We start from the raw sequence: 40,831 nt of genomic DNA on the forward strand, positions 1-40,831 counted from the left end.
CAGCACTTTGCAGAATGAACTTTTGGCAACATGTCATAACTAAAATTGAAGTTGACCGCTTGCCTGACAATAATATTGGCCTTGAGATTGCTGAGTATAAAGCCGAACTTAAGAAAAATGTTGATGCTTCTGGCAAACAATTACTCAACGGTAAACATTTGCAGTCCAAGCTCAGCTCTAAGGTTGCTAATATGCTGTTTCGGGAGTTGACTAGAGCGATCGCGATCGCTTTTCACTAATTCCTGATGCTAAACCCCCACTTCTCCAAGCTGGGGGTTTTTAAATTCCTCAGTCCCCAGTCCCCAGTCCCCAGTCCCCTGTTATCGGTTAGAGTGAAAGAATCATGTCTGTCACAGAACTGATGGCAGAGTTAACCCAACCTCACAAGCCAATGCTGTCAAAGGTCGTTGTCTAGGGGAAGAACGCGCTCCAGGTAAATTAAAGGTCGTAAATTATGGACGTGGATAAAATTCTCAAACGCTATGCTGCTGGAGAAAGAAGCTTTCAGCGAGTAAATCTGCAAGAAGCAGAATTGACCAATGCCAACCTCAAAGGCGCAGATTTTAGCAATGCCGATTTACGTCAGACGAGGCTGGGTAAAACCAACTTCAACCAAGCATGTCTGCGGGAGGCCAACCTGAGTGAAGCGATCCTCTGGGGAATAGACTTAAGTGAAGCAGATTTGTATTGCGCCATTCTGCGTGAGGCTGATTTAACTGGTGCAAAGCTGGTTCAGACCCGCCTAGACAAAGCTAATTTAATCAAAGCTAGTTTATGTGGTGCTAATTTGAATGGTGCAAAGCTCTCTGGTTCTCTACTAATTCAAGCAGACTTGCGTCCTAGTTCCAATCAACGCACAGACCTGGGATATGCGGTTTTAACTGAGGCAGACTTGAGTTACGCTGACTTGCGAGCCGCTTCACTGCACCATGCTAAGTTAGATGGAGCAAAGCTGTGTCGGGCAAATCTGAGTCGGACAATCCAATGGGGAGATTTGGCAACGGATCTTAGTCAAGCTAATCTGCAAAGAGCAGATTTGAGCTATGCAGATCTAAATAGTGCTATTTTGCGAAAGGCTAATCTGCAAGGAGCAGACTTAACCGGAGCCATTCTCACTGACGTTGATTTCCAGGGCGCGATCATGCCCGATGGCACGGTTCATGATTAAAGATGGGCGATCGCTAATTAACAATTAGTTATACTACTAATTAGTTATCAAGCAAGATTGTCCTGACTATTAAATCTCCCTATGCCCAAAGCTAAGCCATCCAAGACCGATGCAACTGTTCTTGTAGCAGTTGCTGACTACTTTAAGGTTTTATCAGAGGTGAGTAGATTACAAATTTTGGCCTGTCTCAAGTCAGGCCCAATGAATGTAATGGAAATTGCCGAGGCTACTGGCTTAGGGCAGGCAAATCTATCTAAGCATCTGAAAGTATTAACTCAGGCGGGGGTTTTATCTCGTCAGCCCAAAGGCACAAGTGCTTATTATGAGATTGCCGATCCCATGATTTTTGAGCTTTGTGAGTTAGCCTGCGATCGCATTAGTGAGCGTGTACAACAGCAGGCTGAAAGCCTAAAAGCTTTTGGCAGCAAAACAGCAATTTTTTGAACAAAAATATCCCCTACCCTCAACAAGAAAACACCACAAAATGCGATCGCACCAGCTAACGAACTGTTCCCCGCAATGCTTCAGTATCAATTGGTTTGATGAGATAGAGTAGCAACAGATTCCAGACAATTGCCGTAATCCAAGGTAATTTGCGGACAAGCTTCACAACTATTGGCCCAGAACTACGGTCAATCTTCAACAGTTTCATGTTGTAATCTGAACAGCGATGCAGACGTGGGAAAAACTGGGGATGTTCAGTATTTAGCTTCACCGGAAAAGCACGACCCGCAGTTTCGTTAGTTTCGTATACAACTTGCCGATCAAATTCTGTTGCATTCAGCCCTAGTGAGTGATAAAAACCAGCCCGTTCGTGAACTGTCATGGTGTGGGTAGCAAATACTGATAATAGGAAAAAGCGACTCCATAATCTTGCTTTCCAGTTATTCCAAAGTTGAGGTTGAGAACGTAAAAGTACTTTAAATATATCCCCGTGGCGGTTTTCGTCCTGACACCAACTCTCAAAGTAGCGAAAGATGGGGTAAAACTGGTTTTCTGGATGCTTTTCTAGATGGCGATAGATAATAATGTACCGCCAATAACCAATTTTTTCTGATAGGTAGACAGTATAGATTACCCACTCTATTGGGAAAAACGTATAAGTACGGGTTTTAGTAACAGTGGCTAAATCTAGGGAGAGTTTAAAATCGCCCATTGCTTTGTTGAGAAATCCGGCGTGGCGGGCTTCATCACGCGCCATCAGTTGAAATATCTCGGCTAGCAGTGGACTGCGGTTTTTCAACTTGCGGGATAATTCCTTGAAGAGCAAGAAACCAGAAAACTCAGAAATACAAGAGCGTTCCAAATACTCAATAAATGCCTGCCTTGCTTCACCATCAATGTGTTCCCAAGACTGCTCAAACGCCTCATCCCGAACAAAATGATGGCGGTTGTAGTCCGCAACAGATAAATATAAGCCTGGGCATTGTGGGGCGATCGCAAATACTATTAACCATTAAAGGTGGTGATTCTACCTGAAATAAACGTTCTACTAAAAAGTTGGGAACCAGAGCCAAAGCTGTGAACTTTTCAAACTTAATTATATCAGCATTTTTCTCATAGCAATCATGTCTGCTAACCGTCCCAAATAGATTATTGAAGGGCATTGTGTATTTATAAATTTTGAATTTTCACTCTTAATTTCTGCTGTATGTTGTATCTTCATCCAGACCAAGAAAACTTTAAGTATAAAGTTTTGATAAAGTCAGCGTTTGATTACCTAGTTGAATTGATTTTGTCCAACTTAGTTGGTAGGATACTAGAAACCAAAAAAACTTGTTAGTAACAAAGTATACTCTAATGAATAATCTTTCACTAGTAATTAAAAAAGTACCAGAACCATCAATTTCAGGAGGTCTTTCAGTTGGTGTATCTTTACTCATACTTTTGAAGCTGCGTAGAACTCGCCAAGTATTGCAGTAGAGTGCATTACTATTTAGAAGCTTAAATTCTGAACCTACGACAGTTATAAAAATTCAACTGTTACAGTCCGAACCTTACTAAAGAGTTTTCTTACTACACCAATTTATATACAGGATAAAATTTGATTTTGAAAGCAACATTTGTCACAAAGTTTATTGCTCTAGGATTAGGATTGGTTACATTATGTACCGCAACTTCTGCTAAGGCTGCTGTCTTGACTTATCAAGGTGATACTACAAATCAGCCGACTTGGCGACGTACTGCACCAGGCGATCCCCCTGTTCTAGTAAGTGGTGAAAGAGACGGAACAATGGGTATGATCGTACCTTACAGCGTTTTTCAGTTTGTGGTTGAAGAATCAGGTTTGTATACATTTAGCAGTAGTGTACCTGGAGCGACATCAGCAAATGATGGAGCCTGGGATAATTTTTTAGTTTTATATCAAGACAGTTTCAATCCCACTAAGCAATTGACCAATGTCCTCATTGCAAATACTACTCCTAATAACGGTAGCCCGGCATTCAGCCGACAACTAACTGCTCAACGAAATTACTTTTTAGTCACAACTGGTCGGCGAGTAAATGACTTTGGTACTTTTACTAACACAATTAGCGGTTCGGGCAAAATTGTAGCAGTACCCGAATCAGATTCAATACTTGGCACATTAGCTGCTGTTAGTGCTGGCTTACTTGTGTATCAGCGAAAACGAGCTAGTGCAAACATAGTTAATTAACTGCGTTTAGGTACAACTACTCTGCCCAATTGGGTGGAGTGGATGGGGTAATTTGTGGCGATCGCGCTGCCTGTGTCAAATTCTAGCAGTTGTCGGGGGAGGCGATCGCACTTTGTCATATCAATATTAATAAGTCCTCATTTTCAAGCTTTATTTGTTTGAGTCAAACCGATGATTTTTGTTCTCTTTTAATTGATGTCAAAAATTAAACAGCCAAAAACCTTTGAATCACATCTTGGCTAAGTTCGTCAGTTGAACCAGAGGCGACAATACCGCCTTTTTGCATAGCGTAGTAGTAATCGGCTTGCCGGACAAAATGTAAGTGTTGCTCTACTAATAATACAGAAATGCCTGTGGTTTCAACGATACGACGGACTGCTGCTTCAATTTCCAGGATGATGGAGGGTTGAATACCTTCGGTGGGTTCATCCAATACGAGTAATTGGGGTTGTCCCATTAAAGCACGAGCGATCGCTAATTGTTGCTGCTGTCCCCCACTCAAATCACCACCCATCCGCGAAAGCATGGTTTTTAGCACAGGAAATAAGCTAAAAATTTCTTCGGGAATTTCTGCTTTTTTTACTGGTTTGCGTCTGGCTTCTAACCCCAGCAGCAAATTTTCTTTGACTGTTAAACGGGGGATAATTTCTCGTCCTTGGGGAACATAACCAATTCCTAATTTTGCTCTTTGATCTGGAGATTTGGAGTTGATTAATTGTTCATCTAAGTTAATTGTACCGCTGCGGGGTTTGAGTAATCCCATGATGGTTTTGAGTAGGGTGGTTTTTCCTACACCATTACGTCCAATTAAGCAGACCATTTGTCCGGATGGTACGCTTAAATCTACATTGCGGAGAATGTGGCTTTCGCCATAGTAGACGTTGAGGTTAGAGATTTTTAGCATTAGTTCACGCAGAGGCGCAAAAGCGCAGAGAGGAAGAATTGAGTTTTTATAGTTTTTTATGAGATGGATTATTCAACTGCTTAGAAGTCATTGGCGTAAGCTTTTGCCAAGTCAGCATCAATACTTTCATTGTCTATACCTGTGGGATAACCCAAGCTAATTGCACCTGCATAATTAAGTAGCTGTTGAAGTGTTTGTTCTGGTTTTGCTTCTGGTTGTGGCTTAGCACCAGTCACAATACCATGCCCTATGCCCAAGGTGAAGTTTTTCATTCTTGCTGTTGTCCTAGATATACTTCAATCACACGAGAGTCATTTTGCACTTCCTCAAAATTGCCTTCACACAACACCGAACCTTCATGTAATACTGTTACTTTCCGAGCAATTTGACGCACAAATTCCATATCATGTTCAATGACTAAAATTGAATGAATTTGCGCTAGCGCTAAAAGTAATTCGCCGATATTATAAGTTTCTTCATCTGTTAAACCTGCAACTGGTTCATCAACGAGTAATAAATTAGGGGACTGTGCTACTAACATGCCAATTTCTAAACGTTGTTTTTCTCCGTGAGAAAGTAACCCAGCTTTGATATCTGCTTTAGCAGTTAAACCAATTGTTTCTAATAATCCTTTAATACTATTCTTTTCAGCAGCATGAGGACGACCAAACAAGGTAGAAAAGACATTTTTATTGCGGTTGCTGGTAATTTCTAAATTTTCACGCGGTGTTAAGTTCAAGTAGACTCTGGGTGTTTGAAATTTCCGTCCAATTCCCAATCTGGCAATTTGATGTTCGGGTAAAGAACGCAGATTTTTTCCTTTAAATAAAACTCGCCCTACTGTTGGTTGTACTTTTCCGGTAATCACATCTAGAAATGTTGTCTTCCCCGCACCATTGGGGCCAATGACTACCCGCAATTCACCAACATCCATGCTAAAGTTTAGCTGGTTGAGAGCTTTAAAACCATCAAAGCTTACAGTTACGTTTTCAGTTTCTAATATTTTCACGTTCATGTTGCACTTGGGCGTCTTCTTCTAAAGCAGGATATGTAGCAATTTCTTGACGACGTTTGAAAAGAGGAAAGTCTTGATTACGCAACCATCCTACTATGCCATCAGGAAGCACTGTCACAACTATTAAAAATAGTGCCCCTTGGAAAAATAACCAAATTTCGGCAAATTGTTCACTTAAAAAAGCACGGGCATAATTAACTAATAAAGTTCCCACAATAGCCCCAATTAAAGTAGCGCGTCCTCCCACCGCTACCCAAATCACCATTTCAATAGAAAAAGCAATATCCATTGCTCTGGGTGATACAGAACCACTTTGGAGGGTGTAAAATGCTCCTGCTATGCCAGCGATCGCACCGGAAACTGCAAACACCAATACTTTAAAATCTGTAGGATCATAGCCAGAAAATCGCACTCGATTTTCATCATCACGAATGGCTATCAACAATCTACCAAAACGTCCACTAGTCAACCAACGACAAACTCCATAGGTAACTGCAAGGAACACCACCGTCAAAACATAAAAAACAAATTGTGTTTTGGCATCACTCACCGTTGCCCCAAACAAAGTTGTAAAATCTATTAAACCATTGGTGCCATTAAAAAGTTGTTGTTGACCATTAAAGAAATTGAAAAATACAATAATTGCGGCTTGAGTCAAAATCGAAAAATAAACACCTTTGATGCGATTACGAAAGACTAAATACCCCAACAATCCCGCTAATAAACCTGGGATAATCACCACAGCAGCTACAGCCACCGGAAAAAAATAAAAAGGTTGCCAAAACCAGGGAAGTTCCGTTACCCCATAAAGTCCCATAAAATCAGGTAACTCACCAGATGGAACTTGCAGTTTCAGGTACATAGCGATCGCATATCCACCCAAACCAAAAAAAATCCCATGACCCAAACTCAGTAACCCAGTATAACCCCAAATCAAATCAATACCCAAAGCCACAATAGCCAGCGATAAAAACCTGCCCAACAAATTCAGACGAAACTCCGTCAACATCACTGGCATAATTAATATGAGGACGAGTGCGATCGCGACCACCACCCCGACCTCAATTAACCTTCCTCCCTTCTTTTTCATCTTGGCGTCCTTGGCGTCTTGGCGGTTCGTTTTAAACATCAACACTACGTCCTTTTTGTGGAAAAATACCCCTAGGCTTCCACTGTAAAAATACAATAATCAGCGCAAATACCATCACCTTAGCCATACTCGTCGTTGCAAAAAACGCAAAGAAATCAGCCAAAGGTTTAACAGGAGTTAACAACGAAGCCAAAGTACTAGAACCAATTAAGAAATTAGCCGTACCAATTGCCAAAGCTGCCACAATAGAACCAGCTAAATTACCCACACCACCCACAACAACCACCATAAAAGTATCAATAATATAATTTTGTCCAGTATTTGGCCCTACAGAACCTAGTAAACTAATAGCACATCCAGCCACACCAGCTAATCCTGAACCCAGTGCAAAAGTTATAGCATCGACTTTTTCAGTCGGGATACCTAAACAAGCACTCATACTGCGGTTTTGTGTAACAGATCTAATTCTTAAACCCCATTTAGAACCTTGCAAAAATAGATAAATTCCGGTCACAGAAATTATCGTTAAACCGATAATAAATAACCTAGCAAACGGTAATTGCACACCAGCTAAAGATATGCCATCTTGTAACCAAGTAGGCGCTGTTACATCCACATTTTGAGCGCCAAACCAAGGTTGAGTCACTGTCAGCTGATAAGTTTGACTCAATAAGTTGCACGTCGTGATTGTCACCCCCAGCGACAACAATAACAACACCGCCACAACCCAGTTACGAATCCTTGCCAAATTTGTACGCGAATTTAAAATCCACAAACCTCCAAAAAATAATATAGAAAATAGTCCTATACCAATTACCAAAACTAAATTTACGCTGCGAACAAACTGCTGAAAAATCAAACTGACTCCCCAAGTTGCCAGTAGAGTTTCTAGAGGTCGTCCATAAAGATAACGAATCACACCTCTTTCGAGAATTAAACCCACGACAGCAGTAAAAATAAAAGCAATAATCAAAGCCAAAAATATATAAACTTCAAACCATACACCACCCAATTGTTTACAGCTATTTTGAACAACAAATGTCGTATAAGCACCGAACATCATCAATTCCCCATGTGCCATATTGATGACACCCATCAATCCAAATATAATGGCAAGTCCCAACGCAGCAATTAATAATACAGCGCCAATACTAATACCATTAAATACAGCTTCTAAGAAAACTGTGAACACTTTTTCTCCTAAATTTTAATAGTTAGTTGTCAGTTGTCAGTTATTAGTTGTTAGTTGTGAGGCAGTACGGTCTTGGGGGAAACCCCCAAGACCACACTGACTCACCACTGACCACTGACTCTTGACTTACGCTTTCTTGTACTTACCGCCTTTATTTGGATCAGACCAATCACAAGCGAATCCCTTAGTCTCTTTCACAAACTGATTCCAGGGAACTGGATCAACTGGTGCGGGTGTAGCATAGACAATATCAAACAAACCATCTTGCCTAACTTGACCAATCCGCACAATTTTAGATATGTGATGATTGGCTTCCATTGTCACTTTTCCTTCAGGCGCATCTATGGTTTGACCGTATGCTGCTGCACGCACTTTAGCTAAGTCAGTAGTACCAGCTTTTTCTACTGCTTGTTTCCATAAATAAACTGCAATGTATGCTGCTTCCATTGGGTCATTTGTCACCCGATTTTCACCATACTCTTTCTTGAAAGCTGCAACAAACTTTTTATTAGCAGGTGTGTCTACTGTTTGGAAGTAATTCCAAGCTGCATAGTGACCTTTAAGATACTCTACACCAATTGCCTTGACTTCTTCTTCAGCAATACTTACAGACATAGAGGGATATTTTTCTGGTGTTAATCCCGCACCTTTTAATTGTTTGAAAAAGGCAACATTGCTATCACCATTTAAAGTGTTATAAATCACTCCACCGTTGGGCAAAGCTTGCTTGATTTTCGTGATGATTGGTGTAACTTCTGTATTGCCTAGCGGTAAGTAATCTTCACCAACTGTTGTCCCACCAAGTGCCGTTAATTGTGCTTTAATAATTGTGTTAGCAGTACGCGGAAAAACGTAGTCAGAGCCAACTAAGAAGAATTGTTTGCCCTTATTTTTTAACAACCAATCAACAGATGGTTCAATTTGTTGATTTGGGGCGGCACCAGTGTAAAAAATATTTTTAGAACACTCTTGACCTTCGTATTGCACTGGATACCAGAGCATATGATCTTTACTTTCAAATACTGGCTTCACATTCTTGCGGCTAGCAGAAGTCCAACAACCAAAAACTACAGCAACTTTATCTTGATCAATTAGCTTCGTTGCTTTTTCTCTAAAAGTATCCCAATTAGAAGCACCATCTTCCACAATTGCTTCAATTTGTTTTCCTAAAACACCACCAGCAGCATTAATTTCTTTGATTGCTAATTTTTCAGCATCTACAACGCTTTTTTCACTAATAGACATTGTACCGCTGAGAGAGTGTAAGATACCTACTTTTATGGTCTTACTATCAGTCGCAGCCACAGGAGATGCATTAGAAGAGGTGGCTGGTTTTTCTGTAGCGCTTGGGGAATTATTCACGCAAGCCTTGAGAAAAAGGCTGCTGCCGAGAGTAGCAGAACTGTAAATCAAAAAATTACGTCGATTAAATCGTTTACTCATCTGTTTATGAATTTTCCTTTTGATGAATCAGCTAAGTGATAGGAAGCTGACAATATCAATCTTCAAATTGTGATATTAGTGCTATATTTAACTATGAAAAAGTTATCAGTTATACAATTACTTGATTTAGCTAATAAAAAATTAATTATAAGATAACAAATTTAATAAATATTAATGCGTTAAAATAATCACCATTGGCAAAATAGCTAGCGGATAAATTTACCTTTGCTACAACAGCAATTAGTTATTTTTTCATTAGGGAAATTAATTTATGGCGATTCTTAAACTAGAAAATGGAACAATACTAACAGATATTGAGGACATTGCTCAAGAATTGGCATCCCTTAACATTCAACTGAATCGCTGGCCTGTGGGGGATAATCCTGATTTGCGTCGGTTGCTGGCACAAGATAGCCTCGACGAAGATGAAAAAGAACAAATACTAAAAGCCCTAGATAGCTATTTTGAGCAATTACAACAAACAGCAGGCTATCAATCCCGCGATTTGATTGTTCTCCATCCAGGGATTCCAAACCTGGATCAATTGCTGGCAAAATTTGACCAGATCCACACCCATGCAGATGATGAAGTCCGCTATGTTATTGATGGAGAAGCTATTTTTGGCTTTGTACGTAGCGATCGCACTCAAGTAGAACTCACCGTCCAACCAGAAGAATACATCAACGTACCTGCGGGAACCGAACACTGGTTTTATCTAACCCCAACACGACGAGTTAAAGCAGTACGCTATTTCATCAGTACTGAGGGTTGGATACCCCAGTATACATGCACAGAGAAAGCAGTTAGGATTTAGTTGTCAGTTAATACCAATTTGCAATTGCAAGAACGCAATTCACAATGCAGTAACGGTTACACAACTTGTGGTAACGGTTCCACAACTTAGTGTAACGATTACACGAATTGCGGTAACGGTTACACAACTTGTGGTAACGGTTCCACAACTTAGTGTAACGATTACACGAATTGCGGTAACGGTTACACAACTTAGTGTAACGATTACACGAATTGCGGTAACGGTTCCACAACTTGTGGTAACGGTTCCACAACTTAGTGTAATGGTTCCACGACTTGTGGTAACGGTATTCGTTAATTTATATTTTGCATTAGTAAATCTGGCGGTGCTGACGCTGGTGTGATAACGCACCCTACCGGACTTTTCACTCAGTCCCCTGCTATAGTCATAAAATTCCGAGAAATTACTACTGTAGCTGAAAAAATTGATTAAAAAAAACTGCGAGTATTGCTGAACCAGAATACAGTTTAATTGAGGCAAGCTAGCTCTGTAAGCATTTTATAGGAGTAATTTTATGCCTCGCCAAAAACGCACATCTCGCATTTTAGAAAAAGCTGAATTAAGAACCGCTGGCATGAAATCGATTGTTCCATCTATCAAATTTGATGATGAATGTAATATGGATAAACTGATAGACTCTATCGAGCAGTTACGTAAAAAAATTGATATTTATAATACTGCTTTGTCTGTGGTTGACTCTTCTAAAACTGAAATCGAACAGATGGAAAAAAAATTGAGTCAGCTTTCTGAAAAGATGCTAATGGTGGTTGCTATCAAGTACGGCAAAGATAGCCCTGAATATGAAATGGCGGGTGGCATTCGTAGTAGCGATCGCATCAGTAAAATTAGATCAAGCCGTAAGAAAAATGATATAGAACAAGCAGCAAATCAAAATGCTAAAATCGCTTAGGCGTAGGGTGTGTTGTCGTAAAGCGCAACGCACCATTACTCATATCAAGTCCGGTTAATTAGTTATGATTCCCACAGTCATTGCACCCCACCACGCCAGATGCTTCAAGTCGGCAAAGCCGCCCAACGCACTGGCTCCCCAACCCCTCCCCGTTCACGGGGAGGGGAAACAAAGCGTAGCTTTGGTGGGGTGGGGTTCTTACAGTTTAATAAGTAATCAAGCGGACATGATATCATTTCTCAGTGCGTTAGGACTCAGGCTACTCTCTGTGCCTTTGTGGTATGAGATGATTAAACCACAGAGGCGCAGAGAACACAGAGAGATTAAATTATCGTAATATCCGAAATGCTTGCTGAGGCTGGTGTATATACTCATAATCAAGCACTTAGCAAGCGTGTATATTATGGAATGGTTAGTGGTTTGGGGAGTTGCTCAAGCTGTCGGATTTGCTTTTAAGCCGATATTGGAAGACTTAGCCAAAGACGCTGCTAAAGACTGGGCTAAAGATTTATTAAAAGGTATTCCTAACAATATTTTAGCGGCACTCAAAAAAGAAGATATTGATATTGCTGCTGGTAAAGCAATCAAGGAATTTCTGCAACTCATGCAGCAAGAATTAGAAGATGCGGACTTGGAAGAAGCAGAAGTTAAGCAATATATTAAACCACTAAAACAATTTATTGGCAATAAATCTGTTAAAGAAATTTTAGGAAGTCCTTTTCAAGCAGATTGCCAAGTTTTAGACTATCAAAGCTTGACAACTATTTGGCGGGAACTGAATTTACCTATTCTCAATAATCAATTTAATTGGGAACAAGTTGGTAAGCGATATCTGAAAAAAGTTAAAGCCATTATCAGAGAATCGGATAAATTACGGTCTATTCTAGATTCAGAAAATATAGAAGCTATCAAAGATAATCTTCAACAAATAGCAGATAATACACCAGTTCCGCGAGATTTTGATTTATTTAAATATCAAGAAGCCATCCGCGAACGCTACGGCAGTCTGAAGTTAGATACTTTAGAAAGTAGATCACGGGAAAATCCCATCAATTTATGGCAAATCTTTGTTCCCCAACATGTGCGACAAGTTTATCAGGTTTTACCAGAATTGCCTAAAGAATATCTCCGCAGGCTGAAAGCAAGCAATCAATTAGATGCAGAATTTGAGATAGAAAGAATTCAAGAAGAATCAGAACGCTATCAACGCAGCTATTCCCAACAACAAATCCGTTCAGTCTTAGATGTTATTCAAGAAAAAAGATCTAAGAATTATCTAGTAATTTTAGGCGATCCTGGTGCCGGCAAGTCTACATTGTTGCAATATTTAGCATTAGATTGGGTAGATAAAACTCTGGCTAACAATGATTTTTCGCTGCCGATTCCTTTGTTGATTGAACTACGCACTTATATGCGCGATCGCCAGAACGGCAAGTGTAATAATTTTCTAGAATTTTATCATGATAGCCCTGGCTGTTTCTTTCACCTCAATCAGCATAAATTGCATGAACAACTAAAGGCTGGTAACGCTATAGTATTATTTGATGGTTTGGATGAAGTATTTGCAGGCGATGACCGAGAGGAAATAGTTACTTGTATTCATCGCTTTACTAATGAATATCCCAATGTGCAGGTGATTGTCACATCTCGGATTATTGGCTATAAGCCGGAACGTTTTAGAGATGCCGAATTTAGACACTTGATTTTGCAAGATTTAGACAAAAGCCAAGTTCAAGAATTTCTCGATAAATGGCATGATAAAACCTTTACTGCAAGTGAGCAAGAAGATAAGAGAATTAAACGGGAACGACTGCAAAGAGTAATTGATGAATCGAGAGCGATCGCAGAACTAGCAGGGAATCCTTTATTATTAACAATAATGGCAATTCTCAACCTCAAGCGAGAATTGCCCAGAGATAGAAGCGAACTGTATAAAGATGCTTCCGAGGTATTGCTGCTTAATTGGGATGGTGGACGCAATTTAATCTCAGACGAACAACTGACAAGCATTGATTATAAAGATAAACAAGCAATGTTGCGTCAAGTTGCCTATAAAATGCAAACCAGTGAAAAAGGGTTAGCTGGCAACATTATTCATGCAGATGATTTAGAAACAATTTTGTTTAATTATTTGCAAAGTATATCATTGACTGATGCCAGAGTTAAAGCCAGGAGGTTGAGAGAACAACTGCGGATTCGTAACTTTATGTTATGTTTCATGGGTGCAGATTATTATGCCTTTGTGCATCGGACATTTTTAGAATTTTTTTGCGCTTCGGAGTTTGTGCAGCGTTTTGGCAAACGAGGAACTGACAAGGGTTTAACTTTAGAAGAACTAAAAACAGAAGTTTTTGGCAAACACTGGCAAGATGAAACTTGGCATGAAGTATTGCGGCTAATTGCGGGAATGATTGATGCAGAGTTTGTTGGTGATATTCTGGATTATTTGATGAAGCAAGATGGTGAAGCGGTAAAGTTTGTTAATCTCTTTTTAGCAGCGCAGTGTTTTTCAGAAGTCAGAAATCCTTTGGTAATTAAGTCAAAAGCGGATAGCTTGCTTAAGAAAGTCCAAGATTTAATTCAATATGACCTTCCTTACTACTATGACTCCGATGAAGAAAGAGATTTAATTAGGGGAATTAATACCCAAGCTGTTGCAACAGTCGCCGCAATTTGGAAAGATCACCCCCAAACCAAAACTATCCTGCAACACTGCGCCACTGCTGATGAAGTTTGGTATGTGCGAGGTGCAGGTGTCCAAGCCTTAGCCAGCAACTTTTCCCAAGACCCAGACACCAAAATTTTTCTCCAACACTGCGCCACTGCTGATGAAGATGAGTATGTGTTAGGTATAGCTATGCAAGCCTTAGCCAGCAACTTTTCCCAAGACCCAGACACCAAAATTTTTCTCCAACACTGCGCTACTGCTGATAAATATGAGTATGTGCGACGTGCAGCCATCCAAGCATTAGCCTGTAGTTTCGCAACTGACCAGGACACCAAAATCTTCCTCCAAAACCGCACCGCTGCTGATGAAGATGAAAATGTACGACATGCAGCCATCCAAGCATTAACCAGCAATTTCTCAACTGACAATGACACCAAAACCTTCCTTCAAAACTGCGCTATTGCTGATAATTCTGAGTATGTGCAAGGTGTAGCTATCGCAGCATTAGCCAGCAATTTCCCAACTGACAATGACACCAAAACCTTCCTCCAAAATCTCACCAATATGGATAATTCTGGGTATGTGCGAGGTGCAGCCATCGCAGCATTAGCCAGCAATTTCCCAACTAACCAGGATACCAAAACCTTTCTCCAAAATCTCGCCACAGTCGATAATTCCGATGATGTGCGATATGCAGCTATCGAAGCATTAGCCAGGAATTATAAGGATGACCCCCAAACCAAAACTTTCCTGCAAACTCGCGCCCTAGATGATGAAGATGAGGATGTGCGAGGTGCAGCTATCCAAGTTTTAGCCAGCAATTATAAGGATGACCCCCAAACCAAAACTTTCCTGCAAACTCGCGCCCTGGATAATGAAAGTGAGTATGTGCGACGTACAGCTATCGAAGCATTAGCCAGCAATTGTAAAGATGACCCCCAAACCAAAATTATCCTGCAAACTCGCGCCCAGGATGATGAAGGTGAGTATGTGCGAGGTGCAGCTATCCAAGCTTTAGCCAGCAATTATAAAGATGATTTTCAAACCAAAACTATCCTGCAAAGTCGCGCCCTAGATGATGAAAGTGAGTATGTGCGAGGTGCAGCTATCCAAGCTTTAGCCAAATACTTTAAATATCAAGATGAGTTATTTGAAATTTACTACAATTGTGCTGTCAACGACCCCTTTCAACGTCGGAAAAGTTGGGAAAACAACCCTCGGTGCGTTGCAATAGAAATCATTATCAAACAATTTCCTCAACATCCCCAAACTTTACCACTGTTGCGCGACAAAGCCGAGAATGACCCAGATGAACAAGTGCGGGAATATGCTCAAAAACAGTTGCAGCAGTGGGGTAATTCGTAATTCGTAATTCGTAATTCGTAATTTGTAAGCGTCAACACCGCAAATGTCTGACGGTGCGTTAGGACAAGAGTCCATAACGCAACGCCAGTTGCTACAACGGAGGGAACCTCCCTTCGGGTTCGGCAGTTCGCAATCGGCGGAAACCGCCAAGACTGCGACTGCCTCACCGCAACGCACTGGCTCCCCTACAAAACTTCGTCATATCACGTCCGCTTGATTACCCTTAATATCCGCGCTTACCCCACCCCGCCAAAGCTACGCTTCGTCTCCCCTCCCCGCGTGCGGGGAGGGGTTGGGGGTGGGGTGCAATGACTGTGGAGAAAGACGTTAATAACGCACTTCAAAAGTTAGCAGAAATTAAACAAGCACAAGAGGAAGAACAAGAATGAATTCTCACTACACAATAATTATTCAATGGTCTGATGAAGATGAATGTTTTGTTGTCAGTCTTCCTGAGTGGGGTGAATTTTGTCATACTCATGGAGATACCTATGAAGAAGCCCTCAAAAATGCTCAAGAAGTTTTAGAAATGCTCATAGAATCATCTTTAGAAGATGGTCAACCTTTGCCAGAACCTCAAACTTTAGGAAAGCCTTTGAAAGTAGCTTAACTTCAAGTTATTGTTTGGTAATACTGAGTTGTATCGAAAGTGGAGAGGATGAGGGAGATGAGGGGGATATTATTTACCCATGTCTAGATATTTTTTTTACGCAACTTAGTATAGGGCTATGCCCAAGAAAATCAGAGAACTCAAAAGCTTGTTGTTGCAAGCAGGGTTTACATTTAAACCTGCAAAGGGTAGCCACAGTAAATGGATACATCCGTAATTGCCTAAAGCTATTATCATTGCTGGTAAAGATGGTAGCGATGCCAAACCTTATTTAGAAAAACAAGTCAATGAAGCACTTGCAGAATTAAAAAAAATAGAAGAAGGGGAGGAGCCAAAAGAATGAAATATACAATAATTATTCAATGGTCAGAAGAAGACCAATGTTATGTAGTGTCGCTACCTGAGTTTACCGATATAATGCAACCTTGTACTCATGGAGATACTTACGAAGAAGCCCTCAAAAATGCTCAAGAAGTTTTAGAAATGCTCATAGAATCATCATTAGAAGATGGTCAACCTTTGCCAGAACCTCAAACTTTAGGAAAGCCATTAAAAGTAGCTTAAGCATTCATAGAATGTGTTATTGCGCCAGCGTCAACACAGCCAGAGATTTAACGTGAGTTCGACGGATTTTAAAAACCCCACTTCCATTCCTCTCCCCTGCAAGGAGAGAGGCTTCAAAACCCCAATTTTTTGTTCTTGATTAAGGATCTTAAAGCCCCTCTCCGCGTCGGAGAGGGGTTGGGGAGAGGTAGATCGAATACAGTCATGAAATCACCATCTTTATATTCAGCGCGAACTGCTTGAATTTCTGCCTGTGTTTGTGCATCATCTTCATACAATGCTTCTTCAGCTTCAAAAATTTGTTGCTCTATTAGCTCTTGAAGTTGACGTTTTTCTATTAAATCAAGGGAAGATATTGCTTCTGCTAAAGTTTCTAAGGAGAGTTGTAGTTTAACAATGGCTGGCATTTTTCTCCTATTAGGTGTATTTTTTTCATAATGTATTCGTGGGGTGTGTTGTCGCCAAATGCTGCACCATCACTGTTATGCGGTGCGTTAGGACAAGAGTCCATAACGCACCCTACTATAATTAAAGCTCAGCACTCAGCACTTTTGTCATTTGTCAGTGGTCAGTTGTCAGTTGTCATTTGTTCTTTGCTACTTCCCATTCCCCATTGCCCCTTATCCCCAGAGGGGGCCCCGAGTTCCCCATTCCCCATTCCCAATTCCCCAGTCCCCAATTATGGAAACTTCCTTTCCCGCACTTCCATAGCATAATCCTGCACGGCTTTGCTAATTGTCTCGCGCAGATTTGTATAAACTTTGGCAAAGGGTGGTTGCTTCTCTGCAAGTCCGAGAACATCAGAGGTAACTAAAACTTGTCCATCGCAGTGAGGCCCTGCACCAATTCCAATGGTGGGAATGCTTAACTTTTGTGAAATCTGCATTGCCAAATCAACGGGGATATGCTCTAACACAATGGCAAATACACCCGCTTGTTCGAGAGCGATCGCTTCGTTTAAAATTCTGTCTGCTGTCTGTTGGGTCTTTCCTTGTTGACGCAAACCAATTTGATGTACTGATTGTGGTGTCAAACCTACATGACCCATGACTGGAATACCCGCCTGTACTAACCGAGCAATAGTTTCTACCATCGCTGGATAGCCACCTTCTAACTTTACCGCTTGAGCGCCGGTTTCTTTGAGGACTCGCCCAGCAGAATGCATTGCTTGTTGCAAACTTTCTTGATAAGTCAAAAATGGCAAATCTACCACAACCAAAGCTCGTTTCACACCACGACGCACAGATTTAGCATGGTAGAGCATTTCATCTAAAGTAATAGGCAGCGTTGTTTCATAGCCTAAAACCACCGCCATCGAGTCGCCCACAAGGATCAAGTCTACACCAGCAGCATCGAGAAGTTGAGCGATCGCATAATCCCAGGCGGTCAACGCTACAATTGAACGCCCTTGTTGTTTCCATTGAATTAATTGCTGAGTAGTGACTACCATTTTTTTAGTGCTGAGTGCTGAGTGCTGAGGAGTTAGGAGTTATGAGTGAGAAGTTAGGAATAGAGTTGGTAGTTATGATTGTAGATATTTGAGAGTTGAATTTAGTTGATAACTTTTAACTCCTAACTCTTAACTCCTAACTCCTAACTCCTAATTCCTAACTCCTAACTCTTAACTTTCACTTAACAGCGCGACTGAAAGCAAGATGGGGTTTTGCACTGGTCATTTTGGGCATTAACCAAGCCAGACCTTCACTAGTGCCTATCCACAATTTATTGCCGACATCAGGCACAATGGTTAAAATCCTACTGGAAGGAAGTCCTGGAACTTCACTGTCTAATACAGCTCCTGTATTTGGATTTAATCGTAACAAACCATTGCTAGTACCAACCCAGATACTACCATCTTTGGCAAAACGCACTGCTGTGACGTTACGCCCACGCAACCGAGTCACAGACCTCAACACTGCACCAGTTTTGGGGTTAATCACTAGCAAATTATTCGGCATTCCCGCCCAAATCAAACCTTCTGGACTGATAGTTAAGGCTTGTACTGTCGCCCCTGGTAAATCAGCGATACGTTGCATAATCGTACCTTTGGCGCTATTCACCCGCACTAGTCCATCAAGAGTACCTACCCACACATGACCTTCAGCATCTAAAGTCATGGTATTAGCACTCACACCAGGTAAATTTTTTAATGTTGTCATAATTAAACCTTGGTCGGGACTAACTAAGGCTAAGCCGTTATCGGTTCCAGTCCACAAATAGCCCCGTTTGTCAAGTAACAGTGACAACACCCGTTTAGAAGGTAAAAACAAATTTTGTGCTGTGATTTCATTAGTGCGGGGGTCAACTCGCATCAGTCCTTCATAAGTTCCCACCCACAAGCGCCCGACTTTATCTTGAGCTAATGCACCAATAGCGACATTTGGCAAGTTTACACGAGCTAAAATTTTGCCCGTGTTGGGGTCAATATGTGATAAACCCCGCCAAGAACCCACCCACAGATTACCTGTAAAATCTCCCAGTAAATTGCTAACACGGTAATCGACCTCAAGCGATCGCTCTTCCAGACCCCGTTCATCTGGTAAAGGGTCTACTCGTGGCGGTGGTGCGGAAGGTGGATAAGCAGGCGTAGTCTCCGATGGTTTAATATCGGGGGTTTTTTTTGGCGGGACACCACTACCATTTTTTTGTGCGATAGCTGGATTTGCCATTGCTACAAGCCCTATACTCGGCACAGCAATCAACCCCAGCAACACAGAAGTCATCAATAAACTAATACGCTGACGAAACAAGACCACAGTGACATTTCCTTTAGAGACAGTACCCATAACCATTGCCAAAACTGGCTAACGATTAACATCAGTGTTCCCCCGCTCAATATTTTTTAAACGTCACCGACAAGATTTTTGGGGACTGGGGAACTCGGGGCCCCCTCTGGGGATAAGGGGCAATGGGGATTAGGGACTGGGGAACTCGGGGCCCCCACGACCGGAGGGAGTGGGGATTAGGGGCAATGGAGACTGGGGACTGGGGACTGGGGAAGAGTTTCCCAATTACCAATTACCAATTACCAATTACCAATCCCCAATACAACCACAGTATGCTTTTGTAAACAATTCTTAACAAAATGTTTAAATCTTTATGTAATAACAAATTTAAATAAATAAGTTAAAAATTTTCAAAGAATAACTTATCAATTTCTTGATATATTGTGAGACAAGTTACAAATTACGCGGTGTGCAATTGTCTGAAACTTTCACATACCACTCTGTTGAATCTCCGTCAAGCAAATTCTCTCCCAGTCTTCCCGTCAATAAGGAAGACAACAGAAGTAAGGAGGCGGGAATTTGGGATAATAAGCCCATTTCCCTAATTACCCGGTGTGTAGGGTAAAAATTAAATACTTTCTGCAAGTTGCAAAGTTTTTGTTATAACTGACAAGATTTAGCAGAGTAAAAAGGAACAGAGAAAAGAGAATTTTTACTCATGGGACGAGGGAAAAGTAAAAGCGCTAGGTCATGCACCCAGAAGTGGGGATAACATTTGTAACTAAGTGTTCGCTGCCTAAAAATCGCTACCCTCTGCCAAAGGCAACCTCTAACAAAAAATTTTTCCTGATTTTCCTGTCGGTGATGGCAGGAAAAGGTGGATGTGAGAGGAAATTGCACAGAACGTGATTTGATAAGTAAAAAGAATGACTTCTTGGAAGGGAATTTATGTCTTACGCTCAAACGAAGACTCAGTCAAAATCTGGGTATCAAGCCGGGGTTAAAGATTACAGACTAACTTATTACACACCCGATTACACACCAAAAGATACAGATATTCTGGCAGCATTCCGGGTTACACCCCAGCCAGGAGTTCCCTTTGAAGAAGCTGGTGCTGCGGTAGCGGCTGAGTCTTCCACTGGTACTTGGACAACCGTATGGACAGACTTGCTTACCGACCTAGATCGCTACAAAGGTCGTTGCTACGACATCGAACCAGTTCCTGGTGAAGATAACCAATTTATTGCTTACATTGCTTATCCTCTGGATCTGTTTGAAGAAGGTTCCGTAACCAACATGTTTACCTCCATCGTAGGTAACGTGTTTGGTTTCAAAGCTTTGAAAGCTCTGCGTCTAGAAGACTTGCGGATTCCTGTAGCTTACCTGAAGACCTTCCAAGGCCCTCCACACGGTATCCAAGTTGAGCGTGACAAAATCAACAAATACGGTCGTCCTTTGTTGGGTTGTACCATCAAACCCAAGTTAGGTCTATCAGCGAAGAACTACGGTCGCGCTGTGTATGAATGTTTGCGCGGTGGTTTGGACTTCACCAAAGACGACGAAAACATCAACTCCGCACCATTCCAAAGATGGCGCGATCGCTTCTTGTTCGTAGCTGAAGCAATCCACAAATCTCAAGCAGAAACCGGCGAAATCAAAGGTCACTACCTAAACGTTACCGCTCCTACCTGCGAAGAAATGCTGAAGCGGGCAGAGTTCGCTAAAGAACTCAACATGCCCATCATCATGCACGACTACCTGACCGCAGGTTTCACCGCTAACACCACATTGGCTCGCTGGTGTCGTGACAACGGTATCCTGTTGCACATCCACCGCGCGATGCACGCAGTAATCGACCGTCAAAAGAACCACGGTATCCACTTCCGTGTATTGGCAAAAGCTCTACGGATGTCTGGTGGTGACCACATCCACACAGGTACTGTTGTTGGTAAATTAGAAGGCGATCGCGCCATCACAATGGGCTTCGTTGACCTATTGCGCGAAAACTACGTTGAGCAAGACAGATCTCGCGGTATCTACTTCACCCAAGATTGGGCTTCCATGCCTGGTGTAATGGCAGTTGCTTCTGGTGGTATCCACATTTGGCACATGCCCGCACTAGTTGAAATCTTTGGTGATGACTCCGTACTACAATTCGGTGGTGGTACCCTCGGTCACCCTTGGGGTAACGCTCCTGGCGCTACCGCTAACCGCGTCGCCTTGGAAGCTTGTGTTCAAGCTCGTAACGAAGGCCGTAACTTGGCTCGTGAAGGTAACGATATTATCCGCGAAGCTGCTAAGTGGTCTCCTGAATTGGCTGCTGCTTGCGAACTGTGGAAAGAAATTAAGTTTGAATTCGAGTCAGTTGATACTGTCTGATGTCAAGTTAGGAGTTAGAAGTTAAGAGTTAGGAGTTACATTTAATAATTCATAACTCATAACTCATAACTCATAACTCTTATCTGGCTGGGGTCAAGCATGAATCTTAAGCAAATTGCAAAGGATACAGCCAAGACTCTCCAAAGTTACCTGACATATCAGGCTTTGAGGACAGTTTTGGCACAGCTAGGCGAAACGAATCCTCCGTTGGCACTTTGGCTGCAAAACTTCTCATCTGGCAAAGTTCAAGATGGAGAGGCATATATTAAAGCACTGTTCAAAGAAAAGCCAGATTTGGCATTGCGGATAATGACTGTCAGAGAACATATAGCCGAGGAAGTAACTGATTTCTTACCGGAAATGGTTCGTACTGGCATTCAGCAAGCCAACATGGAACAACGACGCCAGCACTTAGAACGGAGTACACAACTCAATTTCTCCAACCCCAGCCCTGAAACCGAATAGTAGACAAACAAGAGATCCAAGATTTGGATAACTATCCACTTACTAGGTCAACCTAGTAGTAAAACATAGCAACCTATTATCACCAGCCATGCAAACTCTACCAAAAGAGCGTCGTTACGAAACCCTTTCCTATCTGCCTGCTCTGTCTGACGCTCAAATTGCCAAGCAGATTCAGTACATCCTATCTCAAGGTTATATTCCAGCAATCGAGTTCAACGAAACCTCTGAGCCAACAGATTACTACTGGACATTGTGGAAGCTGCCTTTGTTTGGCGCTAAATCTACTCAAGAAGTACTAAACGAAGTGCAAGCTTGCCGTTCTCAATATTCCAACAACTACATCCGCGTTGTAGGTTTTGATAACATCAAGCAGTGCCAAGTTCTCAGCTTTATCGTTCACAAACCCAGCAGATACTAAAAAGGTCAAAGCTGAAAAATACTTCACCTGACACCTTTTAAATTCACTTTCAATCAGAGAGGTAGTTAATTCTGCCTCTCTTCTTTTTCTTAGTGTCTTAGTCGTTCAAAAAATCAAAACTCTCTGCGTCTCTGCGCCTCTGCGTGATATTAAATAATGAACTTCCTACATCTACCAGAAGTAAGAATTTGTTTTGTTGGCGACTCTTTTGTCAACGGTACTGGCGATCCAGAATGCCTTGGTTGGACAGGCAGAATATGTACTAACGCTAATAAAAAAGGTTACGATATTACATATTACAATTTGGGAATTAGAAGAAACACGAGTACCGATATAGAAAAGCGTTGGTTGCAAGAAGTATTGCTTCGCCTACCCAAAGAACATCCTGGCAGAGTAGTATTTTCTTTTGGGCTAAATGACACCACAGTAGAAAATGGTAAAACTCGTGTAGACTTTATAGATTCAATCAGAAATGCCCGCAAAATTTTAAGTGAAGCTAAACAGTTATATCCTGTTTTAATGATTGGGCCAGCACCATATGCAGAACAGGAAGACCCCCAAAGAAAAAAGAGAACTACCGATTTATCAAAACAGTTTGCTTTAATTTGTGAAGAATTGCATATACCTTATTTAGATGTTTTTCCCATATTAGAAAAATCAAATATCTGGATTGATGAAGCAAGAGCCAATGATGGCGCTCATCCCAGAGCAGGAGGTTATACAGAATTTGCTCGAATCGTAGAAAATTGGGACGCTTGGCTAAATTGGTTTAGATAAGAATTGCTTATACTAAATGTAGCAACAATCCTTTGAGGAATCTGCCAATGACATCATCCATAGAACAAAACCTCGATAAAAGTGCAAGAATTCCGCCCTTAGAAAGTGGTGACAGACTCTCACGCCACGAATTTGAGCGTCGATACACGGCGATGCCACATATTAAAAAGGCAGAATTAATAGAAGGAGTTGTTTACCTGGCCTCACCTTTGCGTTTCAACAGTCATGGAAAACCTCATGCAAATCTTATAGGTTGGTTATGGATTTACAAAGTTTCTACTCCTGGAGTTGAGTTAGGTGATAATTCTACAGTACGGCTAGATTTAGACAACGAACCACAGCCTGATGTAGTACTTTTAATCGATGAACGTTTAGGTGGACAAGCACGTATTAGTAGTGATGATTACATTGAAGGCGCACCAGAATTAGTGGCAGAAGTTGCAGCAAGCAGCGCAGCGAATGACTTATATGATAAGAAAAGAGCCTACCGTCGCAACGGTGTGAAAGAGTACATTGTTTGGCAAAGCTTAGAAAATAAACTTGATTGGTTCAGTTTGCAAAACGAAGAATATGTCTCATTAGAACCTGGTACAGATGGAGTGATCAAAAGTCGCGTTTTTCCTGGTTTGTGGTTAGATATACAGGCATTACGTACAGGGGAAATGACACAAGTTTTAGCCGTATTACAACAAGGATTGCATAGTCAAGAACATGCAGATTTTGTGCAGCAGCTAACAAGAAATTTTTAATTTATAGCCGTAGGCAGATGTATTAGGACAAGATTGATTGCTATTAGCCTTGGAACAACTAGGTTTTCACTCAGCACTCAGCACTCAGCACTCAGCACTTTGCTATAAAAGCTAATGAAAAATAGCACCCAAAAAAACTTAACATTATTCTAGACCGTATTAAGTAAAGATAATTTCATGAGTTACTATATTGCTCCTCGCTTTTTAGATAAACTTGCCGTCCACATCACCAAAAACTTTTTGAATCTTCCTGGCGTGCGAGTACCCTTGATTTTGGGGATTCATGGACGTAAAGGTGAAGGCAAGACTTTTCAATGTGAATTAGTCTTCGAGAAAATGGGTATCGAAGTCACCTTGATATCTGGCGGTGAATTGGAAAGTCCAGATGCAGGAGATCCAGCAAGATTAATTCGTCTGCGCTATCGTGAAACAGCAGAATTAATCAAAGTGCGCGGTAAAATGTGCGTGCTGATGATTAATGATTTAGATGCGGGTGCAGGACGCTTTGATGAAGGCACTCAATATACAGTAAATACCCAATTGGTGAATGCCACATTGATGAATATTGCTGATAATCCCACAGATGTGCAGTTGCCTGGAAGTTATGATTCCACACCTTTACGTCGTGTGCCAATTATTGTCACAGGTAATGATTTTTCCACCCTTTATGCACCATTAATTCGGGATGGTCGGATGGAGAAATTTTATTGGGAACCCAACCGCGATGATAAGGTGGGAATTGTTAGCGGAATTTTTGCTGAAGATGGACTTTCACAGCGGGAAGTAGAACAATTAGTTGATACTTTTGCCAATCAATCGATTGACTTTTTTAGCGCTTTGCGTTCCCGAATTTATGACGAACAAATCCGTAATTTTATTCATGAAATCGGTTTTGAGCGGATTTCCTTGCGTGTGGTGAATAGCGTAGAAGGGCCACCAACCTTTAAAAAACCAGATTTCAGTCTGTCACATTTAATTGAGTCTGGTAAATTCATGGTGGGTGAACAAAAACGGGTACAAAGTTCACAGTTAGTTGATGAATATAATCGACTCAATCGAGGTAGAAATTATCAATCTGCACCATCTGCTGCTGAGGAAATTAGTATTCAGCCGTCAAGCAATGGTTCTGCAAAACAGAAAGCATCAAATACCCATTTGAGCCTAGAGACACAAGAACAAATTAGACAAATTTTGTCTCAAGGTTACAAAATCAGCATTGAACACGTAGATGAGCGTCGTTTCCGTACAGGTTCTTGGCAAAGTTGTGTTAACAGCCACATCGATGGAGAGTCAGATGCCATCTCAAGTTTAGAATCGAGTTTAGCTGAATATAGCAATGAGTATGTGCGTTTGGTAGGAATTGATCCGAAAGCCAAGCGTCGGGTGATAGAAACGATTATTCAGCGTCCCAATGGGAAAAATTAAAAAGTCCTAAGTGTTGAGTTCAGAGTTATAGCAAGATTGCACCCCACCCCTTAATCCCCTCCCCGTCAACGGGGAGAGGAAATAAAGTGTAGTAGTAAGTTGAAATAAGCCACAACTCTTAGGCGCTTAATCCATCTTTCCCTGGTAGTTTTAATCCCCTTGTGGGGTAGTAGTAAGTTGAAACGCGACCACAATTTTTACTTCCTTGGCTTGTTGTAAGTTTCAATCCCCTTGCGGGGTAGTAGAAAGTTGAAACAACCCCTTTCTTTTCTTGTGAGGATTCTTCTAATAATTGTTTCAATCCCCTTGCGGGGTAGTAGAAAGTTGAAACCTCATACACAATTCATAAAACTGATCAGGTTTTTTTGCGTTTCAATCCCCTTGCGGGGTAGTAGAAAGTTGAAACTAACTCAAAAATCTTGTAAAAGCTCAGATGTAGAAGTTTCAATCCCCTTGCGGGGTAGTAGAAAGTTGAAACATACATCATCATTCTTAGTAAAAATTCTGTTAGCCTGGTTTCAATCCCCTTGCGGGGTAGTAGAAAGTTGAAACTCAGCAACCTGACCTAGAAAATATGCAAGGTGCTGGTTTCAATCCCCTTGCGGGGTAGTAGAAAGTTGAAACCCTTTTTGGTAGTGCTATCGATAAAATAAAGACGTTTCAATCCCCTTGCGGGGTAGTAGAAAGTTGAAACTAGGAGACATAGCAGGCAAGACAGTAGAAGTTGTTTCAATCCCCTTGCGGGGTAGTAGAAAGTTGAAACAGTCTATCAATATATATGCATCGCTAAAAGATGCAGTTTCAATCCCCTTGCGGGGTAGTAGAAAGTTGAAACTTTTAGAATCAGCTAGTAACAACAATGGTACTAAGGTTTCAATCCCCTTGCGGGGTAGTAGAAAGTTGAAACAGTGTAGGGCACAAAATAATTGTGACATCTTTGAAACGTTTCAATCCCCTTGCGGGGTAGTAGAAAGTTGAAACTCTAGCGTGGCTGTAGAGTCTCAAGAAGCTAGTTGAAGTTTCAATCCCCTTGCGGGGTAGTAGAAAGTTGAAACACGACGATGCCCCCGGCTTGCGGCTAGGTACTCGTTTCAATCCCCTTGCGGGGTAGTAGAAAGTTGAAACTTGCACGATGTAGCAGTTTAGAATTGAATTTAATTATTTGTTTCAATCCCCTTGCGGGGTAGTAGAAAGTTGAAACTTGAAGCATTGATGAGGGTAATACCTAACCCTTAGTTTCAATCCCCTTGCGGGGTAGTAGAAAGTTGAAACCCTGGTTGTAGTTGTTGATACAGCAGCATTAGGTTGTTTCAATCCCCTTGCGGGGTAGTAGAAAGTTGAAACTCTGCCTTCTGAAACTATTACTGAGCAAGCTTTCTGTTAGGGTTTTTGGCGGGGGAGAAATTTTGGTTATTTTCAGCCGCTCTTATTACAAAATAGTTGCAGTTACCCTAACTGTTGAAAGGCTGTAATTATTGATTTGTCAAGGTTCTGGCGATTTTGGCGGGACTCCAGGGATTTTGCCCCCGCTTCGCCCTGCCAAACATCAAGCTGATTACATAATCATAATTGATTGTTTGTTATTGTCGAGGTTTTATGAACTATATGTAACTTTTTACAGTAAAACTTCATGCTTATTTAACGTGAGTTCGACAAGTGCTGTTTTGACCTCTCCCCCATCCCCTCTCCTACAAGGAGAGGGGAGTAATACCAATTCTCTAAAATCCGGCAACACATTCAAACGCCAAAACCCAGACTATACCTGAGTAGAGACGATTCGGCGAATCGTCTCTACAATTACGAATTACCCCCCGGGTTCGGCAGTCCCCCATCGACGGGAACCGCCAAGACGGGGGCTGCCTCACGAATTACGAATTGGTATAAAACCCTTATTTTTTCGTTACTCCTCCCTCTTTTTACGGAGACGCAACTTCGATCCTACAAGAGTTGCTAATGCACTATTTTAGCTGTGTCAGTCCACTATGGATTTTGAGCGTTTTTCTGAGAACTAGATTTTAAGCGGCGGATGGTGCTTTTGCAAATGCGATCGCTCGATATATACTAGCTGCAAGTTTTACTCAGCATAGCAGTTTGTATTTATTTTTTTATATTGAAGCCTCAGCATTTGTCAGTACAGGAAACCAAGTAATTAAGCTGGTTTTAAATAAAGTAGCAGAATCAATGACACGAGGTATATCTATTGTTTTTTGACGCTCCCACGAAGGATAAATGTAATTTTGTAGCCAGCAAGTAAGCTCCCAAGAATACTTGTTAGATATCTCGTTTAATAGAACTATCGCGCTATTTTGCGATAAAAAGCTAACTTCTTCTCCAAATAAATCTAAGCAAAAAGCTAAAGTTTGCAAAAGGCTTTCATATTTAACATTATTTTTATTTTCTTCTTCTAGACAATAATTAATAATAGAAAAGCTAGCTATACTTAAATCCAAACCATCAGAAGCAAATATAAAACTCTCACCATTTTTCTCAGACTCATAATCACTAGGAAGCCATAAATCTCTACAAAAAAACTGGTAATCTTTAGACATAATTATCCTAATTTTCTCAACTTTTGTCAAAAGGAAAAAACTCTCATAATATTAGATTGCCATTAGTCGGATTCATAATTAAATAAAATTATGACAAAGTTTGATTTTTGAATATATTCACAGGCAATTATGATGCTTTTAACATATTTTGATCCTTTAGAGAATTAAGGATTGATTTATTAACAATACTCCCTACTGCTAGATTCAATACTATTTGTATCTAAAGCTACTAATTTATAGCTAACTAATGTAAGTTAGATATTAACATCACATTTAGCTGTTGCTTAAACTCTTTTACGCACTAATTTAGGGAGTTATGAAAAATGAACAAATAACAAACAGATGAATATAAATAGCATAATTACTAATATCAAATTTTAAAATATTTCTGAAGATAGACAAAAAACTTATCTGTGTATCAATTGCTAAAATGATTGCAGTATAAGCTTTTCAAGTTTTTCTAAATTTCCCTTGGCGATACCAGCTACGAATTTGTTCGGGTGAGATACCAAGTAAATAAGCAATAATAACTATTTGATTTAAGAGCGTAGTTTGGAACACTCCTTTTTGTAACCATCTCCTGGCTGAGGTGACAACAGGCACAGAAATAATTACAATCTTGCCAGTGCGTTTTAAACGACGCATGAGTTCAAAGTCTTCCATAATTGGCAATTCAGGAAATTTACCAATTTGCTGAAATACTTCTTTTGTTAAAAAAATTGCTTGGTCACCGTATGGCATTTGCCAAAAATGCGATCGCCACTTGACTCCCCACTCCACCCATCGCAAACTCAAAAGCGGTGCATTAATTTGCAAAGCAAAGGCACCTGCTACTGTTCCAGGTTTTTGCAAAGCTGTGCGAACCATCATATCAAAGTTTGTCGGTAACCGCGTATCTGCATGGAGAAATAACAGAATTTCACCGCTAGCAGCTACAGCACCAGTATTCATTTGACTAGCACGACTAGGAGACGATGGAATAACTTTTACACCCAATGATTCAGCAATTTCTACCGTGTCATCTTGGGAACCACCATCTACCACAATTACTTCTATATTTGTACTGGATTGAGTAGTTGCAATCGCTTCTTTAATATTTCCTGCTTCATTAAGAGTCGGAATAATAATCGAAATTTTAGCAGCGCCAATATTCTGACTCATAATTTTTGATATTGTAAATCTACTGAGTTTGATTTTAACTCTTATTAGGATGATGCCAAATTACAGAAAGACTAGATCAATATAGGCGGTTTGCATGGTAATAGGTAATGGGTGATGGATAATGGGTGAGATGTGATGACTAATAGTAAAATCCAATTACCAATTACCCTTCGGGTGACGCTCGCAAGCTCGCTAACGCTGCGCTAACGCCAGTCGCTCATGGGGGACTCGGGGCCCCCACGACCGAAAGGGAGTGGGGATTGGGGGAGAACCCCCAAGACCGCGCTGGCTCACCAATTACCAATTACCGACCTCCACAGGTATCACAAGTATTTAAACGGACATGATATGACCCATTTTCTAACTAAGATTTAAACTCTTGTTCCATTTGCAGATATTTAGGAACACCGACAAGTTCTTGAAAATCTTTAAAGTTAATCAAGTCGGGAAAATTAGCTGTGGTTCCCTGTTCTTTGAGATGACGCAAGCAAGTACTCATCACCTGTGTTACTGTTAACAGGGCAGTGAGTGGGAAAAAGACAATTTTGAAGCCTAAATTTTGTAACTCGGCGGCAGAAAGTTGTGGAGTTTTACCACCTTCAACAATATTGGCTACTAGTGGCACATCTGGGAAAGCAGCAGCTATAACTTGCAGCTCTTCAATAGATTGAGGAGCTTCTACAAACAGTATATCTGCCCCTGCTGCAATGTAAGCTCGACCACGAGCGATCGCTTCGTCTAAACCCAGCGGGCCGCGAGCATCAGTACGAGCAATAATTACCAAACCACTATCACCACGCGCCTCTACCGCTGCTTTGATTTTTCCTACATGTTCGGCTTGAGCGATGACTCGCTTCCCTTCAAAATGACCGCACTTTTTGGGCCATTCTTGGTCTTCTAGCAACACTCCAGCAACACCCAACTGCACAGCATCCTTGACGGTGCGGATCACATTCAAGGCATTACCATAGCCGGTATCTAAATCGGCAATTAGGGGAATATTAACTGACTGAGTAATTCGGCCCACACTGTAAAGCATTTCAGTAGCCGTGAGAAAACCGTAATCTGGTAAACCCAACACAGAAGCTGCAATACCAAAGCCACTGGTAGCCACTACCTCAAAACCTATCTGTTCAGCCAATTTAGCACTCAGACAGTCATAGACACCAGGAATAACTAGAATTTCAGGACGCGCAAGTAACTGTCGCAGTTTTTGTCTAGAAGACATAAAGCAATATACAAAAGGGGATTGGGGACTGGGGTACTGGGTATTAGGAAGATATTTTAATTAAAATTTGGGAAGGGGCAGAGTAAATTCCATAATTTTTAAGAGTTCTAACCTAATCCCTAATCCCTAATCCCCAGTCCCTTTTACTTAAGCAAATGCTATGAATGATGAATTTTACAATCAAGGATTAGAAAAAGCGCAACAAAAAGACTATGCAGGAGCGATTGCAGAATTTAACCGTGCTTTACAACTGACGCCTCACTTTCCTGAAGCTTACTTGCAAAGAGGTTTAGCCTATTATGACTCAGGAGCAATTCACCAAGCTGTCTCAGATTATACAGAAGCGCTCAGGCTGAATCCTGAGAGTGTAGAAGCATATTATTGTCGCGCATTGGCAAGGGTGACACTGAAAAATCTGCCAGGGGCGCTGTCAGATGTGGAAAGTGCAATTCGCCTAAATTACAATTATGCTGCGGCTCATAACCTGCGGGGGATGGTGCGGCGCAAACAAGGATATATTCAAGATGCGATCGCTAGCTTTAAAAAAGCGGCAGAATTATACTTACAACAAAAAGACAAAGAAAATTGTCGGCTGTGTTTGGAAAAGATTAAACAGCTACAACCACCAGAAAAACCAGTGGTTGAGCAACAAATTTCTACGAATGTACCCATCATATCCACAAACGCATATTTCACCCAGTTATTAGAAAAAGCAGAAAAGGGAGACACGCGGGAGGCAATTGCAGATTTAAACTGGGTATTGCAAGCTGATCCGCAAGACGCCCAAGCTTATTGTTGCCGTGGCGTGGTACGTTGCAAAATGGGGAATTATCGAGAAGCGATCGCTGACTTTAACCAAGCACTGTTATTAAACTTTCAAGATGCCGTTGTTTATCGCAACCGCGGCAAAGCACGCTCACTTTTAGGTGATAATCAAGGAGCGATCGCTGATTTTAACCAAGCTCTGCAAATCCAACCCCAAGATGCCCTAGTCTATGTTGGCAGAGGCAACGCCTATCGGGCAATGGGTAATTATCTCGGTGCAATTGCTGACTATACCCAAGCTTTGCAAATCAATCCCGATGATGCTCAAGCTTACTACAATCGTGGCATTGCCTACACTTTTTTAGAAGAAATGCCATCGGCTGTTGCAGATTATCAGCGAGCAGCTAGTATTTATTGTGAAAAAGAAGATTGGGACAATTACCACCAAGTCTTAAATAGCCTGCAAAAAATCAACAAATCTCATCCTGAGTCCAGACATCAAAAGTATAATTTACTACGTCAGCGGGTGTTACGATTAGTTGGGGGATATTGGGAAATTGCCCAAAGATTGATAGAACAGAAGCGAGATTATTATCCTGGGATGACAGATGAGTGGTATTTACAACAAGTAATAGATGATTTGGAACGCGATCGCGGCAGATAATAGATGATTGTCACAGTCAAAAGTCAAAAGTCAACAGTCATCAGTCAACAACTGTAACAGAAACAATTTATTTCTTGGAGTTCTCATAGTCTGGAGTTGTATTAATGTCTAATATACGCGAAGAAATGCCTATACTTGCCCGTCATGAGGGAGATTGGGTAGGAACATATACATTAATTGATACACAAGGGAAAATCCTTGACAAGTATGAATCTCATTTAACTTGTCAATTTCCAGAAAATGCTCCCTATCCCTACTACCAAATCAACCGCTACAGCTGGGCTGATGGTAAAAAAGAAGAGTATGAGTTTCCAGGAATCTATAGTGAAAAAAATCTTTTATTTGATACCAATCGCATTAAAGGTAGAGCTTGGGAAGCAGATGATTCCACCGTTATTTTGCATTTTACATACAAGGAACAACCAGAGATGTCATTATATGAAATGATACTTCTTAGTCCTTGTAATAACTACCGCGCTCGTACTTGGCACTGGTTCAAAAACCATCAACTTTTTCAGCGCACTCTCATCCAAGAAGAACGGCTACGCTCATAACTTCAACACTCACCAGATGCTTGATAAACTAAATTTTAACTTCCCAAGTGCGTTACACTTTGTTAGCGCACTATTTTCTGAGTAAATAAATTCAATGGACTTAACACTCCCCTCCTCGCTTGCGGGGAGGGGTTGGGGGTGCGGTTGAAGCATATTTCCTGCAAACGAGAACCACCATATATCCTAAATAGCTACTTTTAATCTAAAATCTAAAATCTAAAATCTAAAATCTACAATAAAGTCATGGCAAAAGCAGACAAAATCAATTTCTCAACTCCTAGTGGTTTTCCAGAATTTCTTCCCGGCGAAAAACGCCTAGAAGTATATTTACTAGATACCATTCGTAGAGTGTTTGAAAGCTATGGCTTTACACCCATCGAAACCCCAGCAGTAGAACGTTTAGAAGTGCTACAAGCCAAAGGTAATCAAGGCGACAATATCATTTATGGTATTGATCCTATTTTGCCACCAAATCGACAAGCCGAAAAAGATAAAGCAGGAGAAACAGGTTCAGAAGCTAGAGCTTTAAAGTTTGATCAAACAGTTCCTTTAGCAGCATATATTGCCCGTCACCTCAATGAATTAACCTTTCCTTTTGCTCGCTATCAAATGGATGTAGTTTTTCGTGGTGAACGTGCAAAAGATGGACGTTTTCGGCAATTTCGTCAGTGTGATATTGACGTAGTTGCGCGTCGAGAACTCAGCTTGCTGTATGATGCTCAAATGCCTGCAATTATCACTGAAATATTTGAAGCAGTAAATATCGGTGATTTTCTAATTCGCATCAATAATCGTAAAATTCTCACAGGTTTCTTTCAGTCAGTAGGAATTGCAGAAACCAAAATTAAAACCTGTATTAGTATCATCGATACTTTAGAAAAAGTAGGTGAAGCGAAAGTCAAGCATCACTTAGAACAAGAAGGTATTGCAACAGAACAAACTCAAAAAATCATCGACTTTATTAAAATTGATGGTACAGTTGACGAAGTGTTAGATAAACTCAAACACCTTGCTCAAAATTTACCAGAAGCCGAACAATTTCAATTGGGTGTCACTGAGTTAGAAACAGTAATTGCAGGCGTTCGTAATCTAGGTGTCGCCGAAAAACGTTTTTGTATTGATTTATCCATTGCACGTGGACTTGATTACTACACCGGCACTGTTTACGAAACAACTTTATTAGGACACGAAGCCTTGGGTAGCATTTGTTCTGGCGGCAGATATGAAGAACTAGTAGGGACATTTTTAGGTGAAAAAATGCCTGGCGTTGGCATTTCCATTGGCTTAACTCGCTTAATTAGTCGATTACTAAAAGCTGGTATTCTGACCAACTTACCTGCCACACCAGCACAGGTAATGGTAGTAAATATGCAAGAGGATTTAATGCCCATTTATTTAAAAGTGTCACAAAATCTGCGCCAAGCTGGAATTAATGTTATAACTAGCTTTGACAAGCGGGCTTTGGGTAAACAATTCCAACTAGCAGACAAACAAGGAATTCAATTCTGTGTAATTATTGGTTCAGAGGAAGCAGCAGCCCAAAAGTCTTCACTCAAAGATTTAAAAACAGGTGAACAAGTAGAAGTATCCTTAGAAAATTTGGCAGAGGAAGTTAAACGCCGACTATTTTAATTAAAAATTAATTTACTTAGTGTAAGCGCATTACTTGATGAATGTACCATACTAGCTAAAATTCACTGCTTGAGGCACAAATACATGGAAAATATATACAATCCTGCGCCCAAAGACCAGACAAATGAACCATTGCATATAACCTCTATTGAGGAAGATTGGGGTGGAGACGGTAGAGGACGCATGAACTTATCAGGAAGGCGTACTGCAATTTCTCCAGAGTACATACCTCGTAAATATATTTTTTTTGACAGCAATACTGTACCAGAAGAACGGGAATGGCGAATCAATGGAATGCCGGATGAAGTAGCAGTTGGAAGCCGTAGATTACTAACATGGCAAGATTGCGGGGCTTCTACATCAAGAGTCGTGTTGCCAAACCGCTTTAAAGCAAAATCTGGCATATTTACCACTGATTTAGAGCTTTTCGTACTTAAGGGAGCGATTCAAATTGGTGAGTGGAAACTTACTAAACATTGTTACTCTTTTATTCCTGCTGGAGTGCAATTTGGTGATTGGCAGGTGTTAGGTAATGAAAATGTAGAAATCTTATGGATGGAGAATGGCTATTTAGAATATAAAAATTTATCTCATAATCATCCAAATGCTAAGTTAAATGAATATATCCCAGTCTTGGATAGTAAATTACTGCCGTGGGCTAAAACGGATACAGTTCAATTTATCAAAGCAAGTAAAAAATGGTTAAGGAAAGATGCTAACGGTGGTGGAGTATGGTTACTAGCTATCTTGCCTCACTATGACGGTTACTATGCAGAAATACAATGTTATAACGAAGAAGGTTATTGTTTAGCTGGATACTGTGATATTGGAGATTATCGTCTTAGTAAAGATTGCTTTGCCTATGTTCCCAGTTTTACCATAGCTCCTTGGCATAGAACAGATGATGGCGGTTTATTCTTTATTAGAATTGATAGAGATTTATCAAAAACTGCTACAGTTTTGTCATATGTAGACAGTAATGAATAGAGATTTTAAGCAACAAGATTTATTGCGATTACTTTAACATCTTTTCAAATAGCGACCAGTGGCTGAACCTAGAACTTTTCCGTTGTTGTAAATAAGATTTCCTCGCAAAAAAGTTGTTTTGACTTGTCCTGTTAACTCCACTCCTTCAAAGGGTGTGTAACCTTGTTGTGACTCTGACTCAGCAGCGCGAACAACAAAACTTTCATGAGGATCTAAAAGTACTAAATCAGCATCGTAACCAACTGCAATATCACCTTTTGAACTTAACCCAAATCTCCGCGCAGGATTCCAACTTAATAACTCAGCCATGTGGTTATAAGACATTCCCCGCTTACTACCTTCACTAAATACACCAGAAAGTAAATATTCTGTACCACCAAAACCAGATTTTGCTAACCAAATATTATTCGGGTCTTTAGCACTTCTTTTTTGTTCAGCAGAACAGCAAGCATGGTCGCTAACTATCCAATCTACCTGATGGTTGAGTACTGCTTGCCATAAGTATTCTACATCAGTACGGGGACGAATAGGAGGGTTTACTTTTGCCCAGATTGTATTAGGTGTATCAACATCTAAAAGCAAATGTCCAACAGTCACTTCTCGCCGAAAATTGATGTGAGGAAAAGCAGTTTGCATAGTCAAAGCTGCTTCCATTGCTTTACGTGAACTCAGGTGTAACAAATTGATATTTGCACAGTTAGTCTCATGGGCTAAATAAGAAGCAATGCAAATTGCTAAGCCTTCAGAATGGGGAGGACGCGCTGCACTGTAGGCGTGCAGTCCGCTAAGACTATAATCATTTTCAACTATTTTAGTATAGGCGTTAAGAATTTCTGCAACTTCGCAGTGCAAACTCAAGCTAATAGTATCTCGTGCTTCTGGATGTGCTTCTATTAAGTGAGTGAGACCGCGCATAATAAATTCAAAATGGGCAAAGTCGTAACGTTCCTCTTTATTAATCATCAAAAATAAGTTTTGCTGGTCTGACAAACCATGCAACCCATAACCACCATAAAACATGAAGATTTTAAACGAAGATACACCGTATTCCTCAAATAGTAGAGGTATTTCGTCAATATGCTGACTGGCTATAGGTGCGATATGATAGCTATAGTCAACATAAAAATTACCTGCGGATAAGGCTAATACTTCTGGAAAAAAATCTTTGTAAGAGCCGCCTTTATTGAGATAATACTGCCCTGTGCGGATGTAGTTAAGACTAGTTGTGACTCCCCCCATAGCCGCTGCTTTGCTTTCAGTCACAGCATCTTTATCTAGGGGTTGATAGATACCGATGTGCATATGAGCATCCACCACCCCAGGAAAGGCTAACAAATTTTTACCATCAAATACCTGTTTGCCTCTGTCTGGGCTAATATGAGGAGCAATCTGAGCAAATTTTCCATCTTTAATTCCTAAATCAAGTAGTTCAATATCATCCTGATGGGGACGAACTACTCGCACATTTTTGATAATTTGATCTAATAGGGAAGCTTCAGACACAGTAGACCTCACACTAAAATGGATGAATACTCTGATTGAGTCGGAATTTCAACATCGTACCGGAAGGCTGACCAAATACCATTATTATGTAACGGTTTTTTATGAAATCATTTTCAGGAGAAAAGACAATGGAAACTTTTAATGAATATCATCTGAATCCAGAAGAATTTCCTTTTCTCAAAAGCTTTCAAGATAACTGGCAAGAGATTAGAGATGAATTTACAAACTTTATGCAGCAAGCATCTGATGAGGAGCTAAAATTCACTTACGAGATTTTGGGGCCTAAAAATAAAACTATTAAAACTAAGGGTAATTCAAAATACACTGCTTTTGGGATTTTATTTCAAGGTCTATTTATTGAAGAATATATTCAACAGCATCAAATACAATATCCTGATTATGCTTCAAATGAAGTATCAGAAAAAGCGCTGGTATTGAGAGAGAAATATTTCTCCAATTTGGCTAAGGTGATAGAAAAAGTCAACTTTAGTAATGATAATATTATCAGAAATGTGTATTTTGGGATATTTCATCCAGGCTTGGATGTGAAGCTGCATGTCAACTATAACCCTCATATGAATCGTGGCTATTTAGGATTAATTGTGCCAGAGGGAGATATAGCTATGAAAATATGCCATGACAAGCTTTATTGGCATGAAGGGAAATTCATGATTTTAGATCATAGCTATCCGCACTGCCCGCATAATTACACCAATTATGACAGAGTTGTCTTGGTTATCGACTTTTTTAAACCGGATAAACCTAGAGAGGAAGTCATTCGATTTGAGAAAGAGCAAGTCACACAACGTATGCAAGATAATCCTTACAGCTTAGGTGTTTTTGGTAAAAACGATCAAGCTCAAGTAGAAGATTTTATCAAATACGGTTTAGCTCATCAGTTAGAGTGGGATAAAGCTTTATAAGTTGAGGATTTACGTAAGTCTCATAAATTGGAGTTGAGGCTGTCAATGGTCAATACTTTGATGTTGGTGGTGTGTTGCGCTGCGCGACAACGCACCCTACATTCATATAAATCTGTAATTAGATAATAAATCTGACAATGAATGCAAGAACTTACAAAAAATTAATAGCAAAACAACTAAATCAAGATTTTAAATCTGCCGTTGAAATTGTTGAAATACCTCTTCCTGTACCTGCTGGTAATCAACTTTTGATTCAAAACAAATTTGCTGGAATTAACGGTGGTTTTGATACATTAATTTGTCGTGGTGATGTTCCTTATGTTAACTTAATTCCTCCTTTTGATTTGGGTGTGGAAGCTGTGGGAGAAGTTGTGGCTATGGGTGAAAATGTCAAAGATTTTCAAATTGGTGATGCTGTCGTCACTACAGCCCGTGGTGGTGGTTATCGAGAATATCAGGTTATTGATGCAAATTTAGCAGTGAGGGTGCGCCAAGCTACACCAGAGTTGCTAACACTCATGCCTACTGGTGTATCAGCTTTGGTTGCTTTAGAACAAGTGGGGGAGATGAAAAGTAATGAAGTGGTTTTGGTGACAGCAGCCGCAGGGGGAACTGGTCATATTGCGGTACAATTGGCAAAGCTAGCAGGTAATTACGTAATTGGTACTTGTAGTTCTGAAGCTAAGGCAGAATTACTCAAGGAATTAGGGTGCGATCGCGTGATCAACTATCGTACAGAAGACCTCAACCAAGTCCTTAAGCAAGAATACCCCAACGGCATTAATGTGATTTTTGACTGTGTAGGGAAACAGGTTTTCGATACTTGCGTGGAAAATTTGGCTATTCGGGGACGGTTAGTGGTAATTGGTTTTATTTCCGAATACGCCAAAACCCCAGAACAAATTACCCAACCGCGCATTTATCACCAGCTACTTTGGAAAGCTGCTTCAGTTCGCGGCTTTCTCATGTCTAATTATCAAGAATATATGACAGAAGCACGCGATCGCCTGTTTAATCTCTTCTACTCTGGTAAACTCAAAGTTGCTATCGACCAGACTCAGTTTAACGGTATAGAGTCCATTCCTGCTGCTGTAGAACACTTGCTGAGTGGTAAAAATTGTGGAAAAGTAGTTGTCAGGTTTTAGCGATAGATCAATACAGCCTTCAATTTAAGTTTTCATCTGAAATTTTTCTCAAGTTTTAAATACTAAAGGATAGTTACAATGATAGAAAAGACAGAAAATACTTTAAAAGTTGCTCAGCAGGCCTTTGAACATTTTACAAAAGGTTTAGCCACTGGTGAATGGCAAGCATTTATAGATATACTCACCGAAGATTTTACCTTTTGGTTTCCAGTAGGACAATTTCAGGGTTGGAATGTAGGAAAAGAACGAGCAAAAGAATTTTTTCTATATGTTTCTGCATCCTTTCAAGAAGGACTTCACCTGAATTTAGACAGCGTGACTAGCAATGAAACAACCGTTGTTTTTGAGTTTCATGATGAGGGACGTTTGTTTACACAGCCTTATAAAAATCGGGTAGCTGTTTCCTTTGATGTATGTGAAAACAAAATTTGTGGCTATCGAGAATATTTTGGAAGTGATGGAAAATCGTCTTTGTTGACTGATGACTGATTACTTTTATTAGTTATTTTCACAGTTAAATTCTTTGAGTTCTCTGCATTTCGCTTCTGCCGCTTGATATGCTACTAAGTATTCTTGGCCACCCAACATCACATCGCCGTAATATTCATAAGGTGCATCACCATAGATTGGTAGCGGATCGTCTTCTGGATAATCTTCTTTGGATTCTTCTATTATTGCTTTGAGTTGCTTAACACTCAAAGTTTGTGCTGCAAAATACCAAAGTTCCTGATGAGTTTTACGCAAGTGTGGGAGTGTGGGATCGACAATGCGTACAACAGAGTCTTCACCGGAAACATCGCTTAACTCAATCCAACTGTGTTCAATGGGTTGGTATGGTTTGCGTGCAACAGCTAAAAACCCCTGCACATACTTTGCTCCTTCAGTGGCTAATACTGCTCTATAAGCATTTTCAAACGGCTGATTAGCCTTGCTTTTTATGCTTTCAGCAATTTTAAGAGAAAGCGTTTCATCCAATGCTTTGTTCATCACAGGGGAGATTAGAGCGCTAACTACAATATGGTATCACTGTCAGTTGTCAGTGGTTAGTGGTCAGTGATCAGTTGTCATTTGTTCTTTTCCCCTGCTCCCCATCTCCCCATCTCCTCATCTCCCTACACCCCAACTGTGGCACAATAAAGAATTGTAATAAGAAAAATATTGTTAAGGTAATTTAGTGACTCCAACTGCTCAATCCACGGCAAGTGCGCGTCGCGTGGTGTTTCCTTTTACGGCAATTGTGGGCCAGGAAGAAATGAAACTGGCGCTGCTGTTGAATGTCATTGATCCCAAAATCGGTGGTGTAATGATTATGGGCGATCGCGGCACCGGCAAAACCACAACTATCCGGGCGCTGGCGGATCTACTGCCTGAAATCCCCGTGGTTGCTAATGATCCTTTCAACAGTGACCCCAGCGACCCCGATTTGATGAGCGATGAAGTCCGCCAAAAGTTGGAACAAGGGGCAGAAGTTCCTGTAAATCACAGAAAAGTCCAAATGGTAGACCTGCCCCTAGGAGCCACAGAAGACCGAGTTTGTGGCACCATTGACATCGAGAAAGCTTTATCTGAAGGTGTCAAAGCTTTTGAACCAGGACTGCTGGCTAAGGCTAACCGGGGCATCCTCTACGTGGATGAGGTCAACTTGCTGGATGACCACTTGGTAGACGTGTTACTTGACTCGGCTGCTAGTGGATGGAACACTGTAGAACGGGAAGGTATTTCTATCCGTCACCCAGCCAGATTTGTGCTTGTCGGTTCTGGCAACCCGGAAGAAGGTGAATTGCGTCCTCAACTCCTAGACCGCTTTGGGATGCACGCAGAAATTCACACTGTCAAAGAACCAGCCTTGCGGGTACAAATCGTTGAACAGCGAGCAGAATTCGACCAAAACCCCCCAGAATTTCTAGCAAAATACCAATCTCAGCAACAAGCACTGCAACAGCAAGTTGTCAATGCTCAACAGTTGTTGAAGGAAGTAAAAATTGACTATGACCTGCGGGTGAAAATTTCTGAAGTCTGTTCGGAACTCGATGTCGATGGTTTACGGGGTGACATTGTGACTAACCGCGCCGCCAAAGCATTAGCAGCATTTGAAGGGCGTACCGAAGTCACAGTTGATGATATCCGGCGTGTAATAACTTTATGCCTGCGTCACAGACTGCGGAAAGACCCCCTAGAATCAATTGATTCCGGCTACAAAGTAGAAAAAGCTTTTGCCCGAATCTTTGGTGTCGAACTACCGGACGATGATGCTGCACAAAAGAACGGTGTAGGTCAAAAATTAGGAGTTAGGAGTTAGGAGTTAGGAGTTAGGAGTTAGGAGTTAGGAGTTAGGAGTTAGGAGTTAGAAATTCTCCCCATCCCCCCCCTGCTCCCCTGCAC

Annotated in this window: 38 protein-coding genes, 3 pseudogenes and 1 CRISPR repeat array; of the genes and pseudogenes, 25 read left to right on the plus strand and 16 right to left on the minus strand. The window is 40.9% G+C overall.

Annotated features, from left to right (window positions below; genetic code table 11):
- From I8748_RS21290 to I8748_RS21300, 3 genes and pseudogenes are all read left to right on the plus strand, one after another.
- A pseudogene (locus I8748_RS21290) lies at nt 1–239 on the plus strand (IS110 family transposase); the annotation flags it as partial.
- A 215-nt stretch (nt 240–454) separates the two neighbouring features.
- Nucleotides 455–1,168: a heterocyst differentiation pentapeptide repeat protein HetL gene (gene hetL, locus I8748_RS21295; RefSeq protein WP_198126549.1), complete on the plus strand. Its 714-nt coding sequence runs from the start codon at nt 455–457 to the stop codon at nt 1,166–1,168.
- Between the two features lie 81 nt (nt 1,169–1,249).
- The gene (locus I8748_RS21300; RefSeq protein WP_198126550.1) at nt 1,250–1,612 is read left to right on the plus strand and encodes an ArsR/SmtB family transcription factor; all 363 of its coding nucleotides are present in this window, start codon (nt 1,250–1,252) and stop codon (nt 1,610–1,612) included.
- A gap of 55 nt (nt 1,613–1,667) precedes the next feature.
- On the opposite strand, the pseudogene acsF reads toward I8748_RS21300, so the two are convergent.
- Nucleotides 1,668–2,570, minus strand: a pseudogene (gene acsF / locus I8748_RS21305) (magnesium-protoporphyrin IX monomethyl ester (oxidative) cyclase); the annotation flags it as partial.
- Between the two features lie 398 nt (nt 2,571–2,968).
- Between acsF and I8748_RS21310 the strand changes: the two are divergent.
- Together I8748_RS21310 and I8748_RS21315 are read left to right on the plus strand one after the other, a co-directional pair.
- Nucleotides 2,969–3,091 (plus strand): PEP-CTERM sorting domain-containing protein, encoded by a 123-nt coding sequence (locus I8748_RS21310; protein ID WP_198126551.1) that lies wholly within the window; start codon nt 2,969–2,971, stop codon nt 3,089–3,091.
- Between the two features lie 127 nt (nt 3,092–3,218).
- Entirely contained in the window at nt 3,219–3,824 is a 606-nt protein-coding gene (locus tag I8748_RS21315; RefSeq protein ID WP_225896499.1) for a PEP-CTERM sorting domain-containing protein, read from the plus strand.
- On the opposite strand, the gene I8748_RS35795 is transcribed toward I8748_RS21315, so the two are convergent.
- The 7 genes from I8748_RS35795 to urtA form a co-directional block, all read right to left on the minus strand.
- Complete coding sequence (locus I8748_RS35795; protein WP_263976278.1) at nt 3,821–3,943, minus strand: hypothetical protein; 123 nt, start codon at nt 3,941–3,943, stop codon at nt 3,821–3,823. The two genes, I8748_RS21315 and I8748_RS35795, sit on opposite strands and share 4 nt — an antisense overlap.
- Nucleotides 3,944–4,029: 86 nt before the next feature.
- On the minus strand, nt 4,030–4,728 hold the full coding sequence (gene urtE, locus I8748_RS21320) for an urea ABC transporter ATP-binding subunit UrtE (protein WP_198126552.1): 699 nt from the start codon (nt 4,726–4,728) through the stop codon (nt 4,030–4,032).
- An 80-nt stretch (nt 4,729–4,808) separates the two neighbouring features.
- Entirely contained in the window at nt 4,809–5,000 is a 192-nt protein-coding gene (locus I8748_RS21325) for a hypothetical protein (protein ID WP_198126553.1), read from the minus strand.
- Complete coding sequence (gene urtD, locus I8748_RS21330; RefSeq protein ID WP_198126554.1) at nt 4,997–5,743, minus strand: urea ABC transporter ATP-binding protein UrtD; 747 nt, start codon at nt 5,741–5,743, stop codon at nt 4,997–4,999. The genes I8748_RS21325 and urtD overlap by 4 nt, the downstream gene beginning before the upstream one ends.
- Complete coding sequence (gene urtC, locus I8748_RS21335) at nt 5,718–6,833, minus strand: urea ABC transporter permease subunit UrtC (RefSeq protein WP_198126583.1); 1,116 nt, start codon at nt 6,831–6,833, stop codon at nt 5,718–5,720. The genes urtD and urtC overlap by 26 nt, the downstream gene beginning before the upstream one ends.
- A gap of 31 nt (nt 6,834–6,864) precedes the next feature.
- Complete coding sequence (locus I8748_RS21340) at nt 6,865–8,025, minus strand: ABC transporter permease subunit (RefSeq protein ID WP_198126555.1); 1,161 nt, start codon at nt 8,023–8,025, stop codon at nt 6,865–6,867.
- 126 nt (nt 8,026–8,151) lie between these two features.
- The gene (gene urtA, locus I8748_RS21345; protein ID WP_198126556.1) at nt 8,152–9,468 is read right to left on the minus strand and encodes an urea ABC transporter substrate-binding protein; all 1,317 of its coding nucleotides are present in this window, start codon (nt 9,466–9,468) and stop codon (nt 8,152–8,154) included.
- Nucleotides 9,469–9,739: 271 nt separating this feature from the next.
- On the opposite strand from urtA, the gene I8748_RS21350 reads away from it, so the two are divergent.
- The 6 genes and pseudogenes from I8748_RS21350 (at nt 9,740) to I8748_RS21375 (ending at nt 16,399) form a co-directional block, all read left to right on the plus strand.
- A complete protein-coding gene (locus I8748_RS21350) occupies nt 9,740–10,282 on the plus strand; it encodes a 1,2-dihydroxy-3-keto-5-methylthiopentene dioxygenase (protein WP_198126557.1) in 543 nt (180 codons plus the stop codon).
- A gap of 514 nt (nt 10,283–10,796) precedes the next feature.
- Complete coding sequence (locus I8748_RS21355; protein ID WP_198126558.1) at nt 10,797–11,192, plus strand: hypothetical protein; 396 nt, start codon at nt 10,797–10,799, stop codon at nt 11,190–11,192.
- A gap of 403 nt (nt 11,193–11,595) precedes the next feature.
- On the plus strand, nt 11,596–15,225 hold the full coding sequence (locus tag I8748_RS21360) for a HEAT repeat domain-containing protein (RefSeq protein WP_198126559.1): 3,630 nt from the start codon (nt 11,596–11,598) through the stop codon (nt 15,223–15,225).
- A gap of 385 nt (nt 15,226–15,610) precedes the next feature.
- The gene (locus tag I8748_RS21365) at nt 15,611–15,835 is read left to right on the plus strand and encodes a type II toxin-antitoxin system HicB family antitoxin (RefSeq protein WP_198126560.1); all 225 of its coding nucleotides are present in this window, start codon (nt 15,611–15,613) and stop codon (nt 15,833–15,835) included.
- 118 nt (nt 15,836–15,953) lie between these two features.
- Nucleotides 15,954–16,178, plus strand: a pseudogene (locus tag I8748_RS21370) (type II toxin-antitoxin system HicA family toxin).
- On the plus strand, nt 16,175–16,399 hold the full coding sequence (locus I8748_RS21375) for a type II toxin-antitoxin system HicB family antitoxin (protein WP_198126561.1): 225 nt from the start codon (nt 16,175–16,177) through the stop codon (nt 16,397–16,399). Before I8748_RS21370 ends, I8748_RS21375 begins: the two are co-directional and overlap by 4 nt.
- 113 nt (nt 16,400–16,512) lie before the next feature.
- Here the strand turns inward: I8748_RS21375 and I8748_RS21380 are convergent, their stop codons facing one another.
- The 3 genes from I8748_RS21380 to I8748_RS21390 all read right to left on the minus strand — a co-directional run bounded on the left by I8748_RS21380 (nt 16,513) and on the right by I8748_RS21390 (nt 19,191).
- Nucleotides 16,513–16,806 carry a hypothetical protein gene (locus tag I8748_RS21380; RefSeq protein WP_225896500.1) on the minus strand — a complete coding sequence of 98 codons (294 nt, stop codon included), beginning with the start codon at nt 16,804–16,806 and terminating at the stop codon, nt 16,513–16,515.
- 272 nt (nt 16,807–17,078) lie between these two features.
- Nucleotides 17,079–17,849, minus strand: a complete 771-nt coding sequence (panB, locus tag I8748_RS21385; protein ID WP_198126562.1) for a 3-methyl-2-oxobutanoate hydroxymethyltransferase — start codon at nt 17,847–17,849, stop codon at nt 17,079–17,081.
- Between the two features lie 178 nt (nt 17,850–18,027).
- Entirely contained in the window at nt 18,028–19,191 is a 1,164-nt protein-coding gene (locus I8748_RS21390; protein WP_198126563.1) for a ligand-binding sensor domain-containing protein, read from the minus strand.
- A gap of 882 nt (nt 19,192–20,073) precedes the next feature.
- Between I8748_RS21390 and I8748_RS21395 the strand changes: the two genes are divergently transcribed.
- From I8748_RS21395 to I8748_RS21420, 6 genes are all read left to right on the plus strand, one after another.
- Entirely contained in the window at nt 20,074–21,504 is a 1,431-nt protein-coding gene (locus I8748_RS21395; protein ID WP_096551042.1) for a form I ribulose bisphosphate carboxylase large subunit, read from the plus strand.
- 99 nt (nt 21,505–21,603) lie between these two features.
- Nucleotides 21,604–21,969, plus strand: coding sequence for a RuBisCO chaperone RbcX (gene rcbX, locus I8748_RS21400; protein ID WP_198126564.1), 366 nt, complete (start codon nt 21,604–21,606; stop codon nt 21,967–21,969).
- A gap of 88 nt (nt 21,970–22,057) precedes the next feature.
- Nucleotides 22,058–22,387: a ribulose bisphosphate carboxylase small subunit gene (locus tag I8748_RS21405; protein ID WP_096551046.1), complete on the plus strand. Its 330-nt coding sequence runs from the start codon at nt 22,058–22,060 to the stop codon at nt 22,385–22,387.
- Between the two features lie 156 nt (nt 22,388–22,543).
- Nucleotides 22,544–23,164, plus strand: a complete 621-nt coding sequence (locus I8748_RS21410) for a GDSL-type esterase/lipase family protein (protein WP_198126565.1) — start codon at nt 22,544–22,546, stop codon at nt 23,162–23,164.
- A gap of 47 nt (nt 23,165–23,211) precedes the next feature.
- Nucleotides 23,212–23,913, plus strand: a complete 702-nt coding sequence (locus tag I8748_RS21415; RefSeq protein WP_198126566.1) for a Uma2 family endonuclease — start codon at nt 23,212–23,214, stop codon at nt 23,911–23,913.
- 177 nt (nt 23,914–24,090) lie between these two features.
- Nucleotides 24,091–25,338 (plus strand): ribulose bisphosphate carboxylase small subunit, encoded by a 1,248-nt coding sequence (locus I8748_RS21420; RefSeq protein ID WP_198126567.1) that lies wholly within the window; start codon nt 24,091–24,093, stop codon nt 25,336–25,338.
- Between the two features lie 147 nt (nt 25,339–25,485).
- A CRISPR array of direct repeats spans nt 25,486–26,682; the repeat unit is 37 nt; unit sequence GTTTCAATCCCCTTGCGGGGTAGTAGAAAGTTGAAAC.
- A 761-nt stretch (nt 26,683–27,443) separates the two neighbouring features.
- On the opposite strand, the gene I8748_RS21425 is transcribed toward I8748_RS21420, so the two are convergent.
- From I8748_RS21425 to I8748_RS21435, 3 genes are all read right to left on the minus strand, one after another.
- On the minus strand, nt 27,444–27,887 hold the full coding sequence (locus I8748_RS21425) for a hypothetical protein (RefSeq protein ID WP_214662691.1): 444 nt from the start codon (nt 27,885–27,887) through the stop codon (nt 27,444–27,446).
- A 450-nt stretch (nt 27,888–28,337) separates the two neighbouring features.
- Nucleotides 28,338–29,048, minus strand: a complete 711-nt coding sequence (locus tag I8748_RS21430) for a TIGR04283 family arsenosugar biosynthesis glycosyltransferase (protein WP_198126568.1) — start codon at nt 29,046–29,048, stop codon at nt 28,338–28,340.
- 364 nt (nt 29,049–29,412) lie between these two features.
- Nucleotides 29,413–30,276, minus strand: a complete 864-nt coding sequence (locus I8748_RS21435) for an isocitrate lyase/PEP mutase family protein (protein ID WP_198126569.1) — start codon at nt 30,274–30,276, stop codon at nt 29,413–29,415.
- Between the two features lie 160 nt (nt 30,277–30,436).
- On the opposite strand from I8748_RS21435, the gene I8748_RS21440 reads away from it, so the two are divergent.
- From I8748_RS21440 to I8748_RS21455, 4 genes are all read left to right on the plus strand, one after another.
- Nucleotides 30,437–31,705, plus strand: a complete 1,269-nt coding sequence (locus I8748_RS21440; protein WP_198126570.1) for a tetratricopeptide repeat protein — start codon at nt 30,437–30,439, stop codon at nt 31,703–31,705.
- 104 nt (nt 31,706–31,809) lie between these two features.
- The gene (locus tag I8748_RS21445) at nt 31,810–32,259 is read left to right on the plus strand and encodes a DUF3598 family protein (protein ID WP_198126571.1); all 450 of its coding nucleotides are present in this window, start codon (nt 31,810–31,812) and stop codon (nt 32,257–32,259) included.
- 243 nt (nt 32,260–32,502) lie between these two features.
- A complete protein-coding gene (gene hisS, locus I8748_RS21450) occupies nt 32,503–33,891 on the plus strand; it encodes a histidine--tRNA ligase (protein ID WP_198126572.1) in 1,389 nt (462 codons plus the stop codon).
- Between the two features lie 84 nt (nt 33,892–33,975).
- Nucleotides 33,976–34,878 (plus strand): DUF4437 domain-containing protein, encoded by a 903-nt coding sequence (locus I8748_RS21455; RefSeq protein ID WP_198126573.1) that lies wholly within the window; start codon nt 33,976–33,978, stop codon nt 34,876–34,878.
- Between the two features lie 33 nt (nt 34,879–34,911).
- On the opposite strand, the gene I8748_RS21460 is transcribed toward I8748_RS21455, so the two are convergent.
- The gene (locus I8748_RS21460; RefSeq protein WP_198126574.1) at nt 34,912–36,381 is read right to left on the minus strand and encodes an amidohydrolase family protein; all 1,470 of its coding nucleotides are present in this window, start codon (nt 36,379–36,381) and stop codon (nt 34,912–34,914) included.
- Nucleotides 36,382–36,509: 128 nt separating this feature from the next.
- Here I8748_RS21460 and I8748_RS21465 point away from each other — a divergent pair, with 128 nt between their 5' ends.
- The 3 genes from I8748_RS21465 to I8748_RS21475 all read left to right on the plus strand — a co-directional run bounded on the left by I8748_RS21465 (nt 36,510) and on the right by I8748_RS21475 (nt 38,938).
- Nucleotides 36,510–37,304, plus strand: coding sequence for an aspartyl/asparaginyl beta-hydroxylase domain-containing protein (locus I8748_RS21465; RefSeq protein ID WP_198126575.1), 795 nt, complete (start codon nt 36,510–36,512; stop codon nt 37,302–37,304).
- 137 nt (nt 37,305–37,441) lie between these two features.
- Complete coding sequence (locus tag I8748_RS21470; protein WP_198126576.1) at nt 37,442–38,449, plus strand: quinone oxidoreductase family protein; 1,008 nt, start codon at nt 37,442–37,444, stop codon at nt 38,447–38,449.
- Between the two features lie 78 nt (nt 38,450–38,527).
- Nucleotides 38,528–38,938, plus strand: a complete 411-nt coding sequence (locus I8748_RS21475) for a nuclear transport factor 2 family protein (RefSeq protein WP_198126577.1) — start codon at nt 38,528–38,530, stop codon at nt 38,936–38,938.
- A gap of 9 nt (nt 38,939–38,947) precedes the next feature.
- Here I8748_RS21475 and I8748_RS21480 read toward each other — a convergent pair whose 3' ends face one another.
- Entirely contained in the window at nt 38,948–39,436 is a 489-nt protein-coding gene (locus I8748_RS21480) for a hypothetical protein (protein WP_198126578.1), read from the minus strand.
- Nucleotides 39,437–39,623: 187 nt separating this feature from the next.
- Here I8748_RS21480 and bchI point away from each other — a divergent pair, with 187 nt between their 5' ends.
- Nucleotides 39,624–40,748: a magnesium chelatase ATPase subunit I gene (gene bchI / locus I8748_RS21485; RefSeq protein ID WP_198126579.1), complete on the plus strand. Its 1,125-nt coding sequence runs from the start codon at nt 39,624–39,626 to the stop codon at nt 40,746–40,748.
- Nucleotides 40,749–40,831: the final 83 nt, after the last annotated feature.

This window comes from Amazonocrinis nigriterrae CENA67 (assembly GCF_016056305.1).
GTDB classification, from domain to species: Bacteria; Cyanobacteriota; Cyanobacteriia; order Cyanobacteriales; family Nostocaceae; genus Amazonocrinis; species Amazonocrinis nigriterrae.

What these genes read in the sequence shown, in the direction of transcription:
- hetL (WP_198126549.1), top strand. Translation starts at nt 455, where the DNA reads ATGGACGTGGATAAAATTCTCAAACGCTATGCTGCTGGAGAAAGAAGC.
- I8748_RS21300 (WP_198126550.1), top strand. Translation starts at nt 1,250, where the DNA reads ATGCCCAAAGCTAAGCCATCCAAGACCGATGCAACTGTTCTTGTAGCA.
- I8748_RS21310 (WP_198126551.1), top strand. Translation starts at nt 2,969, where the DNA reads ATGAATAATCTTTCACTAGTAATTAAAAAAGTACCAGAACCATCAATT.
- I8748_RS35795 (WP_263976278.1), bottom strand. Translation starts at nt 3,943, where the DNA reads ATGACAAAGTGCGATCGCCTCCCCCGACAACTGCTAGAATTTGACACA.
- urtE (WP_198126552.1), bottom strand. Translation starts at nt 4,728, where the DNA reads ATGCTAAAAATCTCTAACCTCAACGTCTACTATGGCGAAAGCCACATT.
- I8748_RS21325 (WP_198126553.1), bottom strand. Translation starts at nt 5,000, where the DNA reads ATGAAAAACTTCACCTTGGGCATAGGGCATGGTATTGTGACTGGTGCT.
- urtD (WP_198126554.1), bottom strand. Translation starts at nt 5,743, where the DNA reads ATGAACGTGAAAATATTAGAAACTGAAAACGTAACTGTAAGCTTTGAT.
- urtC (WP_198126583.1), bottom strand. Translation starts at nt 6,833, where the DNA reads ATGAAAAAGAAGGGAGGAAGGTTAATTGAGGTCGGGGTGGTGGTCGCG.
- urtA (WP_198126556.1), bottom strand. Translation starts at nt 9,468, where the DNA reads ATGAGTAAACGATTTAATCGACGTAATTTTTTGATTTACAGTTCTGCT.
- I8748_RS21350 (WP_198126557.1), top strand. Translation starts at nt 9,740, where the DNA reads ATGGCGATTCTTAAACTAGAAAATGGAACAATACTAACAGATATTGAG.
- I8748_RS21355 (WP_198126558.1), top strand. Translation starts at nt 10,797, where the DNA reads ATGCCTCGCCAAAAACGCACATCTCGCATTTTAGAAAAAGCTGAATTA.
- I8748_RS21360 (WP_198126559.1), top strand. Translation starts at nt 11,596, where the DNA reads ATGGAATGGTTAGTGGTTTGGGGAGTTGCTCAAGCTGTCGGATTTGCT.
- I8748_RS21365 (WP_198126560.1), top strand. Translation starts at nt 15,611, where the DNA reads ATGAATTCTCACTACACAATAATTATTCAATGGTCTGATGAAGATGAA.
- I8748_RS21375 (WP_198126561.1), top strand. Translation starts at nt 16,175, where the DNA reads ATGAAATATACAATAATTATTCAATGGTCAGAAGAAGACCAATGTTAT.
- I8748_RS21380 (WP_225896500.1), bottom strand. Translation starts at nt 16,806, where the DNA reads ATGCCAGCCATTGTTAAACTACAACTCTCCTTAGAAACTTTAGCAGAA.
- panB (WP_198126562.1), bottom strand. Translation starts at nt 17,849, where the DNA reads ATGGTAGTCACTACTCAGCAATTAATTCAATGGAAACAACAAGGGCGT.
- I8748_RS21390 (WP_198126563.1), bottom strand. Translation starts at nt 19,191, where the DNA reads ATGGTTATGGGTACTGTCTCTAAAGGAAATGTCACTGTGGTCTTGTTT.
- I8748_RS21395 (WP_096551042.1), top strand. Translation starts at nt 20,074, where the DNA reads ATGTCTTACGCTCAAACGAAGACTCAGTCAAAATCTGGGTATCAAGCC.
- rcbX (WP_198126564.1), top strand. Translation starts at nt 21,604, where the DNA reads ATGAATCTTAAGCAAATTGCAAAGGATACAGCCAAGACTCTCCAAAGT.
- I8748_RS21405 (WP_096551046.1), top strand. Translation starts at nt 22,058, where the DNA reads ATGCAAACTCTACCAAAAGAGCGTCGTTACGAAACCCTTTCCTATCTG.
- I8748_RS21410 (WP_198126565.1), top strand. Translation starts at nt 22,544, where the DNA reads ATGAACTTCCTACATCTACCAGAAGTAAGAATTTGTTTTGTTGGCGAC.
- I8748_RS21415 (WP_198126566.1), top strand. Translation starts at nt 23,212, where the DNA reads ATGACATCATCCATAGAACAAAACCTCGATAAAAGTGCAAGAATTCCG.
- I8748_RS21420 (WP_198126567.1), top strand. Translation starts at nt 24,091, where the DNA reads ATGAGTTACTATATTGCTCCTCGCTTTTTAGATAAACTTGCCGTCCAC.
- I8748_RS21425 (WP_214662691.1), bottom strand. Translation starts at nt 27,887, where the DNA reads ATGTCTAAAGATTACCAGTTTTTTTGTAGAGATTTATGGCTTCCTAGT.
- I8748_RS21430 (WP_198126568.1), bottom strand. Translation starts at nt 29,048, where the DNA reads ATGAGTCAGAATATTGGCGCTGCTAAAATTTCGATTATTATTCCGACT.
- I8748_RS21435 (WP_198126569.1), bottom strand. Translation starts at nt 30,276, where the DNA reads ATGTCTTCTAGACAAAAACTGCGACAGTTACTTGCGCGTCCTGAAATT.
- I8748_RS21440 (WP_198126570.1), top strand. Translation starts at nt 30,437, where the DNA reads ATGAATGATGAATTTTACAATCAAGGATTAGAAAAAGCGCAACAAAAA.
- I8748_RS21445 (WP_198126571.1), top strand. Translation starts at nt 31,810, where the DNA reads ATGTCTAATATACGCGAAGAAATGCCTATACTTGCCCGTCATGAGGGA.
- hisS (WP_198126572.1), top strand. Translation starts at nt 32,503, where the DNA reads ATGGCAAAAGCAGACAAAATCAATTTCTCAACTCCTAGTGGTTTTCCA.
- I8748_RS21455 (WP_198126573.1), top strand. Translation starts at nt 33,976, where the DNA reads ATGGAAAATATATACAATCCTGCGCCCAAAGACCAGACAAATGAACCA.
- I8748_RS21465 (WP_198126575.1), top strand. Translation starts at nt 36,510, where the DNA reads ATGGAAACTTTTAATGAATATCATCTGAATCCAGAAGAATTTCCTTTT.
- I8748_RS21470 (WP_198126576.1), top strand. Translation starts at nt 37,442, where the DNA reads ATGAATGCAAGAACTTACAAAAAATTAATAGCAAAACAACTAAATCAA.
- I8748_RS21475 (WP_198126577.1), top strand. Translation starts at nt 38,528, where the DNA reads ATGATAGAAAAGACAGAAAATACTTTAAAAGTTGCTCAGCAGGCCTTT.
- I8748_RS21480 (WP_198126578.1), bottom strand. Translation starts at nt 39,436, where the DNA reads ATGAACAAAGCATTGGATGAAACGCTTTCTCTTAAAATTGCTGAAAGC.